At 53.0% G+C, this 57,671-nt stretch carries 57 protein-coding genes (1 of these 57 running past the window's edge); 27 read left to right on the plus strand and 30 right to left on the minus strand.

The genetic code is table 11. From position 1 onward, the window contains the following. Positions 1–143 precede the first annotated feature (143 nt). The gene (locus VI01_RS12275; RefSeq protein WP_045815341.1) at positions 144–1,301 is read left to right on the plus strand and encodes an alpha-hydroxy acid oxidase; all 1,158 of its coding nucleotides are present in this window, start codon (positions 144–146) and stop codon (positions 1,299–1,301) included. 86 nt (positions 1,302–1,387) lie between these two features. Here the strand turns inward: VI01_RS12275 and arnF are convergent, their stop codons facing one another. Genes arnF through arnB form a run of 7 tightly spaced genes read right to left on the minus strand, consistent with a single transcriptional unit; the run spans position 1,388 to position 8,766 of the window. Beyond that, positions 1,388–1,762 carry a 4-amino-4-deoxy-L-arabinose-phosphoundecaprenol flippase subunit ArnF gene (gene arnF, locus VI01_RS12280; protein ID WP_045815342.1) on the minus strand — a complete coding sequence of 125 codons (375 nt, stop codon included), beginning with the start codon at positions 1,760–1,762 and terminating at the stop codon, positions 1,388–1,390. Continuing rightward, entirely contained in the window at positions 1,759–2,091 is a 333-nt protein-coding gene (gene arnE / locus VI01_RS12285) for a 4-amino-4-deoxy-L-arabinose-phosphoundecaprenol flippase subunit ArnE (protein WP_045815343.1), read from the minus strand. The genes arnF and arnE overlap by 4 nt, the downstream gene beginning before the upstream one ends. Further along, entirely contained in the window at positions 2,088–3,749 is a 1,662-nt protein-coding gene (gene arnT / locus VI01_RS12290) for a lipid IV(A) 4-amino-4-deoxy-L-arabinosyltransferase (RefSeq protein WP_045815344.1), read from the minus strand. The genes arnE and arnT overlap by 4 nt, the downstream gene beginning before the upstream one ends. A gap of 31 nt (positions 3,750–3,780) precedes the next feature. Beyond that, entirely contained in the window at positions 3,781–4,665 is an 885-nt protein-coding gene (gene arnD, locus VI01_RS12295; protein ID WP_045815345.1) for a 4-deoxy-4-formamido-L-arabinose-phosphoundecaprenol deformylase, read from the minus strand. Further along, positions 4,662–6,641 (minus strand): bifunctional UDP-4-amino-4-deoxy-L-arabinose formyltransferase/UDP-glucuronic acid oxidase ArnA, encoded by a 1,980-nt coding sequence (arnA, locus tag VI01_RS12300; protein WP_045815346.1) that lies wholly within the window; start codon positions 6,639–6,641, stop codon positions 4,662–4,664. Before arnA ends, arnD begins: the two co-directional genes overlap by 4 nt. Beyond that, complete coding sequence (arnC, locus tag VI01_RS12305) at positions 6,638–7,624, minus strand: undecaprenyl-phosphate 4-deoxy-4-formamido-L-arabinose transferase (protein ID WP_045815347.1); 987 nt, start codon at positions 7,622–7,624, stop codon at positions 6,638–6,640. Before arnC ends, arnA begins: the two co-directional genes overlap by 4 nt. Before the next feature lie 5 nt (positions 7,625–7,629). After that, positions 7,630–8,766: a UDP-4-amino-4-deoxy-L-arabinose aminotransferase gene (arnB, locus tag VI01_RS12310; RefSeq protein ID WP_045815348.1), complete on the minus strand. Its 1,137-nt coding sequence runs from the start codon at positions 8,764–8,766 to the stop codon at positions 7,630–7,632. Between the two features lie 528 nt (positions 8,767–9,294). Here arnB and VI01_RS12315 point away from each other — a divergent pair. From VI01_RS12315 to VI01_RS12345, 7 genes are all read left to right on the plus strand, one after another. Further along, positions 9,295–9,504 carry a hypothetical protein gene (locus VI01_RS12315; protein WP_034829841.1) on the plus strand — a complete coding sequence of 70 codons (210 nt, stop codon included), beginning with the start codon at positions 9,295–9,297 and terminating at the stop codon, positions 9,502–9,504. A gap of 210 nt (positions 9,505–9,714) precedes the next feature. Beyond that, a complete protein-coding gene (locus VI01_RS12320; RefSeq protein ID WP_231638518.1) occupies positions 9,715–10,575 on the plus strand; it encodes an A24 family peptidase in 861 nt (286 codons plus the stop codon). A gap of 215 nt (positions 10,576–10,790) precedes the next feature. Then, the gene (locus VI01_RS12325; protein WP_034829839.1) at positions 10,791–12,173 is read left to right on the plus strand and encodes a diaminobutyrate--2-oxoglutarate transaminase; all 1,383 of its coding nucleotides are present in this window, start codon (positions 10,791–10,793) and stop codon (positions 12,171–12,173) included. Between the two features lie 12 nt (positions 12,174–12,185). Further along, on the plus strand, positions 12,186–13,652 hold the full coding sequence (locus VI01_RS12330) for an aspartate aminotransferase family protein (RefSeq protein ID WP_045815350.1): 1,467 nt from the start codon (positions 12,186–12,188) through the stop codon (positions 13,650–13,652). A 266-nt stretch (positions 13,653–13,918) separates the two neighbouring features. Next, positions 13,919–14,104: a tlde1 domain-containing protein gene (locus tag VI01_RS25840; RefSeq protein WP_255353425.1), complete on the plus strand. Its 186-nt coding sequence runs from the start codon at positions 13,919–13,921 to the stop codon at positions 14,102–14,104. Between the two features lie 26 nt (positions 14,105–14,130). After that, positions 14,131–14,436 carry a tlde1 domain-containing protein gene (locus tag VI01_RS25845; protein ID WP_045815352.1) on the plus strand — a complete coding sequence of 102 codons (306 nt, stop codon included), beginning with the start codon at positions 14,131–14,133 and terminating at the stop codon, positions 14,434–14,436. Then, the gene (locus tag VI01_RS12345; protein WP_045815353.1) at positions 14,433–14,633 is read left to right on the plus strand and encodes a hypothetical protein; all 201 of its coding nucleotides are present in this window, start codon (positions 14,433–14,435) and stop codon (positions 14,631–14,633) included. The genes VI01_RS25845 and VI01_RS12345 overlap by 4 nt, the downstream gene beginning before the upstream one ends. A gap of 35 nt (positions 14,634–14,668) precedes the next feature. Here the strand turns inward: VI01_RS12345 and VI01_RS12350 are convergent, their stop codons facing one another. Beyond that, positions 14,669–15,061, minus strand: a complete 393-nt coding sequence (locus VI01_RS12350) for a RidA family protein (RefSeq protein WP_045815354.1) — start codon at positions 15,059–15,061, stop codon at positions 14,669–14,671. A 127-nt stretch (positions 15,062–15,188) separates the two neighbouring features. On the opposite strand from VI01_RS12350, the gene VI01_RS12355 reads away from it, so the two are divergent. After that, positions 15,189–15,797, plus strand: coding sequence for a TetR/AcrR family transcriptional regulator (locus VI01_RS12355; RefSeq protein ID WP_045815355.1), 609 nt, complete (start codon positions 15,189–15,191; stop codon positions 15,795–15,797). Here VI01_RS12355 and VI01_RS12360 read toward each other — a convergent pair. Then, positions 15,772–16,689 carry a LysR family transcriptional regulator gene (locus VI01_RS12360; protein ID WP_045815356.1) on the minus strand — a complete coding sequence of 306 codons (918 nt, stop codon included), beginning with the start codon at positions 16,687–16,689 and terminating at the stop codon, positions 15,772–15,774. The two genes, VI01_RS12355 and VI01_RS12360, sit on opposite strands and share 26 nt — an antisense overlap. Before the next feature lie 98 nt (positions 16,690–16,787). Here VI01_RS12360 and VI01_RS12365 point away from each other — a divergent pair, with 98 nt between their 5' ends. Beyond that, complete coding sequence (locus VI01_RS12365) at positions 16,788–17,645, plus strand: aldo/keto reductase family oxidoreductase (RefSeq protein ID WP_045815357.1); 858 nt, start codon at positions 16,788–16,790, stop codon at positions 17,643–17,645. A gap of 56 nt (positions 17,646–17,701) precedes the next feature. On the opposite strand, the gene VI01_RS12370 is transcribed toward VI01_RS12365, so the two are convergent. Next, entirely contained in the window at positions 17,702–19,195 is a 1,494-nt protein-coding gene (locus VI01_RS12370) for a PLP-dependent aminotransferase family protein (protein ID WP_045815358.1), read from the minus strand. 109 nt (positions 19,196–19,304) lie between these two features. Here VI01_RS12370 and gabT point away from each other — a divergent pair, with 109 nt between their 5' ends. Beyond that, positions 19,305–20,567 carry a 4-aminobutyrate--2-oxoglutarate transaminase gene (gene gabT, locus VI01_RS12375; RefSeq protein ID WP_045815359.1) on the plus strand — a complete coding sequence of 421 codons (1,263 nt, stop codon included), beginning with the start codon at positions 19,305–19,307 and terminating at the stop codon, positions 20,565–20,567. A 96-nt stretch (positions 20,568–20,663) separates the two neighbouring features. Continuing rightward, positions 20,664–22,058, plus strand: coding sequence for a GABA permease (gene gabP / locus VI01_RS12380; RefSeq protein WP_045815360.1), 1,395 nt, complete (start codon positions 20,664–20,666; stop codon positions 22,056–22,058). Positions 22,059–22,093: 35 nt separating this feature from the next. On the opposite strand, the gene VI01_RS12385 is transcribed toward gabP, so the two are convergent. Further along, a complete protein-coding gene (locus tag VI01_RS12385; RefSeq protein WP_045815361.1) occupies positions 22,094–22,420 on the minus strand; it encodes a hypothetical protein in 327 nt (108 codons plus the stop codon). A 137-nt stretch (positions 22,421–22,557) separates the two neighbouring features. Here VI01_RS12385 and VI01_RS12390 point away from each other — a divergent pair, with 137 nt between their 5' ends. Next, positions 22,558–23,895, plus strand: coding sequence for a glycoside hydrolase family 10 protein (locus VI01_RS12390; protein ID WP_045815362.1), 1,338 nt, complete (start codon positions 22,558–22,560; stop codon positions 23,893–23,895). Between the two features lie 94 nt (positions 23,896–23,989). Here VI01_RS12390 and VI01_RS12395 read toward each other — a convergent pair whose 3' ends face one another. Beyond that, positions 23,990–25,846 carry a hypothetical protein gene (locus tag VI01_RS12395; protein WP_045815363.1) on the minus strand — a complete coding sequence of 619 codons (1,857 nt, stop codon included), beginning with the start codon at positions 25,844–25,846 and terminating at the stop codon, positions 23,990–23,992. Positions 25,847–26,189: 343 nt separating this feature from the next. Beyond that, positions 26,190–28,160 carry an autotransporter domain-containing esterase gene (locus VI01_RS12400; protein WP_045815364.1) on the minus strand — a complete coding sequence of 657 codons (1,971 nt, stop codon included), beginning with the start codon at positions 28,158–28,160 and terminating at the stop codon, positions 26,190–26,192. A gap of 509 nt (positions 28,161–28,669) precedes the next feature. Here VI01_RS12400 and VI01_RS12405 point away from each other — a divergent pair. Both VI01_RS12405 and VI01_RS12410 read left to right on the plus strand, forming a co-directional pair. Beyond that, positions 28,670–29,983 carry an MFS transporter gene (locus tag VI01_RS12405; protein ID WP_045815470.1) on the plus strand — a complete coding sequence of 438 codons (1,314 nt, stop codon included), beginning with the start codon at positions 28,670–28,672 and terminating at the stop codon, positions 29,981–29,983. A gap of 244 nt (positions 29,984–30,227) precedes the next feature. Next, positions 30,228–31,514: a PAS domain-containing methyl-accepting chemotaxis protein gene (locus tag VI01_RS12410; RefSeq protein WP_045815365.1), complete on the plus strand. Its 1,287-nt coding sequence runs from the start codon at positions 30,228–30,230 to the stop codon at positions 31,512–31,514. 103 nt (positions 31,515–31,617) lie between these two features. Here the strand turns inward: VI01_RS12410 and VI01_RS12415 are convergent, their stop codons facing one another. From VI01_RS12415 to VI01_RS12425, 3 genes are read right to left on the minus strand one after another with little or no spacing between them, the layout of a single operon-like run. Further along, positions 31,618–32,946, minus strand: coding sequence for an FAD-binding oxidoreductase (locus VI01_RS12415; protein WP_045815366.1), 1,329 nt, complete (start codon positions 32,944–32,946; stop codon positions 31,618–31,620). 18 nt (positions 32,947–32,964) lie between these two features. Beyond that, a complete protein-coding gene (locus VI01_RS12420) occupies positions 32,965–33,570 on the minus strand; it encodes a helix-turn-helix domain-containing protein (RefSeq protein WP_045815367.1) in 606 nt (201 codons plus the stop codon). 51 nt (positions 33,571–33,621) lie between these two features. Beyond that, positions 33,622–34,371 (minus strand): transporter substrate-binding domain-containing protein, encoded by a 750-nt coding sequence (locus VI01_RS12425; RefSeq protein ID WP_045815368.1) that lies wholly within the window; start codon positions 34,369–34,371, stop codon positions 33,622–33,624. 288 nt (positions 34,372–34,659) lie between these two features. On the opposite strand from VI01_RS12425, the gene VI01_RS12430 reads away from it, so the two are divergent. From VI01_RS12430 to VI01_RS12475, 10 genes are all read left to right on the plus strand, one after another. Next, complete coding sequence (locus VI01_RS12430; RefSeq protein WP_045815369.1) at positions 34,660–35,310, plus strand: amino acid ABC transporter permease; 651 nt, start codon at positions 34,660–34,662, stop codon at positions 35,308–35,310. A 1-nt stretch (position 35,311) separates the two neighbouring features. After that, positions 35,312–36,079, plus strand: coding sequence for an amino acid ABC transporter ATP-binding protein (locus tag VI01_RS12435; RefSeq protein WP_045815370.1), 768 nt, complete (start codon positions 35,312–35,314; stop codon positions 36,077–36,079). 291 nt (positions 36,080–36,370) lie between these two features. Further along, on the plus strand, positions 36,371–36,727 hold the full coding sequence (locus VI01_RS12440; protein WP_045815471.1) for a cupin domain-containing protein: 357 nt from the start codon (positions 36,371–36,373) through the stop codon (positions 36,725–36,727). Between the two features lie 212 nt (positions 36,728–36,939). Then, positions 36,940–37,650: a FadR/GntR family transcriptional regulator gene (locus VI01_RS12445; protein ID WP_045815371.1), complete on the plus strand. Its 711-nt coding sequence runs from the start codon at positions 36,940–36,942 to the stop codon at positions 37,648–37,650. After that, positions 37,637–38,803: a PLP-dependent transferase gene (locus VI01_RS12450; RefSeq protein ID WP_045815372.1), complete on the plus strand. Its 1,167-nt coding sequence runs from the start codon at positions 37,637–37,639 to the stop codon at positions 38,801–38,803. Before VI01_RS12445 ends, VI01_RS12450 begins: the two co-directional genes overlap by 14 nt. A gap of 21 nt (positions 38,804–38,824) precedes the next feature. After that, entirely contained in the window at positions 38,825–40,096 is a 1,272-nt protein-coding gene (locus tag VI01_RS12455; protein WP_045815373.1) for a sugar ABC transporter substrate-binding protein, read from the plus strand. Between the two features lie 21 nt (positions 40,097–40,117). Further along, positions 40,118–41,044, plus strand: coding sequence for a carbohydrate ABC transporter permease (locus VI01_RS12460; protein ID WP_231638519.1), 927 nt, complete (start codon positions 40,118–40,120; stop codon positions 41,042–41,044). A gap of 9 nt (positions 41,045–41,053) precedes the next feature. Beyond that, the gene (locus VI01_RS12465; protein WP_045815375.1) at positions 41,054–41,878 is read left to right on the plus strand and encodes a carbohydrate ABC transporter permease; all 825 of its coding nucleotides are present in this window, start codon (positions 41,054–41,056) and stop codon (positions 41,876–41,878) included. A 2-nt stretch (positions 41,879–41,880) separates the two neighbouring features. Next, complete coding sequence (locus tag VI01_RS12470) at positions 41,881–42,948, plus strand: ABC transporter ATP-binding protein (protein WP_045815376.1); 1,068 nt, start codon at positions 41,881–41,883, stop codon at positions 42,946–42,948. Positions 42,949–43,068: 120 nt separating this feature from the next. Next, positions 43,069–43,452 carry a RidA family protein gene (locus tag VI01_RS12475; protein WP_045815377.1) on the plus strand — a complete coding sequence of 128 codons (384 nt, stop codon included), beginning with the start codon at positions 43,069–43,071 and terminating at the stop codon, positions 43,450–43,452. Between the two features lie 35 nt (positions 43,453–43,487). Here the strand turns inward: VI01_RS12475 and VI01_RS12480 are convergent, their stop codons facing one another. The 13 genes from VI01_RS12480 to VI01_RS12540 all read right to left on the minus strand — a co-directional run bounded on the left by VI01_RS12480 (position 43,488) and on the right by VI01_RS12540 (position 55,918). Then, on the minus strand, positions 43,488–43,994 hold the full coding sequence (locus tag VI01_RS12480) for a flavin reductase family protein (RefSeq protein WP_045815378.1): 507 nt from the start codon (positions 43,992–43,994) through the stop codon (positions 43,488–43,490). Then, positions 43,991–45,016 carry an aldo/keto reductase gene (locus VI01_RS12485; RefSeq protein ID WP_045815379.1) on the minus strand — a complete coding sequence of 342 codons (1,026 nt, stop codon included), beginning with the start codon at positions 45,014–45,016 and terminating at the stop codon, positions 43,991–43,993. Before VI01_RS12485 ends, VI01_RS12480 begins: the two co-directional genes overlap by 4 nt. 57 nt (positions 45,017–45,073) lie before the next feature. Further along, positions 45,074–45,475, minus strand: coding sequence for a RidA family protein (locus VI01_RS12490; protein ID WP_045815380.1), 402 nt, complete (start codon positions 45,473–45,475; stop codon positions 45,074–45,076). Between the two features lie 27 nt (positions 45,476–45,502). Next, positions 45,503–46,444, minus strand: a complete 942-nt coding sequence (locus VI01_RS12495) for an ABC transporter permease (RefSeq protein WP_045815381.1) — start codon at positions 46,442–46,444, stop codon at positions 45,503–45,505. Further along, positions 46,426–47,523, minus strand: coding sequence for an ABC transporter permease (locus VI01_RS12500; protein WP_045815382.1), 1,098 nt, complete (start codon positions 47,521–47,523; stop codon positions 46,426–46,428). The genes VI01_RS12495 and VI01_RS12500 overlap by 19 nt, the downstream gene beginning before the upstream one ends. Beyond that, positions 47,516–49,024: an ABC transporter ATP-binding protein gene (locus VI01_RS12505; RefSeq protein WP_045815383.1), complete on the minus strand. Its 1,509-nt coding sequence runs from the start codon at positions 49,022–49,024 to the stop codon at positions 47,516–47,518. Before VI01_RS12505 ends, VI01_RS12500 begins: the two co-directional genes overlap by 8 nt. 3 nt (positions 49,025–49,027) lie before the next feature. Continuing rightward, complete coding sequence (locus VI01_RS12510) at positions 49,028–49,993, minus strand: BMP family protein (RefSeq protein ID WP_231638522.1); 966 nt, start codon at positions 49,991–49,993, stop codon at positions 49,028–49,030. A 44-nt stretch (positions 49,994–50,037) separates the two neighbouring features. Further along, a complete protein-coding gene (locus tag VI01_RS12515) occupies positions 50,038–51,162 on the minus strand; it encodes an LLM class flavin-dependent oxidoreductase (protein WP_045815385.1) in 1,125 nt (374 codons plus the stop codon). 18 nt (positions 51,163–51,180) lie between these two features. Next, positions 51,181–51,984, minus strand: a complete 804-nt coding sequence (locus tag VI01_RS12520; RefSeq protein WP_045815386.1) for an alpha/beta fold hydrolase — start codon at positions 51,982–51,984, stop codon at positions 51,181–51,183. Positions 51,985–52,214: 230 nt separating this feature from the next. Next, positions 52,215–53,102 carry a LysR family transcriptional regulator gene (locus tag VI01_RS12525; protein WP_045815387.1) on the minus strand — a complete coding sequence of 296 codons (888 nt, stop codon included), beginning with the start codon at positions 53,100–53,102 and terminating at the stop codon, positions 52,215–52,217. Positions 53,103–53,420: 318 nt separating this feature from the next. Then, positions 53,421–54,626, minus strand: a complete 1,206-nt coding sequence (locus VI01_RS12530) for an ImmA/IrrE family metallo-endopeptidase (protein ID WP_045815388.1) — start codon at positions 54,624–54,626, stop codon at positions 53,421–53,423. 12 nt (positions 54,627–54,638) lie between these two features. Further along, the gene (locus tag VI01_RS12535) at positions 54,639–55,310 is read right to left on the minus strand and encodes a hypothetical protein (RefSeq protein WP_052697002.1); all 672 of its coding nucleotides are present in this window, start codon (positions 55,308–55,310) and stop codon (positions 54,639–54,641) included. Between the two features lie 146 nt (positions 55,311–55,456). After that, positions 55,457–55,918 (minus strand): Lrp/AsnC family transcriptional regulator, encoded by a 462-nt coding sequence (locus tag VI01_RS12540; protein ID WP_045815389.1) that lies wholly within the window; start codon positions 55,916–55,918, stop codon positions 55,457–55,459. Between the two features lie 159 nt (positions 55,919–56,077). On the opposite strand from VI01_RS12540, the gene VI01_RS12545 reads away from it, so the two are divergent. Continuing rightward, positions 56,078–56,500, plus strand: coding sequence for a DUF2000 domain-containing protein (locus VI01_RS12545; protein ID WP_045815390.1), 423 nt, complete (start codon positions 56,078–56,080; stop codon positions 56,498–56,500). Here the strand turns inward: VI01_RS12545 and VI01_RS12550 are convergent. Continuing rightward, complete coding sequence (locus VI01_RS12550) at positions 56,497–57,399, minus strand: AraC family transcriptional regulator (RefSeq protein WP_045815391.1); 903 nt, start codon at positions 57,397–57,399, stop codon at positions 56,497–56,499. The two genes, VI01_RS12545 and VI01_RS12550, sit on opposite strands and share 4 nt — an antisense overlap. A gap of 99 nt (positions 57,400–57,498) precedes the next feature. On the opposite strand from VI01_RS12550, the gene VI01_RS12555 reads away from it, so the two are divergent. Beyond that, positions 57,499–57,671 carry the start of an SDR family oxidoreductase gene (locus tag VI01_RS12555; RefSeq protein WP_045815392.1) on the plus strand. 574 nt of this gene lie beyond the right edge of the window, so the window shows 173 of its 747 coding nt (coding positions 1–173); its start codon is at positions 57,499–57,501; its stop codon lies off the right edge, out of view.

Genomic DNA, 57,671 nt, shown 5'->3' on the forward strand with positions numbered 1-57,671 from the left:
GTCCAACTTTCGGGGTTCACTTCAGAAGGTGCGCCCATATGCTTTATTCAGATATGCAATGCCATTTAAAGCATTTGCCAGTTCCCCTTCTTGCAATAGCATGACTTTTCTCTTTTTTATCCTCACAGCTGAATCGCTAGCCCATGCGCAAACTGCAACAACGTTGCCTCTCGTTAAATGATTTCGAGAAATATGCCCAAAAGCGTCTACCCCATCCGCTGTTCGCTTATGTGTCCGGTGGTGTTGAGGACAACATCGCGCTGCATCACACTCAGCAATCCTATGCTCAATACGGCCTGATACCGGAAAACATGGTCGATGTGTCGCAACGTAATACTGAGGTAAATCTGTTTGGTCATCGCTATGCGGCGCCAGTGGGTATTGCACCAATGGGCATCTCCGCCATCACCGGTTTTCAGGGGGATATTGCTTTAGCGCGGGCGGCGGCGAGCAAGAACGTGCCCTTTATTATGAGCGGTTCCTCGTTGATTCGGTTGGAGGACGTGGCCGCGGCTAATCCGGCGATGTGGTTCCAGGCCTATTTGCCTAAGACGCTGGAAGAGATTGATGCGTTGGTGGATCGCGTCAAGCGTGCGCGCATATCCGTGCTGGTCGTGACGGTGGATACGCCGGTCAAAGCCAACCGGGAAAACAACGTGCGCGCCGGATTTTCCACGCCATTCCGCCCCAGTCTGGCATTGGCGTGGCAAGGCGTCACCCATCCCCGCTGGCTTTACGGCACGCTGTTGAAAACCTTACTGACCTCGGGCATGCCCTATTTCGAGAACAATAACGCAGTGCGTGGCGCCCCGCTGTTTTCCAAAAATGCCGTGCGTGACTTCAGTGGGCGTAGCCATCTCACCTGGCAGCATATCGAACATATTCGTCAGCGCTGGACGGGCGCGATGGTGATTAAAGGAATTCTGAGTCGCATTGATGCATTGCGCTGTAAATCCATTGGCATCGACGGCATTGTGGTCTCGAATCACGGCGGTCGTCAGTTGGATACGGTGATCCCGCCGATTTATGTCCTGCCCGAGATTGTCACCGCTGCGGGAAATATGACGGTGATGATGGACAGCGGTATTCGGCGTGGCACCGAAGTCATCAAAGCATTGGCGCTGGGGGCAAAGGCCTGCTTTGTTGGCAGGCCTTTTAACTACGCAAGTGCGGTAGGCGGCTCATCGGGGGTTGAGTGGGCTATTGACCTCATCACCCATGAAGTCAGTCGCGATCTGGGGATGTTGGGTGCACCCTCGCTCGCTGACCTCAGTGAAAAGCATTTACGACTGATAAAGTGACAGCGTCACATCATGCAACTCATTGATGAGATTTGGTTTCAGCTTCGGTTCCGTGGCGATCGCCTGCCACATCTAACCTTCTGCCGCTAAGGTTTTCGCGGCAGCGAAACGCACAGCAATCCGAACACAATCAATACAACACCGGCAAAACTGCTCCAGCGGAAAGCTTCACCGAACATTGGCAATGAAATAGCTGCCAGCCACACCAGCACATAACTCAGACTCAGCAACGGATAGAGGCGGTTAAGCTGCATATGACGCAGCGCCAGCATCCAGCACAGCATCGATAATGCGTACGCACCAAGTCCCAGACCGAGCAGGATCAGCGGCTGCAGATGCTGCCAGAATTGCGGGCTAAGGATCGCAGTCAATGGCGGAAAATTTAGCATCGCGGCGCGCAGCACTAATTGCGCCAGCGACACCAGCAGCACGCTACACATCGCGAGGATCACCCCTTTCATAAGTGGCTCCCCATCAGCGCGACCCCGGCAACAATCGCCAGCGTACCGAACCATTGTTGCAAGGTGTATGTCTCACGCCAGATCACCTTAGCTGCGATGGCCACCAACACGAAGTTGAGACTCAGCATTGGATAGGCCACGCTGACCGGCACCACACGCAATACCAGCAGCCATAGCAACATTGCCACGCCGAGCAAAAAGAGGCTCAGCGCAATCCATAGCATGAGCTGCTTCTTGCCGTGGCGCATCCCCAGATACGCCGCCTGCTTTTGACAAAGCTGGGCGGCGCAGCTCAACAAACTGACCAGAAGAATAAGCAACAGGTTCATGGTGTCGCGTTATAACCGTAATAGACCAGTCGACCTTGACGATAAACGTCATCCGGCGTGGGCATTGCAGGGTCAGGCCCGTTCTCGCCCGAGTTGAGCATCATCACCACGGACACTTTGCCATGGCGACGATGTTCGCGCAGCCAATCAGCAAAAGCTGCGCCATCAACATAGCGCGTTTGCGCATCGGGATAGCTAAGACCGTATTGCAGTTCGCCTTTGGCATCATAGAAAGTGATATCACTGCGCTCGGTTTCCCATGCCACCGCTGCTGCAATGCCAGGATTGTCAGCCAGCAAATAACGGCTGTCTGCCAGTTGATGATGCACAGCCTGTACAAAACTCTGCGGCTGTTTGGAATCACGAACCTTCTGCGGTATCGCGAAGCCGATAAGTAGCGCCAGCGTTAAGGGACAAAGTGCCGCCAGTTGCCAACGGCAGGCACCCGGTTTGAGACTGAACCACCCCATAATGCCCCAGCCGACAAAGGCCAGTACGCCACAGATTAACGGCAGTATTTCATCATGGGTATAAACGGGCTTGTGCGCCAATCCCCATGGTGCAATCACCACCAACAGGACTAAGGTGGTTATGGCGCCAAACAGCAGGTTAATCCAGCCATTAACTTTAAACACCTTCTCTAACTGTGCAGAACCACTGTGCGCATAATGCGCCATCAACAGTGCTATAGGTGCAAAGCACGGCAGAATGTAGGTCGGCAGTTTCCCTTTAGCGATGCTAAAGAACAACAGTGGCAAGATCACCCAACTTAACAGGTAAACGGCTCCCGCATGTTGACTGCGCTGGCGCCATGCGCCCATCAGTGAGCCCGGCAGCAGCGCCAGCCACGGCAGGCATCCCGCCAGCAACACCGGCAGGTAATACCAGAAGGGTGCTTTGTGCTGTGCATCTTTCTCTGCAAAGCGCTGAATATGCTCAACCCAGAAGAAGTAATGCCAGAAATCCCCTTCCTGACGATAAATGGCCAGCGCCCACGGCGCACTGAGCAGTGCGGCAACGATGATGGTCAAAGGTCCCCAGCGCAATAACTCACCGAAGCGTTTTTGCCAAATAGCCCAGGGCACTATCGCCAATACCGGCACCGCCAGCGCGAGGAAGCCTTTGGTCATAAAGCCCATCGCGCAGGCTGCGCCCAGCAGCACATAGCCGCACAGACGCTGTTGCGTCGTAGAAGCTTGCGCCACCAGCCAATAGCTGCACATCGCGGCAACCATCCACAACAGCAGAATAGGATCCAGCACCGCGTAAGTGCCAATGCCATACACCAGAAGCGAAGTGAGAAAAATGATGCTGCCGGTCAGAGCGATTTTCCGGCTGGCAAACATCTGATGACCCAGCCAGTAAATCAATACTGCACTGAGTGTGGTGCAAAAAATCGAACCGGCGCGTACACCGAAGTTGGTATGACCAAACAAAAGCTGGCCGATATTGTTGACCCAATAACCCGCGATGGGCTTTTCGAAATAACGCAAATCAAAGAAGTGCGGTACCACCCAATTGCCATTAACCAGCATTTCACGGCTGATTTCAGCGTAGCGGGTTTCATCCGGCTGCCATAAGGCGCGGAATTCGATCGGGATAAGATAATAAAGCGCGAAAAGCGCCAGGAGCAGCGCCGTTTTGGTGCCTGTACGCATCCGTGGTTCCTATAAAGTTTCCTGTTAACGTTTAGCTCTGGCAGCCCAGCCAGCCTTCGCGTCCGGGTATATGCCCACGTACCAGATTGCCCTGCGGGAGTGTGCTGAGATCGTCAGGTAACAGCTCGCTCAGAGGACAGAAATGAATGCCTTGTTGCTCCGCGCGGGTTAATAACTCGCCAAATGCCCGAGAACCAATAATGCCTTCGACTTCAGCATGAATGGTATACACCGGCGCCCCTTCGGCTGCGAGCATCTGCTCAAGAATGAAATCGTTGTAGTCAGCGGCGCTAACCGACTGTCCTACGACTTCATCCCAGGTTGGCAATGTTACGGGGATTTGCACCGTGCCTAAGCTGCCATCACGCAGGCGAGGCAAGAAGGGTCCAGTACCACGACAATCACTGTTGTAGATGAAACCGAAGGTCTGCTTAGCGGCAACAACGCGGCCATCCGCTCGCCATCCGGCCACGGCAGAGCAAGTGACAGTGTCACCGATAATCGCTTCCAGTGCGGCTTTCCCACGCGAAATCTGTTCCAGCAACTTCTCCTCTGGCCACACGCCTGCCCAGGTTTGCCAGGCAAAGTGATCCCAGGCGTGCAGACCGACTTCATGATGATCGGCTGTGGCGCTGATGATCTCCTCCAGACCGCGGCCAATCTCACGTCCTGGCCAGGCGGTGCCAGCCAATAAGATATCCCAGCCGTACAGGGAAGCTGCACGCGAGCGCAGCATTTTCCATAAGAAGCGCGGTTTCATCAGGCGCCACAAGTGGCGCCCCATGTTATCCGGCCCAACGCTAAAGAAGAAACTGGCCTGCAACTGATGCAGGCTAAACTGCTCTAGCAGCGCCGGAACGCCGAGTTTGGTTCCACGCCAGGTATCAACATCTACGCGCAAACCAATTTTCTTCATGGCTTATCCTGCAGCTCAACGGTGCGCAGGAAGAAATCCAGCGTGTTATCGATCGTGGTATCCATCTCAATGGTCGGCGTCCAGTCCAGCAAGCGACGCGCGTTTTTGATTGACGGCTTACGATGCTCGACGTCCTGATAACCTTTACCGTAGTAGCTGCTGCTCTCTACTTCGCGGAAACCGGCGAACGGCGGGAATTGGTTGCGCAGCGGATGACGTTCAAAGCTTGCCAGCAGGCGTTCCGCCAACTCTTTGATGCTCGCCTCGTTTTCCGGGTTACCGATGTTGACGATCTGACCGTCACAGTTGTTTTTCTTGTTCTCAATGATGCGGAACAAAGCTTCAATACCATCACGAATGTCAGTGAAGCAGCGCTTCTGTGCACCACCATCGATTAACTTGATCGGTGAACCTTCCACCAGATTAAGGATCAATTGCGTGATCGCACGGGAACTGCCGATACGCGCGGCATTGAGGTTATCAAGACGCGGGCCCATCCAGTTGAATGGACGGAACAGCGTGAAACGCAGCCCTTCTTTTTCGCCATAAGCCCAAATCACACGATCCAGCAGCTGTTTGGAGACCGAATAGATCCAGCGCTGTTTGTTGATAGGTCCCACCACCAGGTTGGAGTGATCTTCATCGAAGTGTTTATCGGTGCACATACCGTACACTTCTGACGTGGAAGGGAAAATGATGCGTTTTTTGTATTTTACGCAATCACGGATGATCTTGAGGTTCTCTTCGAAATCGAGCTCAAACACGCGCAGCGGGTTACGGGTGTATTCAATCGGGGTAGCAATCGCCACCAGTGGCAACACCACATCACATTTTTTGATGTGATATTCGATCCACTCTGAGTGAATGCTGATATCACCTTCAACAAAATGGAAGCGCGGCTGATCGAGGAAACGGCTGATAGCATCTGACCCGATATCCAGACCGTAAACTTCGAAGTTATCATCTTGCAGTAAACGTTCGGTTAAGTGGTTACCGATGAACCCGTTCACTCCCAGAATCAGCACGCGTGTGCGACGTTTTACTGCCGCCACAGGCTGAGAGTACAACAGCGCGCCCGGCACCATCCCCAGACTCTGCGCCAACTGGCTGCCGTTCATATAGACGCCATTATCACTTTGTCCGGTCATCACTTCCAGTGCACCTTCCCCGCAAGCAATCAGGAAAGGCTCAACGGAAATCACTGTGCCTGGCTTAGCTTTTGCCGCATCAGCATGTACGCGCCCTTTCCACACGACAAACTTCACGGTTCCCGCGAAAGCAAATGCGCCCGGCCATGGATCGGTGACCGCACGAACCAGGTTGTTGATTGACTGTGCAGACTGCTCCCACAGAATGCGGCCGTCTTCTGGCGTACGGCGGCCGACCACGGTCGCCTGAGTGTGATCCTGAGGAATCGCCACAATCTCGCCACGCTTCATGGCCGGCAGTGCCTGTTCCAGCAATTGCGATGCACTGGTCGTCAGTTTGCGATGCAGAGTTAACGCGTTGTCTTGCTCCTCAATCGCGACACGCTGCTGTGCCACGATATCGCCCGCATCTGCGCGTTTCACCATGCGATGCAGGGTCACTCCGGTTTCAGTCTCGCCATTCACTAACGCCCAGTTGAGTGGCGCGCGTCCGCGATATTTAGGCAACAGTGAACCGTGCAGGTTGAAGGCGCCCAGACGCGCGCTGCTGAGGATGCTGTCATTGAGCAGATTACGATAGTAGAAGGAGAAAATGTAATCCGGTGCCATGGATTTAATGCGGTCGACCCACAGCGGATGGTTGGCATCTTCCGGCGCATACACCGGGATACCATGCTCAGCCGCCAAACGGGCGACAGAACCAAAGAAGTGGTTCTCATTAGCAGAATCAGCATGGGTGAAGATCGCGCTGATTTCGAAACCCGCATTTAACAGCGCAGTAATACCTGCACAGCCCATATCGTGATAGGCGAAGACGATAGTTTTCATTGCTCAATTTCCTGTACAGAGGAGACATCTTTCTGCGAGTTAATAACACGTTGAATGAAGTAGCGCGGACGAGCGCGTACGTCGTTGTAAATTCGGCCGATGTATTCGCCGAGCAGGCCCATACCGATAAACTGCGCGCCGACAAAAATAAACAGCACCGCAAACAGCATGAACACCCCGTCTCCGGCCCAGTCGGCACCGAGGAACAGGCGCAATACAATCAGCACCAGTGAGAAGGCAAAACCGGCCAACGCAATCAGACTGCCGACAATACTCAGCAGGCGCAGTGGCGTAGTGGTCAGGCAAGTCACCAGGTCGTACATCAGATTGATCAGCTTCATAAAGCTGTATTTCGAATCACCAAATTCGCGCTCGGCGTGGGCCACAGGCAGTTCAATCGTGCGGCGCGCAAAGGTGTTGGCCAGGATAGGAATAAAGGTGCTGCGCTCGTGACAGTTGAGCATGGCATCAACAATGTGACGGCGATAAGCACGTAACATACAGCCATAGTCACCCATCGCTTTCCCGGTGACGCGTTGAATCAGCTGGTTAATGGTGCGTGAAGCACGGCGGCGGAACCAACTGTCCTGACGATTTTGACGCACGGTACCGACCACGTCATAACCCTGCTGAGCGGCTTGCACCAGATTGGGGATCTCTTCGGGGGGATTCTGCAAATCCGCATCCAGTGTGATAATCAGGTCGCCTGATACATGGCTAAAACCCGCCATGATTGCCGAGTGCTGTCCATAGTTGCGGTTCAGCAATACGCCGACCACATGACTTCCGGGCATGTCAGCGGCATCGGCGATCATCTCACCTGAGCGGTCGCTACTACCGTCATCCACCAGCAAAATCTCATAGTCGAGATTCAGCACAGCACATGCTGCATCGGTGCGACGCACCAACTCTGGCAGGCTTTCCTCTTCGTTGTAAACCGGGATCACCACGGAGACTTTACGAATGATTTTTTCTTCGAGCATGTCAATCAAACTCCAGCGATATGACGTAATGCACCGATCACGCGGCTAACGTCGTCATCGCTCATATCTGGGAACAGCGGTATTGAACAAATGCGGTCGCTATTCCATTCCGTGTTTGGCAAGGAAAGCTGTGGGTAGCGTTCGCGATAATATTTGTGGGTATGTGCCGCGCGGAAATGCAAACCGGTGCCGATGTCATGAGCCTTCAGCGTTTCCATTAAAGCATCGCGGCTGAGTCCACACTGCGCTTCATCAACGCGAATGATGAACAAATGCCAGGCGTGTTGATGCGCCCAGGTGGGTTGGGACAATGGCAGGAATGGCGTATCAGCCAGTTCTTTTAAATAGCGTTGGGCAATCTCTGCACGGCGAGCATTGATGGCGGGCAGTTTGTTCAACTGAACCAGCGCAATGGCAGCGCTAATGTCAGGTAAATTGTATTTGAACCCAGGCATAATCACTTCAGCCTGCGGTTTACGGCCATGCGTGTGACGGTCATAAGCATCAACACCCAGGCCGTGGAATTTCAGGCTGCGCATGCGATCGGCCAACTCAGCATCATCGGTAACAATCAAGCCACCTTCCGCGCAGGTCATGTTTTTAATGGCATGGAAAGAAAAAATAGCCGTGCCCTTATTACCGACATGCTGACCTTTGTAATAACAACCTGCAGAGTGCGCCGCATCTTCGATCACTGCGATGCCATGGCGTTCAGCAATGGAGCGAATGGCATCAATGTCCGCAGGAGCACCGGCGTAATGCACCGGAATGATGGCACGCGTCTTTGGCGTGATGGCCGCTTCAATTTGCTCAGGCGTGACCATCAGCGTATCGCGATCAACATCAATCATCACTGGCGTTGCACCCAGCAGCGTAATGATGTTGATGGTGGATACCCACGTCAGTGAAGGTGTAATCACCTCATCACCAGGCTGGATGTTTAACGCGAGGAGGGTGACGTGCATGCCTGCCGTGGCGGAACTGACAGCAATCGCATGTTGATTGCCGGTTAACTGGCAAAAGGCTTGTTCCAACGCCGCATTTTTCGGGCCGGTGGTGATCCAACCTGATTCAAAAACCTCTTTTACTGCCGCTAACTCTTCCTCGCCCAGAGCGGGGCGCGAGAATGGAAGAAAAGTCATAAGTTTACCTTAACGTTTGACACCTAAAATTGCCTGCAATAGGGCCACTTGCAGTGTGCAGTGATTCAGATCCATAACAATATTCAGTAACTTGCTGTTTAAACTTAGATTACAAGGAAAAGTTTAGATAGCACTAAGTGTTAATTTTTTAACCAACAGCAAAAAAACTTAAGCACACCTGTCTTATTGCCTGCAGAACAAAATACGCATGAAAACTTAACTGAACATTAAATGGGTGACGCACAAGCGGCATTTTCTCTTAGATGTTGAGGATTGGTAGAAGATGTGCGCTCAACCGTTTTGTCTCGCTATTTAGGCGTCACCAAAGTTTCATCAAGATGACCAAATACCTGAAACATTTCGTTTGCTGCTTTTTTGAACGGCAAAAATTGAAGTATAGAGATGAATGAAAAATGAAAATGAAACAGTCTGTTAGCAAAGTCGCAGCACTGTTCTTAAGGTTAAGCTAAGCTTCAAACCATACTCTATGTCGGGATATTAGCGTTGAAACGAATGGAGGGGATGAAGATGAACACCGGAGCTGACAGGCTGGCGCAGGCTGCCCTGCGTCGCCATCATATTGGGGTGAAAACCAAAGGGTTGCGCTTTCGCGGAGATCTTTACGTCTTCCGCTACAATGCAGGTCACTATGACGTGTTTCTCAATAATGACCGTGTGATGTCCCTGGCTACCAGCAACGTGCAAGAAGCCATCCAGATGTTCAAACAGCAGTCATGATGCATTGGCTGCTGTTAGCACTGTGAGCAGTGCGCCTTTCGCTATACGCATCCAACATCACCACAGACTCCGTCTTACTCCCACCACTCTGCACCGCCTGTTTACCCGCTGTAGAATTTTAGGCACTCATCCTTCCAATGGTGAAGCGGTACCGGTTAAGTCGCGAACGGCATATGTTCCTCATTGCCTGAACACCGATCGTGAAACGCGATGAAACACACCGTAATTCCCCGCAGATACTCGCCTCCTTCGCGCTTCAGGCGTAGGTTTCTTTTCGATGAAACCGGTAAGGAAAAAGAGGTCAACATGGAGTGGATACTGTGGTTGCTGGCTACGGTGATAGCCTTAAGCATCGGTAGCTTTATTAATGTCGTTATTCATCGCGTGCCACTGCAGATTTTACAGCCAGGCAATGGCGTGGATATACGGCAACCGGCTTCACACTGTCCGGTTTGCAAAAAGTGTTTGCGCTGGCGAGACAATATCCCGGTCGTGAGTTGGCTGTTACTACGCGGTCGGTGTCATTTTTGCCGTTGTGCTATCAGCCTGCGCTATCCATTAACAGAAACTGCTTGTGCAACAATCAGCCTATTATTTGTCGCGCTCCTCCCGATTGATAAATCACTGCTCGCCCTACTTGTGCTGTTTTGGCTGCTGCTGACCGTCGCGATTATCGATTACGAGCATTATTTGTTGCCAGATGTCATCACTCTGCCATTGCTTTGGCTTGGGCTATTATTAAAGGCCGTCGAATGGCTACCAGGCTCACTCCGTGATGCCGTCTTTGGTGCGGTGATGGGTTACAGCGCGCTCTGGCTAATCCGCTATATATATCAATATTTTAGCGGGAGACTGGCATTGGGTTTGGGAGACGCAAAGTTAGTAGCAGCATTAGGCACGTGGTTGGGTTGGGCACTTTTACCCTATGTGCTGTTACTGGCTTGTAGCGGGGCAATTTGTGCGCTGTTTATCGCCAAAATGGGCTGGCAACGTGACCTTCATCAACCCCTTGCTTTTGGTCCCTGGATTGCTCTGGCGGGCATAAGTCTTTTTATTAACACGATTATTTAATAACCACTTCATCTGCTGGCGCTAAAATAGCCGGCCAATTAGTGGCCAACGCCCTGATTCCTATATGAAAAGAATAAACAAATCTAAACAAAATAAATCATTGTGATGTACGTCAAAAGGCTCTATATTGGCCGCGTTTTTTAAACCACTGATACTTTTTTGTTCAACTAGTCAATCGGCCAGCCATCACGAGCCCCGGTTGAAGGAGAGATATGATGACGGATAAAGTCCGTATTGATAATTTTGGTGCCAACGCATTCAATGGAAACAACGACGCATTCTTGGCCCGTCAGGCTGAGTTTGAATCAAACGTCAGGAGCTACCCGCGCAAGTTGCCTTTAGCGATTGCCAAAGCCAACGGCGTGTGGATCACAGATGTCGAGAATAAACAATATCTTGACTGCCTGGCTGGCGCAGGGACGCTGGCACTTGGTCATAACCATCCTGATGTTCTGCAGAGCATCCAAAATGTCATTACCAGCGGCTTGCCGTTACATACTCTTGATCTGACGACACCTCTGAAAGATCAATTCTCAGAATCTCTGCTCTCGCTGCTGCCTGGCCAGGGTAAAGAATATTGCCTGCAGTTCACCGGTCCTTCCGGTGCGGATGCGGTTGAAGCAGCACTGAAGCTGGCGAAGAAAGTCACGGGCCGTAGCGGTGTGATCAGCTTCTCTGGTGGTTACCATGGTATGACTCATGGCGCGCTGGCGGTGACCGGCAACCTGTCACCGAAAGAAGCCGTTAACGGCATGATGCCAGAAGTGCAGTTCATGCCTTACCCGCATCTGTACCGTTGCCCACTGGGTCTCGGCGGTGAAGCGGGCGTGAAAGCCCTGACTTACTACTTCGAAAACCTGATCAACGACGTGGAAAGCGGCGTGCGCAAGCCTGCAGCTGTTATCCTGGAAGCTGTTCAGGGTGAAGGCGGTGTGAACCCTGCTCCGGTAGAGTGGCTGCAGCGCATCCGTAAAGTGACTCAGGAACACGGCATTCTGCTGATTCTTGATGAAGTTCAGGCTGGCTTTGCCCGTACCGGCAAATTCTTTGCCTTCGAACACGCAGGCATTGAGCCAGATATCATCGTGATGTCTAAAGCAGTAGGTGGTGGTCTGCCACTGGCTGTTCTGGGTATCAAAAAGCAGTTCGACGCCTGGTCTCCAGGTCACCACACCGGTACTTTCCGCGGCAACCAGCTGGCGATGGCAACCGGTCTGGCGACCCTGAAAGTCCTGACCGAGCAGAACATCGCCGGTAAAGTGGCTGAACAAGGTGAATGGCTGAAAGCACAGCTGGCTGAGATGCAGAAGCGCTTCCCGGTTATCGGCCACATCCGCGGTCTGGGTATGATGATCGGTATCGAGATCGTTAAACCAAACGAAGCGGCTGACCATATGGGTAGCCTGCCGGCTGATGGTGAACTCTCTGCACTGCTGCAGAAGAAGTGCTTCGAAGCAGGTCTGATTCTGGAGCGTGGCGGTCGTCACGGTGCAGTACTGCGTCTGTTGCCGTCACTGCTGATCACCAACGAAGAGCTGGCGATTTTCCTGGATAAATTTGAGCAGGCGCTGATTGGCGCTGGCGTCAAACCTGTTTGATTGGAAGAGTAAATGTCTGAAGTAAACCCGATTCTGGCCGCCTCTGCACAGAGCATTGAGGCGTACCAGCAGGCGATTGCCCAGAGCAGCGCCGCGGTTGTGCAGTGGCTGCAACAGCCTGAGATGTATCAAGGCAAAAGCGTTGCCGAACTGCGCGAGCGTATCACGCTCGACTTCAATCCAAACGGCCTGGGTAACCAGGCCGCGATTGAACGCGCGATTGAGTATTTCCTGAAAGACAGCCTGTCAGTGCACCACCCACAGTGTGTGGCGCACCTGCACTGCCCTAGCCTGGTGGTTAGCCAGGCTGCAGAAGTGTTGATCAACGCCACCAACCAGAGCATGGACTCTTGGGATCAGAGCCCTTCTGCCACCATCATTGAGGTCAAACTGATCGAATGGTTGCGCGCACAGGTGGGTTACCCAGCAGGCGATGCTGGCGTGTTCACCAGTGGTGGCACACAAAGCAACCTGATGGGTTTGATGCTGGCGCGTGATGCGTTCTATCAGCGTCAAGGTCATTCAGTGCAGTTGGACGGCATCACTGGCGATCTGCGTAAGATCAAAGTGTTGTGTTCTGAGAACGCGCACTTCTCTGTACAGAAAAACATGGCGCTGCTTGGCCACGGCTACAATTCTGTAGTGCAGGTAAAGTCTGATCAGTTCGCACGCATGGACGTTAACGACCTGAAAGCCAAACTGGCGCAGGCCGAAGCCAATGGCGAGCAGATTCTGGCGATTGTCGCGACTGCTGGCACTACCGATGCGGGTGCGATTGATCCACTGCGCGAAATCGCGGGCATCGCAGCTGAGCACAACATTTGGATGCATGTCGATGCAGCCTGGGGTGGTGCACTGCTGCTGTCTGAAAAATATCGTGACTACCTGGACGGACTGGAGTTAGTGGATTCGGTGACTCTCGACTTCCACAAACAGTATTTCCAGACCATCAGCTGTGGCGCATTCCTGTTGAAAGACGAGCGTCACTACGAGCTGATGCGTTATCAGGCGGCTTACCTGAACTCTGAGTTCGATGAAGAAGCCGGTGTTCCTAACCTGGTATCCAAATCTCTGCAGACCACGCGTCGTTTCGATGCATTGAAACTGTGGATGGGTCTGGAAGCGCTGGGCCAGAAACAGTATGCCGCGATCATCGATCACGGTGTGACGCTGGCACAGGAAGTGGCGAAGTTTGTTGCTTCAGAACCACGCCTTGAGCTGGTGATGCAGCCACAACTGGCAAGCGTGCTGTTCCGCTATCGTCCAGAGCAACTGACCGATATCGCGCAGATTGCTCTGTTCAACCAGCGTATCGGCGATGCGCTGCTGGATTCAGGCCGTGCTAACGTTGGCGTAACTGAAAATCAGGGCATTACCTGCCTGAAACTGACGTTGCTGAACCCGACCGTGACGCTGGAAGACATCAAAGTCTTGCTGGCGCTGGTTGAGAAAACCGCGAATCAGTTGCTGAACGCGTAATTTCGACTTATACGATCTAGCCGATAACTGGCAACGGTTATCGGCTTTTTTATTGCCTGCCATCTTTAACTACAAATATCCAGCACCCCATTTCCAGGATGATTCTGATAACATATTGATCGGTCGAACAATTCCCTTCTTGTCACTTAATAGCCATATATCCTTGTGTAAACTCTCTCCATTCCTGACTGGTATAAACGCCTTCATTCTGCGCTGCCATTCACCGGACATAGATGACAGGAGTGTTGCTGATGCAGGTTTGCACCATGGATTACAAGAAGCTGTCGCGAGATGGTAAAACGTTGCCGCTCGAATGCTATGGCATTGGTACTTTTGACGTATTATCGGGAATTGAACGTTATATAAATAATCCCGACTGCTCAGATAAAGAAAAAGCGGCTATTCCGCCTGGCACATATTGGATAGTTGATCGGCCAGAGGGGAGTTTTTAAACCGCCTACGTGCTGAAGCAATAGATATGGCACATTTATATCGCAATCATCATGCGGAATGGTTCGCTCTCTATAACAGTCAAACCATGAATGATTATGTTTTTGTAAACGGCAATCGTCGTGGCAGTTTTCGTTTGCACCCGCTGAATACTGACGGCTCTGGGGTTTCATGGGGCTGCATTACACTTTACCGTGCCAATGAATTCCACAGCCTGAGGCGTACGCTACTCAGTCGGCCTAAAGTCAAGGTTCCCGGTGGCAATGGGTTGCTTGCCTATGGGCGAATTGATGTGCGCGGTGTTCCTGATTACTCAAAGTGTGAAATCAAATGAGAATACTGATTTTCTTTATCATCCTTATTGCCGGCATCGTGTTGATCCCCGATGGACTCATTAGCCATTTAGTCAGCGTATCCGGTGATGGTGAAACAGCGATGGATAAATACGATTTCACCCTACTTCTGATCAAGGCTGCTATTTCTGCAATCATTGCCCTGGCAGTATTGCAGATTGTTCGCCGGGCGCGCTGATTCAACAGACACACCTCCCTGTGCGGCACGCTGAACTACTGAGGAATTCGCGCGATCACCTTGATTTCAAAATCGAACCCCGCCAACCAGTTTACCCCCACTGCCGTCCAGTTTGGGTACGGCGGCTCACCGAAATGCCGTAAACGCACCTCATTCACGATGGCAAATTGGTTTTCAGGATCGGTATGGAAACTGGTGACATCCACCACATCATCCATAGTGCATCCCGCCGCTTTCAGCACGGCTTGCAGGTTTTCAAACGCCAGATTGACCTGACGTGCAAAATCAGGTTCCGCAGAACCGTCATCCCGACTTCCTACCTGGCCCGAGACAAATAACAGGTCCCCGGAACGTATTGCGGCAGAATATTGGTTAATTTCATACAGCGCCTGACGTCCCGCTGGAAAAATGGCATCACGTTTGTTCATAATCGCTCTCCTGATGGAAAAAAGGGTAAACCGGGTAGCTAACCCGGTTATCGCTTTAACATACGCCGCGTATGTATTAATATGGATAACATACGCAGCGTATGTCAATGCAAATTTTGGAGTTGCTATGGCAGCCAAACGACGAACAGAACAGGTAGAAGAAACGCGGGCAAAATTGATTGGGGCTGCTCGAAGGGCCTTCGCAGAGAAAGGCTATAGCGCCGCATCAATGGATGATCTGACCGCTGAAGCAGGGTTGACGCGGGGGGCGCTTTATCACAATTTCGGCGATAAAAAGGGTCTATTACAAGCCGTTATCGACCAGATCGACGCAGAGATTTTGGTACAGATGCGTGCCGCTGGGCAGCAGTTTGAATCAAAGTGGCATGCCTTTCTGGCGGAAGCGATTACCTACATTGAGATGTCCCTGGAGCCAGAGGTGCAACGCATCATGCTGCTTGATGGTCCCGCTGTGCTCGGCGATCCTTCACAGTGGCCCAATCAAACTGCCTGTCTGCGCACCACGGCAGACATGCTCTATGCGCTGATTGCAGAAGGCACGGTGAAGCCGATGGATACTGAAGCGGCGGCTCATCTGGTGAACGGTGCCGCCTTGAATGCCGCGTTGTGGATTGCCGCCTCCAGCGAGCCGGTGGCTGCGCTTCCGCGCGCGGTTGATGCGTTTCGCGTACTGATGTCCGGACTGCTGGTTAACCCGCCTGCGGCTGCGCATTGAGTTCGCGCACATAGTCGAGGAAGGCTTGTAACGGTGCGGGGATCAAACGACGATCGTTATAGTAAAGCCACAGTCCGGAAAAACTCTGCCACCAATCGCTCAGTATTGGTTGCAGGCTGCCATTATCCAGCGCGGGTTTGATCCAATCTTCAAACAAATACACCACGCCTGCGCCGGCTACCGCGGCCGCGACAGTAAGATCCATAGCCGCGCCGATGCTGCATATCAATGGCCCTTTCAGCTGTAAACGCACCACCTCTTCGCCCTTTTCAAACTCCCAATCAGCAATCACGCCAGTGGCATAACGGCCATATAAACAACGATGATGTAACAGCTCACGTGGGTGTTGAGGGGTACCAAATTGAGTCAGGTAGGCGGATGACGCCGCAGCGGCAAAGCGTTGCACACGTGGGCCAATCGGCAGTGCCACCATATCCTGCTCCAGATGATCATCGTAACGAATCCCCGCATCACAACCGTCACGGAAGATATCCTGCACATTGCTTTCCGCTACCACTTCCAATTGAATATCGGGATAACGCGCCAGAAAACCGGGCACGATGGAGGGCAAAACCAGTCGGGCTGCGCTAACCGGCACATTGAGCCGCAACGTGCCGCCTGGTGTGCTGCGAAAATGATTAAGCGAATCGAGTGCCGCATCCACTTCATTCATGGCTGGCATTAGGCGCGTCATTAACGCCCTGCCTGCTTCAGTGAGCGCGACGGTACGCGTGGTGCGATTGAACAGCCGTACACCCAACTGCTCCTCCGCTCGCCTTACTGCATCGCTTAAACGTGAAGGATTGCTTCCCGTCATGCGGGCCGCCTCACGGAACCCACCCGCTTTTGCCACCGCCACCACCGCATGCAGCAGTGCAATATCCGATGCCATTGTTCGCTATTCCGTACACTGTGTCCTGATTTAACCGGATAGTTGCACAGCGATGTGTCGATTACAATCTGTACACACATCGACGAAGGAGGTTTTCCATGTCTCACAACGCAAATACCTATACTTTGGGTGATCGTCAGGTTAAACGCCTCGGTTATGGCGCTATGCAGCTGGCGGGCAAAGGCGTATTCGGGCCGCCAGCCGATGAGAATCGAGCATTACAGGTGCTACGTGATGCTGTCGCTGCAGGCGTAAATCATATCGATACCAGCGACTTTTACGGCCCGCACATTACCAACCAACTGATTAAGAGAGCCCTGCATCCTTATTCCGATGACCTGGTGATCGTCACTAAAGTCGGAGCCCGCCGCGATGCGAAAGGAGGCTGGTTGCCCGCTTTTTCGCCCGATGAGTTGACGCAAGCGGTGGAAGATAACCTGCGTAATCTGGGTCTCGAGGTGATGGAAGTCGTGAACCTGCGCTCGATGCTCGACGTGCATGCACCAGCTGAAGGCTCACTGGAACCGCAGGTCGAAGCGATGATCAAGCTTAAAGAGTGCGGCCTGGTTAAGCATATCGGTCTGAGCAACGTGACGGCCAAACAAGTGTCCGATGCGCAGAAAATGACGCCCATCGCCTGCGTGCAGAACCTTTACAACCTGGCGAATCGACAGGATGAAGCCTTGGTCGATCAACTGGCTGCACAAGGCATTCCTTATGTGCCGTTCTTCCCATTGGGTGGTTTCTCCCCGCTGCAATCCGGGCAGCTTACCGCAGTAGCCGAGGAGTTGAATGCCACTACATTGCAGGTCGCACTGGCCTGGTTACTTCAACGTTCGCCGAACATTCTGTTGATTCCCGGCACATCATCACCAGAACATCTCCAGCAGAATCTCGCCAGTGGCGATCTTGTGTTGAGTCACGATGTCGTGCAGCGTTTAAACAGCATCGCTTAGTCCTGCAAGGGTGCGGCCTGCGGGCCGCCCATCACCGTTTTTACCAGCGGACCGGCCTACGAACGCGCGATAACTCCGCTCTCCACCAAACAAGCCTTCAGCACGCCAAATGCATCCTGACACTGACGCTCATCCACGCAGGCATAGCCCAGCAGCAAGCCGCGCCGCTCCTGTTGATGCATATAATATTGCGATAAAGGCCTGACCTTCACGCCGCGTCGCAGCGCCAGAGCGGTGATCGCCACATCATCACATCCCGCAGGCAGGTTAATCACCAGATGCAAACCCGCCTCATGATTGACGCGAGGCATAAAATCAGCGCCAAGATAGCGCTCAATCAGACCGGCTAAGAAGCGACGACGCTGACTGTAGAGTTTGCGCATACGACGAATGTGCGCCATGTAATGCCCTTTCTGGATAAACTCCGCCAGCGCTCGCTGCACCAGCAGATGCCCGCCACGATAGAGTTCCGCCGCCGCAACGCGCAGGGGTTGAGCCAGCGCTTTTGGCACCACCAGATAACCCAGTCGCAGTGCCGGATAGAGCGTTTTGCTGAACGTGCCCATGTAAATTACCGGCGCATCGGGTTCAAAACCTTGCAGCGAGGGAAAAGGCTGCCCCGCGAAGCGAAACTCACTGTCGTAGTCATCCTCTACCAACCAGGTTTTATGTTTGCTGGCCAAATCCAGCAACTGCTTACGTCTTTCAAGGCTGAGATGAACGCCCAATGGGTATTGGTGTGACGGTGTCACAAATATCACTTTTGGCGCCCGACTGCGGGGCGGTAAGTCAGGAATAATGCCCTGATCGTCGACCGGCATGGCCTGAATTTTCAACCCATTGATGCGTAAAAGATTACGTGTTCCCCAATAGCCAGGTTCTTCAATCCACGCGGTATCCCCCGGATCGCAGAGTACGCGCGTGACCAGATCAACCGCCTGATGGATGCCTTCGGTAATGATGATTTGATCCGCATCCGCACGCACCGAACGGGCCACGCTGAGATAGTCCGCCAGCGCCTGTCGCAATTGCGGGCAGCCGCCATTGCTGCTGTAAATCAGCCGATCGATATCGGGCTCGCGATTTAATCGCGCCTGAATCTGACTAAATAGTTTGTGCGGGAACTGCGTGACATCCGGCGCGCCTGGCACAAACGCGCCCCATTGATAAGGCGAGGCGTTGGCATGGCCCAACAGCGATGCACCGCGTTTAGAAATCGCCGCCGCTTTCGCGCTGAGCGGCAGCGTCAGGTCATCGCCACGCGGGCTGTTTAAACAGCCTTCAGGCAGTGTTTCGGCGATCCAGGTTCCGCTGCCGGTGCGCGCGGTAACATAGCCTTGTGACATCAAATTTTCATAAACGTTAAGTACGGTATTACGTGACACCGATAATTCCCGTGCCATATCGCGCGTGGCCGGTAATCGCGTGGCGCGTGGAAAAATCCCCTCAGCAATCGCCGCCTGCATACACGCCAACAGACGCTGCTGCAACGTCCCTTCCGGCATAAACTGCAAACGTTCTAATACATGATCGGCGTACAAACTCCGCAATTGGCTCCATCCTTTTCTGTAAAAGTGGCTCTGGCAACAAACCTTAGCGCAGGGATAAATAAGCGTGTTTGTCGTGATTTGTAAAGACGCTTATCGCTAAGGAAAGGTTATGGAAGGTAAAAACAGCCAGCTGCAACAACGCAAAGATGACGCACTCCCACGTGGCACCGGTAATCTTTGCCAGTGGTATGTCGATCAGGCAGAGAATGCCACGTTGCGTGACGTCGAAGGCAATAGCTGGATTGATTTCGCCGGTGGTATCGCGGTGCTCAACACCGGCCACCGTCATCCGCGCATTGTGAAAGCCATCGCGGAACAGTTAGAAAAATTCACCCATACCGCATTCCAGGTGACGCCTTACGAGAGCTATGTCGGCCTGGCAGAGCGCATCAACAGCGTGGTGCCCATCGCCGGTAAAGCCAAAACCGCCTTTTTCTCAACCGGTGCTGAAGCGGTAGAGAATGCCGTTAAAGTTGCGCGCGCCGCCACACGCCGTCACGGCATTATCACTTTCGGTAACGCGTTCCATGGTCGTACGTTTATGACGATGGCGATGACCGGCAAAGTGGCCCCGTATAAGCGCGACTTTGGCCCGATGCCCGCCTCCGTGTGGCACGCTCGCTATCCCAACAGCGTGACCGGCATTAGCGTTGATGATGCGATGGCAAGCCTGCAGGACATTTTCACTCAGGACATTGCGCCGCAAGACGTGGCGGCCATTGTGCTGGAACCGGTGCAAGGTGAAGGCGGCTTCCATATTGCCCCTGCTGAATTCCTAGTTCGCCTGCGCCAGCTGGCTGATCAACACGGCATTCTGCTGATTGCCGACGAAGTGCAAACCGGCTTTGGTCGCACCGGCAAACTGTTTGCCATGGACCATTACGCCGTCAAACCTGACCTGATCACCATGGCGAAAAGTCTGGCGGGCGGCATGCCGCTGTCTGCGGTGAGTGGTCGTGCAGAGATCATGGATGCGCCAGGTCCTGGTGGTCTGGGTGGCACTTACGCCGGAAACCCGCTGGCCATTGCCGCTGCGCATGCGGTGCTGGATATTATTGCCGAGGAACAACTGTGTGACCGCTCAGTGAAGCTGGGTGCAAAACTGGTCGAATTCCTCAATGAGGCACGTCGTCACTGCTCCGCGATCACCGATATTCGCGCATTGGGTTCAATGGTCGCGGTGGAATTTGCCGAGGCGCAGACCGCTCAGGCCATCCAGCAACACGCCATGGCGCGCGGTTTACTGTTGTTGACCTGTGGTCCACAAGGCAACGTGATTCGCTTCCTCTATCCGCTCACTATTCCGGATGCGCAATTCAGCCAGGCGCTGGAGATTCTCAGCAACGTGCTGAGCGCACATCAGGATTCATAGGCCCTCAGCTTAGCCAGCTCGCGTGCGGGCTGGCTATTCACCTGCTGCAGCCAGGCTGTGCAACGTTACAGCCCGAGAGACAATCTGGAGAAAACAATGAGTTCACAGAATGCCGATGCGCTCGCGCAAGGCTTAAAGCCGCGTCATGTCCGCATGTTATCCATTGCCGGGGTGATTGGCGCCGGTCTGTTTGTCGGTTCCGGTCACGCCATCGCTGAAGCGGGGCCCGCCGTGTTACTGGCCTACATCGCAGCCGGTGCGCTAGTGGTGCTGATTATGCGCATGTTAGCGGAAATGGCCGTTGCCTCACCGGACTCCGGCTCTTTCTCCACCTATGCAGATAAATCACTGGGGCGCTGGGCTGGATTCACCATTGGCTGGCTCTACTGGTGGTTTTGGGTGTTGGTCATTCCGCTTGAGGCCAATGCTGCAGGCACGATATTACACAGTTGGTTCCCGCAGATTGCCGTGTGGGAATATACTCTGGCGATCACCACGTTCCTGACGGTCAGCAACCTGTTCAGCGTAAAAAATTACGGTGAGTTCGAATTCTGGTTTGCTCTGTTGAAAGTGGTCGCTATTGTCGCCTTCCTGATTGTCGGCAGTCTGGCTATCTTTGGCCTGATGCCGGGTAGCAGCACACAAGGCATTTCTCACCTCTATGACACGCACGGCTTTATGCCAAACGGAATCGGTGCCGTACTCGCCGCCATTCTGACCACCATGTTCTCCTTTATGGGAACAGAGATTGTCACCATCGCTGCAGCCGAATCACGTGAACCGAAAAAGCAGATTACGCAGGCCACCAACTCCGTCATCTGGCGTATTGCGTTGTTTTACCTGCTGTCGATATTCATCGTGATTGCACTGGTGCCGTGGAATACCCCATCGCTGATGAAAGCCGGTTCGTATCAAACGGCAATGGAGATGATGAATATTCCTTACGCACGTCAAATCGTCGATGTGGTGGTGTTGATCGCGGTGTGCAGCTGTCTTAACTCTGCGCTCTACACGGCTTCACGCATGCTGTATTCGCTTTCCCGTCGTCAGGATGCCCCTGCCGCTGCATCAAAAACCACACGCAGCGGTACCCCCTGGGTTGCAGTCATCGCCTCAACTGCCGCTGCATTTCTCGCGGTGATTGCCAATTATCTGGCACCCGCAGCGGTATTTGAGTTCCTGCTGGCCAGTTCAGGGGCGATTGCGTTGCTGGTTTATCTGGTGATAGCGGCTTCGCATCTGGTGTTGCGCAAAAAGCGCGAGGCGCGGGGTGAGACCTTAAGTTATCGCATGTGGCTGTTCCCAGGCTTAACCTGGGCGACCATGGTGTTTATCGTGGGTGTACTGATCTCAATGTTGTTTATGCCGGCGCATCGCTCAGAAATCATCGCCACCGGTTTACTCACCTTAGCGGTATTGATCACCAGCCGCATCGTGCATCGTAAACGCGCTTTGCGCGAGCGCGAGGCGTTAGTGGCAGTGCGTTCATAACGCCAGAGATTTCCGGGCAAGGATGCCCGGAAGCCTTACTCATATTGCACATCGATACTGATCGACTCTTCCGGCACGTTAATCACCACAACGCATTTATTCCACACCGGCTTGCCTTCGGTCATATCGTGCTCAACGAAGTAGTGTTGGAAATCTTTCAATGCTTCAGTTAAATCGCCAATCGCCTGTGCATCCGGTTCAAACCAGTCTGGCTCGCCGTTTTCATCCAGATAATCGAACTGGTATTCACCGCCCTCGTCATCGGCAAACAGTTCAGCTTTTACGATTAATTCGCGCGCACCTTGCGGTCCACAGCTGAAAACAATCATCGCGATGCGGCGGTAAAGGTCTTCATATGTCATGGCAGTGTATTCCTGTTTTTAGTGAGATCCGTGGGCAGCGTTCGTCATGGATGGCATAACAACGTTACCGAGGGCTCTTATTGACTTTAAAGCTGATGAGAAGAGAATGAGGCTCTTCGAACAGTAAATTGAAAAAAATGGAGTTTATCATAGCCTGTTCCGCGCGTTTTCCCCGTATGACTCCCGTGAAAAAAATGGCCACGCTATTGGCTGCACTGCTTTTAGCCAGCTGCAGTTCCGAGCCGCCTAAATCACTGGTCACCCCATTCCCGACAGTGACGCCGAAACCGCATCCTGTTCAGCCCGCTGTCAGCGCAGAACCGGTGCGAGGTGTGTGGCTCACCACGGTGTCGCGTCTTGACTGGCCCCCCATAGCCTCAGTGAATGCCAGCCCGGCAAATCGCATCACCCAGCAACAAAAGGCCCTGACCGATAAGCTGGATAAACTCAAAAGTCTTGGCATTAATACCGTCTTCTTCCAGGTGAAACCGGACGGCACGGCGCTGTGGCGCTCTAAAATTTTGCCCTGGTCAGATATGATGACCGGAAAGATTGGGGAAGATCCCGGTTACGATCCGCTACAGTTTATGCTGGATGAAGCGCACAAACGCGGTATCAAAGTGCATGCGTGGTTTAACCCTTATCGCGTTTCCACCAATGTGAAACCCTCGACGGTGGCAGAACTCAACAGCACACTTTCCCTGCATCCAGCCAGCGTTTTTGTGCTCCACCGAGACTGGATTCGCACCGCCGGTGACCGCTTTGTGTTAGATCCGGGTATTCCCGATGCCCGTGACTGGATCACCAGCATCGTGTCGGAGGTCGTTGCGCATTACGATATCGATGGCGTGCAGTTTGATGACTATTTCTACGCGGAATCGCCCGGCTCAACGCTGAATGACAGCGCGACATTTCGCCAGTATGGTCAGGGCTATGCCTCAAAAGCGGACTGGCGACGCCACAATACTCAACAGCTGATTGAGCAAGTCTCTCGCACCATTAAACAGCTAAAACCGCATGTCGAATTTGGTGTCAGCCCTGCCGGCGTTTGGCGCAACCTGTCACACGATCCTGCGGGATCAGACACGCGCGGCGCGGCGGCTTACGATGAAGCCTACGCGGATACTCGTAAATGGGTGCAGATGGGCCTGCTGGATTACATCGCGCCGCAGATTTACTGGCCATTTTCACGCCAGGCTGCACGTTACGATGTGCTCGCTAACTGGTGGGCCAACGTGGTGAAACCCACGCATACCAAGCTCTATATCGGTGTGGCGCTGTATAAAGTCGGCGAAACCTCCAAAATGGAACCAGACTGGACCATTAATGGCGGTGTACCGGAACTGAAAAAACAGCTCGACCTCAATGACTCTGTGCCACAAATTAACGGCACTATTCTGTTCCGCGAAAACTACCTTAATCAACCGCAAACACAGCAGGCGGTAAATTATTTACGCAGCCGTTGGGGAAGTTGATTTTTAAAGCAACTCACTTCCGACTATTTCGGTATATCTCATCCAACATGCTTTGATGAAAAATACGCCAGCAACGTCCGTTGCTGGCTTCTCTTCAGATATACGGCTCTGTTGCACTATTTAAAGGAATACTCCATTCGTTGCCATTCACCCGGACTTTCAAATAACGCCGGGTACGCCATTTTCCCGGTTCGTACTCTTCAGGCTGACCAGTGATAACCGTTCCATTTAACAGCAACTCCTTATCGTTGTTGTAGCCAAACCCCACCTTTTCATTGCCAATCCAGTGCTGTTCGAAAGCCACCACAGGGGCTGCATCAAACTTTTGCGCATCGGCTTCAGAACAGGCGGTATAGCTTTTACGGAAGATAAAACATAATCCCGCCTTGTACCGATCCTTGCCGTTCGTTTCCACCTGCGCGGTGGCAAAACCGGTGAATTGCGCCAATTTAACGTAAAGCTTAGTGCGAGTGGCACCACCTTCAATGTGCACTTTGGTCACCGGACATGAGCCTTCGCCATACCAGCTGCCAATGGTATTGGCACTATTGCGCGCCTGAAGGTAAATATTGGCCACACCTTCCGGGGTTCGTCCAGAGTGCTGAGTTTGCGTGGCGCTTTGCGATAATATTTGCGATGTCCCCACCACACGTACGTGAATCTGCGTGCCTTCATCGGAGAAATTAAATTCGCCAATATAGAACCATTTCTCTTTATCGCTGCGGTTATCCATGTGGTGTTGAGAGGTAATGTAATCGTAGTTTAGCGATCCCTGAATGATGGCACCCCAATCCGATATTTCCATCAGCCCGCGATCACCTTCCGCCAGCAGTGACCAGGGTTCAATACCTGTGGTGCTGTAATCAAACCCGGCGCTTTGATTATGAATACTTTTTTGAATGATCAACGCGCGACAATAACCTAATTTTAGCGGGTTAGTCGTCGACTCAATTGCCAGCCCCTCAATCACCCACTGGCCATTGGTTAAATCTCCGGCAAATTCTGAATGTTCAATCCAGCCGTTACGAATAAAAGATTGGGTGCAGCGCGGTAAATCCAAAACTGGCTTCAGGGTATTTTCTTGCAAATTGAAGTTGGATAATTCAATGGCCGTACTGTGGTCCCAGGCACCTGCTTCACGGTCAGACCAGCGCGCATACACAATGCTATCCTGACACCCTCTGGAATAAAACTGATCAATCTTACAATCCAGCGTATCAATAAGATCCAACGCTCGCCCGCCCAGATAGCGAAACTCCATACTGCTCACGCGTAGAAACTGCCCGCCGGTAATAATGTTGGCGTAAAAACCGACTTTATTAAATGCGGTACCGCCGTCTCCACCGCTATTGGAGCTCATGCCTTTCACCACAATCCCCGATATCTCGGCATAGCGCGCATTCACTTTAAAAAAATGGAGCCCTCTGGGCTGGGTATCCCAGTTAAATACCAACGTGGTCGTTGGGAAGTAGCCAAAGTTAACGTTGGCACCCGAGACTTTAAAACGGTTGATCTCTTTATCTGAGATGTCGAAAGTGGACATGCTAAACACCCCAGCCGTAAAGCGGATGCCGGCTGCGGGCAGCACGCGCTGCGACCAGGTATACATGCGTTTTACGGCTGCAATACAATCGGTCTTGCCATCGGCAATCGCACCAAAATCCAGCACGGTGACAGTGCTGTAGTCCTGTATGACACGCTTCCAGCGCTTTTTGCCGGCAGTGATAAAAACAATTCCGCCATCATCTTCACTGGTGCTATCAGTGGCGTCATAAACAAACACCCCCCCGCCCATTTTGCTGCCTTTGGTGTACTCCAGCACCGAAGCGATTTCCCCGGCGGATGTCGGTTCAGTAGCCCGTAATTCATCAATGGTTTTTAACTGCACAACGGTACCGGTTGAGGCGTTGACGGCATTTTGCGGTGAGGTGTTATTGGACGTATTTACCATGGTGGACCCCTTAAATATTAAGAGAAAATAACTGCTCCCATGGAGTATAAGTAGCTGATAGTTAATATGTTGATGCGGACCAGTGTAAATAGAGGCGTTTACTATCCCATTGATAGATGAGATGCAACAAGACCATGATTGCTGAAAGAAAGCGCAGCGGTATGGCGAAATTTTACAGAATAATCGTAGGAATATTATTACTTATCGCGGCCGCAAAAAATGACCACCTGACGTAAGATTTCGGTCGAATACCTTAAGCCGGTAACTGTTTCATTTTCTTATTTATGAAGGTTAAGTGAAGCTAAAACGGCGCCAGCAAGCCCCGACTTGCTGGCACATCATCCTAAAATGTGGCATTAACCCCGACGTTCCAGGTCACCTGATGGTAATCGCTGTTACTGGCGACGGTGGACACCCCAGCAAAGGCATTGACCGTATCGCCCAACGGCACATTGGCACCCACCGCCACGTCAAGCCAGTTCTTATCCCCGGCTTCCACCGTCCGTTCAAACGAGGTTTGGGTGGATTTCAAACCCGCGCGTACGGAGGCATCCGTGTCACCAAACTGATGGTTATAGCTCACCTGCGCCCAGGGATTGATCACCCACTCCCGGCTATCAATACGCCAGCCGACTGAACCGATCTGCGAATGAAGCGTTTGATCAGAGAAGCGCATCGAGGTACTGCTATTGCCATTTTCCTGATAGCCCCCAACACGACCATAATCCAGCGCATAGCTGGCTACCGGGCCCGTGGTGATATGTGCTCCCAGAGGTAAATCCCAGCCGGTTTGTACCCGCATGCCCATTAATTTACCGCTGCTGCTGCCTTGTTCAGTCCGAGTGGCTGGGCCGATGTTGATGTTGCGCTCGATACTATCGAAATCGAGATCGGCATAGTGGAGATCGGCGTTGATCCATCCTTGATCGAACAAAGTAAGCTGACTGTAGAGTGCCACCAGATTACCGCGCAGCTTATAGTCATAGTTCGAGGAAGGATTCATGCGCTGATTGCTGTTTGAGAACAGCAAACCGGTTTGCCAGTTATCGGTCAGCTGATAGCCGATCCCCAACGTGAGATTGGTGGTGTTTGCATCACCGTTGCTCCAGGCATCACCTTGATAATCGACGTGTTGCCCTGCGTAACCGCCAAACACCGTGAACTGACCCGCGCTGGCCGGTTGCTGTCGCTGCTGTTGCAAATGCCCATCCAGCGTATTGTGCATGTCTTGCGCCATCAGCGTCGTGGATTGCAACAGAGCCGCCACCTGCGCCGGGGCATCAAGAATTGACTGAATATAATCCGCCAGCATGGCGTGGACTGCCGGACTGGGATGCAAGCGATCGGCAAACAGATAATCTTGTGCGGTGCTAAAACCGGCATCAGAAGAGTGGCATTCATCTGCTGAGGTGCCTACCGGACAGGCAATACCGATGGTGTTGGTCAAACCATAACGTCCCGGGTTGGCGACCACCTCGCTAAACAGTCCAGCGATATCCACCCGGACGATATTGCCCTTCAACGCGGCCAGCTGGGCTTCTTCCTGCTGGTTGTAGCCATCGGACAAGGCTGTCACCTGAGTACTGAGTGTTTGCCAGGCGTCATAGAGTTGCTGAGCCAGCAATGCACGCGCTGCGGGGTCGCCCGAAATTTGTCCGGCGGCGACGGTGAAGGCATCTTTCACCGCCTGTTGACGGGCAGCAACATCCGTTGTTGCCGCGTTATCGAGCGACTGAAAAGCCGCGACCATGGCTGATGTTCCAAACGTTCGCAACACGAGTTGCACCATGTAGGGCGTCAGCCCCAATTGCGGAACGTTCGGCACGATAACCGCACCGGCCCCCGCATCCAGTAGTGTTTTGACCTGAGAAGCCGCAGAAATTGCACTGTTGCTGATGGTTTCACGTGCGGTCAGCGGATTGGTGACGGCGGCGGCAATGTCGTTCGCGCCGACCCAGTGAATATACAAGCCGTTGCTGTCAGCGCGTCCTCCCGTAGATTGCAGATAAGCCGCCAACTGATCCTGCGTATTCAAATCAGGATCCAGTGCAGGTACTGCCACAGCACCACCTTGTGCATAGTTGCTGCCACCCAACGTTGAAGGCTGCAGATTTTCGCCCAGGTGCGCAGCCAAAATTTCATCGTAGAGCGGGTGCTGCGCCCCGTCGGCGGTAAAACGCCCAATATTGCCACCGTCGCTCAGGCTATCGCCAAAGACGGTTAAGCTGTCCCACGCCTTAGCGTAGGGTGTTGCCATCAAAGTACTTAAGGTCGCTATCGCGACAAGGGAGAGTGCGGATTGACGTTTTATCATCATCTACTCCGTGATGAGCCAGACAGAAAAAGTCTGGCGATTCAAAGGTCAGTCTTGCGCAATAACATCGCAGCTACGCAAGCCAGCAAGGTCGCATCTAAGATGCAAAAGAAGCTAAAGAGATAACAAGGACGTTTAAGGTGTAGCCAGTTATGGAAGGTAATACCAGTTTGCGCACAGAAGATTACGGCAGGCATTTTTGGGATTTTAACCTCGCTCACAGTAATTCTCTGATTTAGCGAATCTTTTTTGATGGAGCGGCCAGGCGAGGTTTCGGCATAGAAGTATCAGGATTTGAAGCTTTAACCTTTCCTCTCATTTTGTGATCTATATTGTAGTACAATCCATTTTCACTGTACTACAATGATTCCGACATCATTATTTAATTCTGCGCCAGTTTTTAGTCATACCAACAATAAAAATAATCACTCCATCTTATTTACCTGCATGCCTGGCGGGCAGTATGGCTGCTGCCTGAAAAAGGCTAAACCGATGACGAGGTCGTTATGATGAGCAACGATTTATATACCTCTACCCTTAAACAATTGAACAGTAAAATTATCCCTTTTATCGTTATCTGTTATTTCGTTGCCAATCTCGATAAGACCAATATCTCTATCGCGGCACTTCAGATGAATGCCGATCTCGGTCTCACCACCAGCATGTATGGCCTGGGCGTCGGGATGTTTTATATCTCTTATATTATTTTCGAAATTCCCAGCAATGTGATCATGACCAAAGTGGGCGCGCGTCGCTGGATAGCGCGCATTATGATCACCTGGGGCATCGTCAGCACCGGCATGGCACTGGTGCACACCGCCAATCAACTCTATGTGATGCGTTTTTTATTAGGTATGGCCGAGGCGGGTTTTGCACCTGGTATTATTTATTACATTGCATGCTGGTTTCCCAAAAGCAATCGCGCTCGTGCCATGTCGTTTTTCTACATGGGTTCGGTCAGCGCATCCATTATTGGTTTGCCGGTCTCGGGTGCGATATTAAACATGCATGGAATCGCAGATATTGCGGGTTGGCGTTGGTTGTTTGCTTTGGAAGGCATCCCCGCGCTGATTCTCGGTTGCCTGGTATTATGGCGCCTGCCCGACTCGCCTGAGCAGGCTCCGTGGTTAAACTCGCAACAAAAATCCTGGCTGCGTGACCGTCTGCAGCAAGACAATGCTGACGTGGCGATCGGAAAGAATCATTCCTGGTTAAGTGCGCTGAAAGATAAAACGGTACTGCTGCTAAGCCTGGTGTGGTTTCTGCAGGCATTTGGATCCATTGGCATCACCCTGTTTATGCCGCTGATTATCAAAAGCATGGCGGCAGAACAGAGCGATTTCGTTATCAGCCTGCTCTCGGCGGTACCTTTCATCATGGCGTGCTTATTTATGTATCTGAACGGCCGTCATTCCGACAGAACACGCGAGCGCAGTTGGCATTTAGGCTTGCCATTGATTCTTTCTGGGCTGGCATTGGCCACAGCGATTTTTACGACAAATCTCTGGATGGCCTATCTGCTGCTGGTACTGACTGTGGGTTTCAACTTTGCGCTGACGCCGATTTTCTGGGCGGTCACGACCGAAAAACTCGCGGGCGTGGCGGCCGCCGCCTCTATCGCCTTTATTAATACGGTCGCCAACTTTGTCGGTTTGGGATTGCCACCCGTATTGGGAAAACTCAAGGATATGACCCATAGCTATCATTCAGGTTTACTGGTGGTGGCGCTGGCCCTGATCGCGGGGGGTGTGATTGGCATTATCGTCTCGCGACCACCAAATGATCGGTTGAAAACCCTTGCTTATCCGCAGCCTGGCAAGTGAAACGCTTTTTCATGCATTTTAATTAAATGTTCTGGAAACCGCGCCGATAATTAAGCTACCTTTATCAAAGCGGACCGTAACCGGTCCGTTTACCACAACATCAGGCAACTAAAACTCAATACACCCAGCCTGCGTACGCGCAGAGAAGCACATCGCAAGAAAAGTGTTCAGCTGAGGAAATTCAGCGGAGCGGCAAAAGCTGCACGCATTATGTTCAATGACATAATATCGCCTGAGGTCACACATGTTTGGGGTGAAGAAATCCAGCCTTTCTCTGCCATTTTATAAAAGTGGCGATGTACTCAAAGATATCAATGCAATCAAACAACATGTGGCATGGATTGAGTTTTCGCCCAGCGGTGAAATCCTCAGCGCCAACCCGCAATTTCTTGAGGTAACCGGCTACAACCTGCATGAGATTCAGGGACAACATCATCGCATTTTCTGCAGCCCGGCTTACAGTCAGTCATCGGAGTACTTTGCTTTTTGGCAGACGCTGGCCTCAGGTGACTCCGTCACCGGCATCTTTGAGCGCTTTAATAAACAACGCCAACGTTTCTACCTGAGCGCAACGTACTTCCCGGTGAGCGATGACAAGGGCAAAGTCTATAAGGTGATTAAAGTCGCCAGTGATATCACTGCCCGCCATGAAGAACTCGAGCATAAAGAGGCGGTGATCACCGCACTCGACCGCTCCATGGCCGTCATTGAATTCACCCCCGATGGCCATATTCTGACAGCCAACGCGAACTTCCTGACACACATGGGTTACGAGCTGAAAACGATTGTCGGTCAGCATCATCGCTTGTTCTGTTTCGATAACTTTTACCGTGAGAATCCCGAGTTCTGGCGCAAAATCGCTAAGGGACAACACTTTGTCGGGCGCTTTGAGCGGAAGACCGCCGCAGGCGAACGTATCTGGCTGGAGGCGAGCTACAATCCGGTGTTTGATGCCGACGGCAAAGTGTACAAGGTGATCAAAATTGCGTCCGATATCACCACGCGGGTTGAAGCGGCAAAACGGGTCGCTGATATTGCCCTCACCACCTCAGAACAAACTTCGCAAATAACCGATAACGCCAACGAAGTGCTGGATGAAACCATCCGCAACTCCGGTCTGGTGGCAGTGCAAGTCAATGCCGCAACCGATATTGGCACACAGTTAAATGCCTCGGCCAAAAGCATCAACGAAGTGGTGGAAACCATCAATCTGATTGCCTCACAAACCAATATCCTGGCGTTAAATGCCGCGATTGAAGCCGCGCGCGCGGGTGAAGCGGGTCGTGGATTTAGTGTGGTAGCGGATGAAGTGCGGCGTCTGGCGGCGTCCACCTCCAGCGCAACCAAAAAGATTACTCAGGTCGTGGAGCACAACGCCATGCTGATTCAGCAAATGGAGCAGCAGTTAAGCGAAGTGAAACAGTTCGTGGTGACTGAGCAAGATAAAATCAGCGTGCTATCGCGCAGCCTGCGTGAAATAAACAGTGGTGTGCATGAGTTTGTGAATGTCATTCATCGACTGGATGTTTAGGTGATTACCCATTAGCGATGACCAGGCGGCCTGAAGGCCGCCTTTCACTTTTAACCGCGCATGGCATCACCGATGCCGCGATCGATCAGTATCTGTCAGGCTTTTACATCATCTGCGGTTCGCGAATCGCATTGCCTTTGGCAAAGCGCGCCAGACTATAAGGTTCAGCATCCGTAAACAGCGGTTGGTTATTCACCATCTGCGCGCACAATAAGCCCGCTCCAGGACCGATGCCGAAACCATGACCACTGAAGCCAGAGGCAATAAACAGGCCCGGTACTGTATCCATCTCATCAATCACGGGCACCAGATCTGGCGTGGTGTCGATCCAGCCACCCCACGCATGATCGACCTTGATCCCGGCAAGTTCCGGGTAAAACTGAACCAGCAGTTGCATCGCTTCCTGCACAATCGAGGGATCGCCGGCGGGATCGAGTACACGGATCTTTTCAAAGGGCGATAAGCTCTGATTTGACCAGGAGCCAGCGGCTTCCGGACCATTAAAGAAAGAACCGTTGATACGCACTTTGAGTTTTTTGGCAATTTTGCTGCGATACATCGGATAAAATTTGGTGGCATAGCGGATATTTTGCGGCGCAAGATCGATCTGCCCACGTCCGGAGAGTGCCACGGTGTAACTGCCATCCTGACGACGGCGAATGCATAATCCGCCGATACTCAGACACCCTTTAATCACTTCCGGCGCCACCGTGGTTTTAAACGCTGTACCCAAAATATTGGCGCTCGGCAGTTCAACACCGTACTGTTTGCAGAAACGTGAACTCCAGGCACCACCACAGCAGATCACCCGGTTCGCTTTCACTAAGCCGCGCTCGGTCCAGACACCGGTGACGCGCCCGCCACTGATGTCCAATCCACGCACCGCGCATTGTTGATGCACCGAAGCACCCAGATTCTTCGCGCCCGTGGCGATGGCCGGAGCGGCCATGGAGGGTTCAGCACGCGCATCGCTCGGTGACCACACGCCGCCCACCCATTGGGCCTGTTCACCAATGCGCTCGCGCGTCTCTTTGCCCGTCAATAAATGGCTGACAAAGCCGATTTGTTTCGCCTGCTTGCCCCAGGCTTCCCAGCGCGCCACATCTGCTTCACTCAGGGTGCCGTAGGTGATTCCCTGGCGGCTAAAGCCAAGATCGAGTCCGATTTCACCGCTCAACGCTTCCCAACGCTGCAAACTGCGTATCGCCATCGGCAGCTCATACAGATCGCGATTCTGCTGGCGGACCCAGCCCCAGTTGCGTCCCGACTGCTCACCGCCAATCACGCCTTTTTCAAACAGCGCCACGGAAACGCCCTGCTTTGCCAGTTCATAACTGACGGAAGTGCCGATAATCCCGCCGCCGATGACGATGACATCCACCGCGCTGGGGAAAGTTTCACTGTCTGCTACGGTATTCACGTTGATGCGCATAATGTTCAATCCTGACCTTTATAAATGTTGCTCAGAGGAAATATGCATGATCCACAACACAGTGGCGTCACTGGACGTCCGGTTAAAAATGTTGTGCGGTAGATGGCTCTGGAATTGAAAACTGTCACCGGGTGTCAAAAGCACGGTGTCACCGTCAATCTCCAGCGTGAGTTCACCCGCCATCACTAAGCCTGCTTTTTCCCCCTTCCCCATTAACATTTCAGCGGACTGCACGCCTGCCGGGATATTGATGAACATGAACTGCAAATCATGGTCGCCCGAGGGGGAAAGCATCTGTTTTGAAATTCCCTGTTTACCCACGTTAAAGTGCGGGCGTTCCGCGGCGCGCCGGACATAATGCTCAGCACCATGAGTGTGAGCTTCGGTCTCTTCCAGAAAGGCTGAAAGAGGGACTTTTAAGACCAGACGCAGTTGTTCCAGCACACGCACCGTCGGATTCGTCAGATTGCGTTCGATCTGACTGATCGCGCCAGCGGAAACATTCGCCAGCAGCGCCAGCTCAGTGATGGTCATATTCCGCGCCTTGCGCACACGTTTGACGCGGGAGCCGATATCCGCTTCCTGAGCGCCGAATTCCCCTTTCATGCTCGATTCTTTTTTCATCTGCTGAATTCCATTCGCATCCATGTCAGCTGAGCTTAAGGGTGTCATCAATCAGGGCATGCCCCATTTGGTTTTAATCGTCTGCAACGTGCCATCCTCTTTCATGCTGGTTAATGCGCTATTGATCTGCGCCATTAACGCATCGTTGCCTTTCTTCACGCCAAACGCCATTGGGGAAACATGCTCCGGTTTATAGCCGTCCACGACATGCATGCCTTTTAGTCCACCCGCTTTTTCCTGCGCTTTTAATATCGGATAGTCATTTAATCCGGCCGCCACGCGACCAAGTGACAAATCTCGCGTCATATCCGCAGGGCTGTCGTAGACCTTCACTTCTTTCGCAATGCCGCTGGCCATCAGGCTTTGGGTATAATCGGTGCCGGCCATGGTGCCCACTACTTCACCCTTAAGATCCTGCCAGGAGTTATAGGCTTTTTTATTGTCATCCCGCACGATCAATCCCGCGCCAAAAGCCGTTACCGGTTGTGAGAACGTAATGCGTTTTGCGCGCTCTTCAGTCGGCGTCATTCCCGCCACTATCATGTCAATCTTTCCGGCGATAACAGATTGTATCAGCGTGGAAAAAGGGATTGCGCTGTATTGGATGTCCAAATGCTCACGTTTAGCCACTTCTGCGGCCACATCCGGCATAAAACCCTCAATCTTGCCCGTTTGGGTATTGAGGAAGGTAGTGGGTGCACTCGATGGCGGTGAACCCGCGGTTAACATCGCTGCACTGGCATTGAAACTCAACGCAGCCGTAAGGCCGAGGATCATCAACGGGGAACGAATAGCAGACATGACTCACTCCTGGGTGCAATGAAAGGGATAACGCTCTTTTTCACTATAATGAAAATTGCACACCTGCTGTCAACGATTTATTTAATGAAAATGCGCCAACTCACAAATTAACAATAAAGCCTTTGATTTCACTAAATATCACACCTATAGCTTGTTCGTATGAGCGTAATAAGTAAATGCTATCTCTGTCATGAGAGTAAAGATTGACAGCAATTTGCTATCAACGATATTCATTATAATGAATTTATCGCCTGATTTTAGGGTGACACTACAAGCCAGGAGAACAAAATGGACTGGAGCAGCATCCACCAGTATCTGCCCTTTTTATTGAAAGGGGCTGAAATGACGATCTATATCACCCTTTTGTCTCTGATCATCAGTACGCCATTGGGGTTGATTTTTGCCGCAGCCAAAATGTGTCCGTGGAAAATCATTTCATGGCCGATCGCCACCATCATTAACATCACGCGTGGTCTGCCGATGATTGTGGTGTTGTTTTATATCTACTTTGTCTTCCCGGATATTGGCATCACCCTTACTTCGTTTCAGGCCAGTGTGATTGGTATCGCCTTTTGCTTTTCCACTTATATCGCTGAAATATTTCGGTCCGGCATTGAATCGGTTGATCGCGGGCAGCTTGAAGCCGCGCGATCAATGGGTATGAGTTATGGCAAAGCCATGCGCCGCGTGGTGCTGCCTCAGGCTTTCCATGTTGCCTTACCTCCGTTCAGCAATACGCTCGTAATGATGCTCAAGGACTCTGCGCTGGCTTCGACCATTGCGGTGACGGAAATGACACGTCAGGGTCAACTGATTGCCGCCTCGACATTTGATAACACCACGGTGTATACGCTGGTGGCGCTGTTATATCTGGTGCTTTGCCTGCCGCTGCTGGCACTCACCAAAAAGCTGGAAAAACGTCAAATTAAAGGGGCTTGAGATGATTGAAATTCATGAAGTACACAAAAAATTCGGCCCCATTGAGGTGCTGAAAGGCGTGAGTTTCAAGGTCAGCGAAGGCGAAGTGGTTTGCCTGATTGGCCCTTCGGGTTCAGGTAAATCAACCATTCTGCGTTGCATCAACGGCCTTGAAACTTATGAAGGCGGCGACATTACCGTGCTCGGCCAGCGCGTCAACAATAAGCATAAGAGCATTAACGATCTGCGGCGTCAGATTGGCATGGTGTTTCAGCGTTTCAACCTCTTCCCGCATCGCAGCGTGCTGGAAAACGTGATGGAGGGTCCGATTCACGTCAACGGTGAATCCCGCAACGTAGCGGAAAAGCGCGCCAAAAACTTACTGGCAATGGTGGGGCTGGCTGAGAAAATCAACGCATGGCCAGCCCAGTTATCCGGCGGACAGCAACAGCGCGTGGCGATTGCCCGCACGCTGGCCCTACAGCCCAAAGCGATTTTATTTGATGAGCCCACCTCCGCACTTGATCCCGAATTAGTGGGTGAAGTGCTGCAGGTCATGCGCAATCTCGCCCGTGAAGGGATGACCATGATCGTGGTCACCCATGAGATGCAGTTCGCTCGTGAAGTGGCCGATCGCGTCTGCTTCCTGCACAGCGGACAGATTGTAGAACAAGGTCCAGCTGACAACCTCCTGTTGCGGCCGCAAGAAGCGCGCACGCAAGATTTCCTGCGTCGTGTCTTAGGCAATACCGTGGCGCAGCCCTGTTCATGCTGCCAAACGCTGAGTTGAGCGATAATGCCCTTATTTATGCAAGGTGCAGTCAGGCGTTCTGCAGGAACCGACTCAGGTGAGTGACCGTGGCAGAATGTGCACCGCCCACTCACCAGCAGCGTGAAGTATGCCGGTCATCCAAAAGTTTCTGCCAAAGCCGTGCGAATAATCATTCAAATATGTTATTTGCACGGCAATAAGTCCCCTCAGGTTTTACTGCAATCCCTTAATCTGAATTGAGTTTATTCCCCAATGCACTTTGCCGTTGTGGTGAGTGCTATTTGTCACTACTTACAGGAAAAACAACTGATGAAAGTGCAAAAAATTGAACAGCCAGCCTTAATTGAAACAATGGAACCCTGGGGCAGCGTGGAAGGCTTACCGGGCAGCGGCACTATTGCGCTTTCCGGTATCCAGAAAGTGATTCCCGGTAAAGAAGATATCGATACCGGTATATTTGAATGTGCAGCAGGTTCCTATCGTCGCTCAGTTAAACAGGCTGAAATTATGCATTTTCTTAACGGCACAGGTTCATTTACCCCTGATGGCGAAGCAACCCTGAATTTTAAACCGGGTGATTCCTTTTTCTTCGAAGCCAATACTGAAGGGACCTGGGTCATTGAAAACACGATGCGCAAACTGTATGTCATTTTTGATGCCAGCTAATTGGCTTCTGCTTATTAAGAGGGCGCGTTAATTCGCGCCTTTTTTATATCCTTGCTGTGACATTCCGGTGCATATTGTTTCTCCTTGCACCAGCAAAACTCAGATCTCCTGCTTATTACTGCCCAGAAACGTCAATTAAATCAGGCATAAAAATAATGGCACGCGCCTTGCTATGCAATTGGTAGAGATGTTGGACCAATTAAGGCAGCGCTATGCAATCCCCTTTTGAGCTTCAACCGATAACGACACCGCGCAGTGACACGCTGATTCTTGATGCACTCACGCGTTTTATGGCGCAATCCGGCGCGCAACCGGGGAGTCGCTTACCGCCTGAACGCGAGCTGGCGGAGAAACTCGGAGTGAGCCGCAACACCGTGCGTGAGGCGTTAAAACGCTGGGAGGCACTGGGCATCATTTTGCGAAAGAAAGGCAGCGGCACGTTTTTGCAGGCAGATGTCGGCATCAACGACAGCTTCCTCTCGCTGCGATTCAAAAACGACTCCGCCAATATGCTGCACGCACTGGAGGTCCGTCGCATTATCGAATCCGAATCCTGTGTGCTCGCTGCACAGCGTGCAAGCGCCGAAGACCTGCTGGAAATCGAACAGCGATTGATAGAAATGGAGCGCGTGCATCTGGCGGTCGGCTCGGCCGGTGCCGAAGACTGGGCGTTTCACACCAGCATTTACCGCGCTTCAGGCAACCCTCTTCTGCTGCAAATGCTGAACGGCATTTACGACAGCATGCACGCCTTTTTTGAATCACCACCGGAGCAGGCACTGTTTGCCGACTCCTTCCCGTTACACCGCGATCTCTTCAATGCCATTTCTCGGCGTGATGGCGAAGCCGCGCGCGCCATTTGCCATCAGATTCTCGATATCACTGAACGCGACATGAAGGATGTCATCAATGCCAAACGATAAACCGTTCTCGCAACAAACGCTTTTGTCTCATGATTTACGCTATGAAAAAGGCGCGGTCACTCCGCCAATCTACCAATCATCGCTGTTTACCTTCAGTGATTACGACAGCATGATTGCCCGCTTCCGCGGCGAAAGCGATCAACCACTCTATTCACGCGTCGATAATCCCACGGTTCGGGCACTGCAGGAAAAAGTGGCCGCACTGGAAGGGGGCGAGGCTTGCCTGGCGTTTGGCAGCGGTATGGCCGCCATCAGCAATGCCATCCTCAGCGTACTGCAACCCGGCGCAAAAGTGGTGTGCGTCAATCACGTCTATCCCGATACTTATCGCTTCCTGCGCGGCTTCTGCCAGCGTTTCGGTATCACCACCGAGTTCGTCGATGGTGATGATGAAGCCGCGATTCGCGCTGCACTGCCGGGCGCCAGCCTGCTCTATCTGGAAAGTCCGGTGAGTTGGGTGATGAGCGAGTTAGATCTGAATAAATTGGCCACGCTGGCACGGGATGCCGGCGCAGTGACGATTATCGATAACAGCTGGGCGTCACCGATTTTCCAACAGCCTTTGCTGTGCGGCATCGATATCGTGGTGCATTCGGCATCGAAATACATCAGCGGACACAGTGATGTCGTGGCCGGTCTGGTGATTGCCAGTCAGCAACACATTGGCAATATCGCACGCCACATCAGCCCCTTCCTCGGCGGCAAACTGTCGGCGCATGAAGCGTCACTGCTGATGCGCGGCCTGCGCACGCTGCCGCTGCGCATGAAACAACATCACCAAAGCGGCATGGAACTGGCGCAAAAGTTGAGTGCCCATCCACAGATTACGGCAGTGTGCCATCCCGGTTTGTCCCCCAAACCCTGGTCATCGCTGCGCGGTTACAGTGGCCTGTTTGCGTTTGAAGTGACCGAACACATCGATATCCCCGCCTTCTGCAACGCCTTGCACTATTTCCATATGGGTGTGAGTTGGGGCGGTTTTGAGAGCCTGGTGATGCCTGCCATTTCGGTCATCAATCAAGCCAGCGAATTTAACTCGGCCGTTGATTTCGGCGTTTCGCCACGTCTGATCCGCATCTCAATCGGGCTGGAAGAAACCGAAGATCTTTGGAACGACCTGCAACAGGCGCTTGCCACCGCAACCCGCGCATAATCACTCCCAGGAGAAGCTGCAATGACGACTCGTTTTGCTATTAACGCACTGGTTTTAGCCATTGGATTGGGTTCAGCACTCAGCAGTATGGCGGCAAAATTAACCGTGGTGGAAGTGATTACCAGCCCGCCCCGCACTGAACTGCTGCAGAAGATGCTGACCGAATACAAAACCCAGCATCCCGGCACGGAAATTGAGTTGATCTCGCTGCCGTGGGGTCAGGCGTTTGAGAAATTAGGCACCATGTTGCAAAGCGGACAAGTGCCCGATGTCGTGGAAATGCCGGACACCTGGCAAGGGCTATATGCCAGCAACAACATGCTGGAAGATTTAGAACCGCTCCTGAAGAACTGGGATGGCACCGCCCAATTAACGGATAAAACGCTGGCGATGGCGCGTGCCGCCAATGGCAAAGCGACGATGATCCCTTACGGCTTCTACCTGCGCGCCCTGTTCTGGAATAAGAAACTGTTTCAGCAGGCCGGATTGAGCGAGCCACCCAAAACCATGGATGAGTTTGCCAGTGATGCTAAACGCATCAGCCAGTTGGGCAACGGCATCAGCGGTTATTGTATGCGCGGCGGCGTCGGCGGCACCAATGCCTGGATGATGTTTATGGCGGCGATGAACGGCTCAGCGGAATTCTTTGATAAATCCGGCAACAGCACTCTTACTCAGCCTGGCGCGATCAAAGGGGCGCAATTGCTGGTCGACATGTACAAACAAGGCGGCGCGCCTAAAGACAGTGTGAACTGGGGCTTTAATGAAATCGTCTCCGGTTTCTACTCCGGTAAATGCGCCATGCTCGATCAGGATCCCGATGCACTCATTGCGATTAAAAACAGCATGGCCGCCGATGATTTCGCCGTTGCGCCGATGCCTGTCGGACCATCAGGTAAAGCCTTCCCCACCATTGGCTATACCGGCTGGGCGATGTTCAAACAGGGTAAACAAAAAGATCTCGCCTGGCCGCTGATCACCTTCCTGAGCAATAAGACCAACAACCTCGCATGGGCAAAATTTGTCGGCACCCTGCCAATTTATAAGGGTGCCGAGCAGGATCCTTTCTATCAAACCCCGCAGTTTGCCGGCTGGTTTAAAGAGTTGAACGATCCGAACTACGTGCCATTAACCATGCCCACACATTTAAAAGGTTGGGGTTACTTCAACTCAGTGATTGTAAAAGAGAGCAGCCAGGAGACGTTGCTAGAAGAAAACGATACCGAAGACATGGTGAAGGACTGGGCTAAGTATCTGACGAAAGAACAGAAAAGCTGGCTCGCCACGCAGTAATCACCGATCGCGCGGAGAACAATGATGATGCTAGAGACTTCACTTGATGCCCGCTCACCGCGCCCGCGCTACACGCGCTGGCTGCGGTTGGCTGAGCCGTGGTTTTATCTTTCACCGGGACTGCTGCTGATCGCCTTGTTTATTTTTGTGCCAATGGCGATCGGCATTTCCTACGCGTTTCAGAGCATGAACCTGCTCAATCCGATGGATAGCGGTTGGATTGGCTGGGATAACTTTGCCGAGATGTTTGACGATCGGCGCTTTTTTAAAGCGCTCGGTCACACGCTGAACTGGACGCTCAGCTCACTGCTGTTGCAGTTTTTCTTCGGTTTGGCGTTGGCGCTGCTGCTTAACCGCGAGTTTCGATTTCGTCGCTGGGTGCAGGCGCTGGTCTTTCTGCCCTGGGCGGTGCCCGCCTTTCTTTCCGGCCTGACCTGGTCCTGGCTGCTTAACCCGGTGGTCGGCCCGTTGCCACAGTGGCTCAGCGACCTCGGATTACTGAGCGAGCCTTACAATATCTTGTCCGATCCTCAGCTTGCCATGTGGGGGCCCATCATTGCCAACGTCTGGTTTGGCATCCCGTTTTTTGCCATTACCTTGCTGGCCGCTCTGCAATCCATCCCGAAAGATCTGTATGAAGCGGCTTCGATTGACGGTGCCAGCGGCTGGCAACAATTCTGTCGCGTTACGCTGCCCTTCCTGGCACCGATGATCGCCATTACCGTCATGCTGCGTACCATCTGGATTGCCAACTTCGCCGACCTGATCGTGGTAATGACCGACGGTGGCCCCGCCGGATCCACCTCGATTTTATCCAGCTACATCTTCACCACCGCCTATCGCAAACTCGATTTTGGCTATGCCTCGGCAATGGCGGTGTTTCTGTTACTGCTGATGACCTGCTACGCGCTGGTTCTGCTGCGCATTCGTCATCGACTGTTGAAATAAGGAGGCGAAATGAAACTGTTACCGATGATTGGCCACCGCGTGAGCATTGCACTCTACCTGCTGTTTGCCCTGTTTCCGCTCTACTGGATCATTAAGATTTCGGTTACGCCGGATAAGCTGCTGTTAAGCCAGGGCGTAACACTGTTGCCCGGCGGCTTCACCTTAGGCCACTTTCAAAAAGTGCTGACCGACAGTGATTTCCCCACCTTCTTCAGCAATAGCCTGATCGTCTCTTTCAGCACCGCATTCCTGACCACGCTGATTGCTGCCGGTTCCGGCTATGCATTTTCGCGTTTTCACTTTCGCGGCAAGATGGTGATGGCGGCGCTGCTGTTGTTCACGCAGATGTTCCCGCTGGTGATGATCATCGCCCCGATTTATCGCGTCATGGCTCCGCTCGGCCTGACCAACAGTCTGTTGGGTTTGGTGCTGATTTACACCGCCTTTAACGTCCCATTTGCCACCTTTTTGATGCAGTCATTCTTTGATGCCATTCCAAAAGATCTGGAAGAGTCGGCGATGCTGGAAGGCTGCACGCGTTTTCAGGCGCTGTATCGGGTGCTGGTCCCGCTGACGTTACCCGGAATGGCCGCGACGCTCGGCTTTGTGTTTACCGCGGCATGGAGCGAACTGCTGTTCTCGCTAATGCTGATCAACAAAAACGAAGTGATGACCTTCCCGGTGGGATTACTCAGCTTCGTTTCCAAATTTGCCGTTTCATGGGGTGAAATGATGGCCGCAGCCGTAATGGCGCTGATTCCTGCCTGTCTGTTCTTCGCCTTTATTCAACGATATCTGGTTCAGGGTCTGACCGCTGGCGCGGTTAAGGGGTAAACATGGCAGAAATTACACTGGCGCAGATCGACAAACGCTACGGCAATGTTGAAGTCCTGCGCGATATCAACCTCACCATTAACGATGGTGAATTCGTGGTGCTGGTGGGACCGTCTGGCTGTGGCAAATCCACCTTGCTGCGCACCATTGCCGGGCTTGAACTGGCGAGCAGCGGCGATCTCCGCATCGGAAAACGACTAATGAATGATGTCGCCCCGAAAGATCGTGATATCTCAATGGTATTTCAGAGTTACGCGCTTTATCCGCATCTGACCGTAGCGCGCAATATGGGCTTTAGCCTCGAAATTCAGAAACGTCCGCGTGCGGAGATTGAGGAGAAAGTGAAGCGTGCCGCGGATATCCTTAATCTTTCACACCTGCTGGATCGTCGACCAAAAGAACTGTCGGGCGGACAGCGACAACGTGTGGCGATGGGACGTGCGATCGTGCGCCAGCCGCAGGTGTTTCTATTTGATGAACCGCTCTCCAATCTGGATGCACAACTGCGCGGCAAGATGCGCGTCGAGATTAAACGCCTGCATCAGCAGATGAACAACACCATCGTGTATGTCACGCACGATCAGGTTGAGGCGATGACGCTGGCAGACCGGATTGTGGTGCTGAACCACGGGGTGATCCAGCAGGTGGGGACGCCATTGGAGCTGTATGACACTCCGGCCAATAAGTTTGTTGCCAGCTTTATCGGTTCACCGTCCATGAACTTTATCAATGGCGTTGTCACGACAAACGGCGTACGCATCGGCGACAGCGCGCTGTTGCCCGCTAACCCGGCATGGGCCAATCAGCCTGAAGGGCGTGAAGTCATTTATGGCATCAGACCTGAAAACATTGCACTGGCTTCAGCAGGTGCTCCACACGCGCTGCCAATGGAGGTTTCACTCGTCGAACCCACCGGTTTATCCGAGCTGATCCACGGCAGCTTATTCGGGCATGAGGTGATGCTGTTTACCACCCAACGTTCCGGGGCCGCAGCGGGCGATGTGATCGCCGTTGAAGTGGACTATGCGCGTGCGATGCTGTTCGATGCTGCATCACAAAAGCGTTTGTAACCGCCGCCGTGTTGCTTTAGTGGCAACACGGCGTTGCCGGGATACCTTTACCCGCTCATCTGCGCGGGTGATAGCCTTGAGGCGAAAACATTCGCCAACGAAACAGGGTTAAGGAGCGTTATGAGCATTATCAATCCCGCCGGTCTAAAGGTGCGCAGCTATTATAATCACGTCAAAATTCGTCCCGGTACGCCGGTTTTCCCGACCGGGCAAGTCGCGTGGGATGCAGAGGGAAACGTGGTCGGCATTGGAAACATGCAACAGCAGGTCGAGCAGGTATATGCCAATATCGATCGTTTGCTGGAGGGCTTGGGTGCACAGCGCGACTGGATTGTGCGCACCACCACTTATGTCACCGATCTGGCACTGGTGCCGCACATTCATCCGGTGCGCCAGCGCTTCTTTGCCGGGCTTGAGTTGCCTGCCAGCACGCTGTTTCAGATCGCTGCGCTCGCCGAGCCGGAATTATTGCTGGAAATTGATGTGGTGATTATGCTGCCTTGAGAGTAACGGGAGGTGGTAAACCTCCCGTTCATTGGTTACAGCGTAGCGAGTTGATGAAACCCACGATCGTGATACACCATCGGTTGCGCATCCGTGTTCGGATGCACCACTTCGGTCACTTCGCCAAGAAAGATGGCATGCGTATGCCAGTCAACGGTATTAACCAACTTGCAGCTAAAGGCCACCAGCGCGTCCGCCGCCACTGGCGAACCCTCAGCATCTTGCTGCCACTCACCCGTTGCAAACCGTTCCGCACGACGCGCTGCCGTACTGAAAATATCCACTAATCCCAGCGCATCAGCCGCCAATACGTTGACGCAAAAATGGCCGCTGCGCTGGATGAGTTCAAACATTGAGGCATGACGATTGACGCACACCAACAATGTGGGGGGCTCAGCGCTGACCGACGTCACCGCCGTGGCGATCATCCCGCCCGGCTGTTGTTGATCAGCACTGGTAATCAGGCAAACGCCCGCCGCCAGCTGGCGCATACCGCCGCGATAAGCATCAGCGATGCCCGGCATCAGAAGTGAATCCGTCATTGTGCACCTGCTGCAAATTGACCGACGATGCGGCCTTCAATCGGATGATGGGGGTCGACCGGACCGAGGCTGGTGCCTTTACCCGGTGACACCAGACGGTCGCAGAACACTTCATCTTCTTCGGACCACGGACAATCCAGCGCGGCAACGCCCTCACGCCACTGTTCAAACGTGCGCGGTCCCACCAGCGTGCTGGTCACAAGTTGATTGCGCATGACCCATTGTTGCGCGAAATGCGCGGGTTGGCGGCCGGTGCGTTCGGCATAGGTCGCTAACTCACTGGCCATCTGCAACGACTCTGGACGCCATTCGGCTTCCAGCATGCGCGGATCGGCGCGCCCGGCACGACTGGTGCTGTCCGGGGCTTCGCCTACCCTATATTTGCCGGTGAGAATGCCGCGCGCCAGCGGGCTATAACATACGGTGCCAACGCCAAAAAAGGCAGCTGAAGGCAGAATCTCCACCTCAGCCTCGCGGTTGGCGAGGTTGTACAGCGGCTGGGTGGCAATCGGCCCGGCAATACCCGCTTCATGCGCCAGGCGCACGGTTTCCGCCAGGCGCCAGGCTTTAAAATTTGATACAGCAAAGTAGCCGATCTTCCCTTCGCGGATCAGGTCGGCAAAGGCCAGTACCATCTCCTCGAGCGGTGCGGCGAAATCGGCTTTATGCATGTAAAGTACGTCGATGTAATCGGTGCCAATACGCGTCAGTGACCCGTGCACGGCCTCGCGAATCCATTTGCGCGACATGCCGCGCTGATTCGGACCCTCTCCCATCGGATTGCCCACTTTCGTCGCCAGCACCCAACGATGTCGATCGGCCGCGAGGGCACGTCCGACTACACGTTCGGATTCGCCTTTGTTATACATATCGGCGGTATCGATGAAGTTGACCCCGCTGGCACTGGCATCGGCGATAATGCGCTGAGCTGTGGCTTCATCGGTGGCCCCACCAAACATCATGGAACCCAGGCAGATTTCGGACACTTTTAGCCCGCTACGCCCGAGATAACGGTATTGCATGCAAACATCCTCAATAGAGAGTGGTATTCAGTGAGGAGCGGCCCTGGAGCCGCCCCTTTATGCGGGGATCACCGCCGTGGTGGCGATCTCAACCAGAAACTCCGGTCGTACCATCTCCAGCTTGACGCAGAAACGCGCGGGTAAAATCGCCGGGAAATAGCTGACGTAGATTTCATTGAACTTGTGGTAATCCTCCAGATTGCGCAGGAAGATCTGATTCATCACCACGTGATCCATGCTGCTGCCTGCCGACTCCAGTACCACTTTGATACTGTCGAGCACGCGGCGTGTTTGCACTTCAATATCGCCCACGCCCACCAGGCCACCATCAATGGGATCGGTCGACAACATGCCGGCCACATACACGTGATTGCCTGCTTTCACGCCCCAGTTCAGGTGGTTAAGGCCTGTGGCGGTTTTGCCGATAATCCAGCCTTCGGGATTGATTGCCTGATTCATCTGTCACTCCTGTTAGTTAAAAATGGATTAACGTCCGTTGCCGCGCAGGAACGGGCGCCCTAAATCACCCGGCGCGGCGCCCGCTTTGCCCATCATGATCCAGGCGATGAGCGCAACGGCAAACGGCATCGCCATCAGCAACGATGGCGCAATGTTGACGCCCAAATACTGCCCCTGGAACTGCAGGGCTTCGAGCAGACCCAGCACCATCGCGACCAGCAGCACGCGCAGCGGCATCCAGCGCGCAAAGAGGGTAATGGCGATGGCCAGATAGCCGCGACCGGCGGTCATGTTGTCAACGAAGGTGCCACCGGACGCCACGATGCACAGATACGCGCCGCCCAGCCCCGCCATCAGCCCGGTAAACAAGGTCGCGCTGAAACGGATACGCAATACCGAATGCCCGGCAGCATCAGCGGCCAGCGCATTTTCGCCGACCGCACGCAATAACAACCCCGTGCGGCTGAAACGCAAAACGCCCCACAGCACCACGGCCACCAGCACCGCGAGATAAAACACCGGGCTTTGGGAAAACAGCGCGCGTCCTACCACCGGCAGATCGGACAATCCCGGCAGTTTCAGCATAGATACCGCACGCATCGAACCTGCTGGCGGTGCACCGCTCAGCCACAGCTGACGCATCAGCGAAGTCGCACCAATGGCAAACAGGTTGAAACCAATGCCCATTACGATTTGGTTAGCACGCGCGACCACCGTGCCCAATGCCAGCAGCAGCGCCGCCACACACCCACCGAACATGCCCACGCCCAGCGCCAGCACGGGCGATCCGCTCCACATCAGCCCGAGCGCGGAACTTGCCGCGCCAAACAGCATTAATCCTTCCAGCCCGATGGTGAACACACCCGCGCGCTCAGAGAGGGTTTCCCCCAATGCTGCCAGCAACACAGGCACACACAGCCTCAACCCCCCAGCCAGAAACAGCGCCAGAGTTACAGTGTTGAATTCCATACCGGCCTCCCTTTCACCAGCATCACGCCACTTAACACCGCCAGAATCAGAATCGGCATACCCCCCAGCACATCCGCCAGCGCGGCCGGAATCGAGAAGGTACTTTGCAACGCCAGCGCCGCACTGTTAATCGCACCGAAATAGAGGGAGACGATCACCGCTCCGATTGGCTGTAATCCAGCGAGAAATGACACCGCCAGCCCTTCAAAACCCAGCCCGGATGAGAAACCATCAATCAGGCGATACTGCACGCCGAGCACTTCAAAGGTGCCCGCCAGCCCGCTGACCGCCCCGGAAATCGCCATGCTTGAGAGCACGGTTTTGGCGGCTGACTGCCCCTGTAATTTCACAAAGCGAGGACTCTGTCCGCTGGCCCGCAGCTTGAGACCAAACGCGGTATGATTGAGCATGACCCACACCCCCAGCGCGATCAGCAGTGCGAGGAAGACGCCAGCGTGCAATCGCGCGCCCTCAATCAATGGCTGAAACACCCCATCAGCAGGAATTTGCGCGGACATATTGAAGTTGGAGCCCAGCGGACGCATCGGGCCCTGAACCAGATATTTCAGCGTGTAGATGGCGATAAAATTCATCATTAGTGTGACGATAATTTCATCCACGCCGCGCCACACTTTCAGCAGCGCAGGAATCGCGCCCCAGAAGGCCCCACACAGTGCACCGCTCAGGATGGCGAAGGGAAGCAGCGCGGGCCCCAGATCACCGAAGGCGAGGAATGGCAGCATGGCACCAATCGCCCCCATCTGCAGTTGCCCTTCACCGCCGAGGTTGAACATGCCTCCCCGAATGGCGATTAATGCGCCCAGCGCGACCAGCAGGCGCGGCGTCATAAACACCAGCGTGTCGGAGAGCGCACGCACCGAACCGAACGCGCCGTCAAAGGCGGTGCTTATCGCCCCTTGCAGCGGCACGCCCAGCGCGGTGATTAAAGCCAGCCCCAGAATCAGGGACCCGATAAAAGCACTCAACGTGACCCAAAGCGATCGTGAAGCGCTCAGCTGCGCTAATGCCCGACGCAATCCGGCGCGGGTCTCGGTTAAGGCGCTTAATGATTCAGACATGGACTTCTCCTGCACCTTGTAAAGACAGACTACGACCCGATGTCATCAGCGTGCCGATGCGTTCAATATTCATTGCTTCACCCGTGACTTCGCCTGTTATCCGCCCACCGTTCATCACCACAATGCGATCCGAAACGCGAATCAGCTCCTCGATATTGGAGGAGATAATCAGCACCGAGATACCCGCATCGGCGGCATCGGCCAGCCGCATCAGCACGGCTTCGGCGGCGGCCAAATCCAGCCCGCGCGTGGGTTGATACACCACGATGATCGAGGCGTCCTGCGCCATGGCGCGCGCAACGACGATTTTTTGCTGATTACCGCCCGATAACGATCGGGCCGGGCTGGCGTGTGAATGCGTACGAATGTCGGACTGGTCGATCATCTCGCAGGCGCGCTGCGCAATCGCTGAGTGGTCGAGCAGCCCGAAGCGGCGATAGTGTCCCTGCATGATGTCGGGATAGAGCAGATTGTGTGATACCGGCAGATCGAGGGATAACCCTTCGTGATGGCGGTCTTGTGGCACCAGCGCCAGCGTGACCTGTGCATCACTGCGCTGAATTTCACCGCTGTGCGGAACCGACTCCCCGGCCAGTAGCGCAAACAGTTCGCTTTGACCATTGCCTTCCACACCCGCTACGCCCACCACTTCGCGCGCTGCTAACCTGAGGTTAATGTCATGCAAACCCGGCGAGCCGCTGCCGGGGCGCACATTCACCCCTTGAATTTTCAGCTGTTCTCCACCCGCGAGACGCTGCGCGCCCAATCGTGTACCGCTGCTAACAGTGCGGCCCACAATTTTCTCGACCAGCTGTTCTGCGCTGCACGCCGCCGTCAGCCCGCTGCCGTTGGTTTTACCGCGACGCAACACCGTATAGCGATCGGCGTGTGCCAGCACTTCATCGACATTGTGCGTGACCACCGCCACCGCCGTGCCTCTATCGCTGATGCGGCGCAACGTGGCGTAAAGTGCGCGGATTTCAACCGGAGTGAGAATGGTGGAGGGCTCATCCAGCAGTAACACGCGCGTGTCATTCACCAGCGCCTTAAGGATTTCCACCCGCTGCTGTAATGCCAGCGGTAAATGACCCACAATCGCGTTAGGGTCGAGATCCACGCCATAACGCTGCATGAAATCGCGCACCCCTGCGTGACGCCGTAACGTTTTTCGCTGTGCACCGCGCGCCACCAGCGCCAGATTCTCGGCCACGCTAAACGGTGCCACCAGCTTGAAGTGCTGATGCACCATACCAATACCATTGGCGATGGCATCAGCCGGTCGCCGATGAATCACCTGCCGTCCGCCCATCAGTACCCCGCCTGCGCTGGGTTCGTGCACGCCGTACAGAATGTTCATCAACGTGGATTTGCCCGCTCCGTTCTCCCCCAACAGCGCATGGATCTCACCAGGAAACAGCGACAGTGACACGTTTTCCAGCGCCACGAAGCCGTTGGGATAGCGCTTCGAAACATGATCGAGTTCGATTAGCGGGCTGCTCATGCCTTACTCCTCAATCTTCACTTTGCCGGACTTCAGATCGGCGATGACCTGGAATACTTTGTCCTGCACGGATTTGTCGACGTGCGCAAAGGGCGTCGATAACGTCCAGCCATTGGTGGAGAGGTTCTCGGTGATGATGCGGTTGCCTAATTGGTGATCGGCATAATGCTTGCCGATATCCGCGTAGGATTTATCAAAGTTCATCACCGTTGAGGTCATGATGGAGTTCGGGAAGGATTTGGATTGATCGGTGTAGGAACCGATGGTCAACACGCCCTCCTCATCTGCCGCCTGCTGGATGCCCGCGTCAGCGGTATCTGCAGAAGGAATGACAAAGTCAGCGCCGCGTGCGATGGCGCCAGTGGCAATCTCTTTGGCACGCGCGACATCGGTAAACGAACCGACATAAGCAGAATTCACCTGCACTTTGGGGTTCACGTAAGCAGCGCCTTTCTTGATGAACTGCACGGTGCGTTCAGCGGACGGAATCGGTTCACCGCTGATTACCGCGATGTGCCCGTTTTTGCTGGCACTGGCAGCTAACGCGCCCAGCACAAAGCCATACTCATCCCAATCCACGGACCACGCCGAGTAGTTTGGCAAGTTGGAGGTGGAACCTTCATAGGAATACAACACGAACTGCGTGTTTGGGAACGAAGGGGCAACTTCTTTGATGGCCGCAGAATAACCGGAAGAGTGCGCGATAATTAACTTCACGCCATCCGAGGCCAGCTGACGTAACACTGACGGTGCGGCTTCATAGGTGGTGTGCTCAAGATAGCTAGGCGCAAATCCCTCTTTCGTCGCCATCGACTTAAACGCGGCATACCCGGCCATATCCCACGAGCCCTGCGTGACGGTTTGTGTAAATAACGCCGCCACACGCGGTTTGCTCTCATCCGCCTGAAGTGCACTGCTCGCCAATACCGCAGCCACAGCAACAGCCATCATCATCTTTATTCTCATCATTTGACTCCCGGTAAAGTGATTTACGTTTTGGCAGGGGAATTCCCCTACGAAGCGGTCATGGATTTTTGATAGGCACGGGCATGGGTATTCACGCCGTGGTGCTCCAGCACTTCCAGTACGTCGGTGCCGACAATGCGCAGGTCATCGATAAAGTCCGGCACGATTACCGTCACACCATCCAGTTGCGCACCCTTCACAATCGCCGCCAGCTTGTTGCCGATGGTTTCCGCTGAACCCACCAGCGCGGCACGTGTCATGGAGTTACGCTGTTCCCCCTGTGAAACAAAGCGCTGCGCCATGGTGTTCTGTTTAAAGCTCTTGTCACCGGAGTATTCACGCGTTTGGTTATCGAGCGCGATGGTGTCGACACCGGCGTCATACAGCGCCACACGTTCACGCGCTTCTGCATCGGTGGCGCCCGGGACGATGGTGAACAAGCCGTAGGTTTTGAAATCCGGCTTGCCTTGCTGCAAGGCCAGTTCTTTGGCACGCAGCCCGGTTTTGATGAAGTCATCGTGGTCAGAACCCAGCATGAAACTGCCGGTGCAGTGCTCCATGGTGAACAGGAAACCGCGATCCGACGCGCCTGCGCAGATGATCGGCGGCGGCGAAACCGGTTTAGGATTCGACATGCAGTCGGTCAATTGATAATGCTTGCCCTGATGATCAACACGATCCTCCGTCCACAAACGCTTCAGCACCGTCAACCACTCAGCGGCCAACTCATAGCGCTCGGCATGGTCGAGATCCATCCACAAACCCATCTGCCCCTGATCGGTAGGATTCGAGCCAGATACGATGTTGAGGCCAAAACGTCCTTTGGAGATTTGATCCAACACGGCGCTCATTTTGGCGACCACCGCAGGGTGAAACACTATGGTGTGCACCGTGCCCCAAACACCAATCCGGCTGGTGGCTTCGGCCAGGCCCGCCATGGTGGTTAAACTTTCCAGCGTGACGTCCCAGTGTTGCGAAGGACCGCCGTAACCGCGCCACTTCGCCATCGACAGGGCAAAATCAAACCCCAACTGCTCCGCCAGAATCGTCACTTGTTTGTTGTAGTCGTAAGTGGCAGGCAACTGCGGGCTGGTTGTTGAGGTGATCCAACCGCCGTTACCTACCGGCAGAAAGACACCGAACTCCACATTGCGTTGATCAGAATGGCTCATGTGACACTCCTTCATTCATTACGCTGACGCGTGAATGCCCGCGAGAAACTCGAGCGTAATTTGGTTGAATAATGACGTTTCGCTTTCGGAGAAGCTGTGACCACCCTGCGGCACAATTTTCAGTTCTGCGCCGGGGATGTGTTGCGCCAGAAAGCGAGACTGATAAGGCGGCGTGAGAATGTCATCCTCTGCACACAACACCAGCGTTGGCGTTTGAATGGCTGCCAGGTGCGCGGTGGCGTCATGCGCCATAATGGCGTCAATACGGCTGAGCACCACATCACGCGCGGGAAAACGGGTTGCTGAGGCCAGCAGCCCCGGCGACAGGGTCTCCGCATGGGTTTTGATATGCTCAGGCGGATACAGGAACAGCGCGCTACCGTGCACATACTCTTCCATGGTGCTGCCGAGCAGCAACGCACGGCGCATACGGAAGCACCAGTTAAAATGTTTATCTGATTTTGCCCAACTGGCATATTGCACCATGCCGGAGAGCAAGCCAGGCTGACGCGCGGCCAGCAGTTGGCCAATCGCCCCACCGGTTGAATGACCAATCAACGCAGGTCTCTCCAGTTTCAGTGCAGCAATCAGCGCCAACAAATCCTCGACCAACGTCTCGATACTGTAGGGCCCAGCGGGATGATCTGAGCTGCCTGCACCGCGTTGATCGTAAGTCACCACGGTGTAGTGCTGCGCAAAAGCCGCCAGTTGCGGCTGCCAGTACGCGGCCGTGCCGCCGAGTCCTGACACAAAAATAAGCGCCGGACCTGTTCCCTCGATGTTGTAGTGCGTTCGAATTCCGTTAGTCATGATGTCCGGCATGTTTTTCCCCTGGTTGGCGACAAGCATTCACTTCTGATGTGTAAACTCTGCGATGGAAAATAAATACCACGCTATTTCGGGCTATCAGTAATACCGAATGCAGCACGCCGTGTTGCCACTTTTAGAACACAAAAAACCAACTCATTAACCCGGTCAATTTCCTCATTTTTTGATTTATGGATAAGAGATGGTTATGACGAAAACGGCGAAAATCACAGAAGAAAGCGTGATTAATTAAATTCCCGGCACACATGTTTTAGAAATTGATGAGCCGCAAAAGAGAGTGTGCGGTCGCGGTGGACACATATTTCAATGTTGGCTGATTCCATCGCCTCATTATCGATGGGAATAGCGCGCAACATATTTTGTTCGATTTCGCGGACGGCGATCTGCTTTGGACCGATGGTCAGAGTGCGCCCGGCAATCGCCATGGCTTTGGTGAGTTCGAGGTTATTGGTATTCACGATGGAGTGCGGATGCAGATGCAGGCTGCGCGTCACTTTATCGAAGGTTTGCCGCATACCAAAACTGGAAACCGGCAATGCAATCGGATAAAAACAAATATCCTCGAGGCTCAAAGATTGATGTTGTGCCAGTGGATGACCGGGTGAAACCAGGCACTGAATGGGTGCAGCACAGCGTTTAATCACTTCTATTCCTGGGCGGTCGCCCATATTAAACACAATACCGATATCAATTTCGTCCCGAATTATCGCTTCAATAGTGCGATCGGATGATTCGCTGTTAATGGAAAACTGTATTGCCGGATAGTTTTCATTAAAGTCCGTCATAATGCGCGGCAGAATGGCCTGCACCACCGCTTCAATGACCCATATTTTCACTTCACCTTCACGCAAGCCTTTTAAATTTTTTATCGACTCATGAATACGATCGAGATCGCGACACATCTTGCGTGTGAAACCCTCAAGCAATGTGCCCGCTGGCGTTAAACGAATCCCCGTATTGGTGCGTTCCAGCAACATCACGCCGAGCGTGTGCTCCAGCAGAGCAATCTGCCGACTGATCGCGGATGGCGCTACGTGCAAGCGATCTGCGGCGCGGCGTATCGATCCAGTCGCAGCGACTTCATTGAAATATTTGTAGGTATTCAGATTCACAGCCTTCTCCAGCAAGTCACGGCATTGATCGCTAGTGAAGATGCAAGAGTTATTCCAGGCGCTGGCTGGCGGGGAAACGCAACGATACGATTGATGACCTGCTGTCATTGCCGAAGCCTGAGTGGAATCCGCCAGATCCGTTTCTGACGATGGGCGTGAACTTCACACTGCGCCGTGGCATGCATAATGCGGGGCTAGAGGCGTAATCATCCCCGACATTGAAAAGGCGCACCCTTTTACGGCGCGCCTTTAGTTGTGGACTTGTTAAATGGGTCTTGCCGTTTGAGTATTGAGATGAAGATAAAGGTGGACTCAACTTTAACTCGGGGATTTATGATCAAAGATACTTATCACGTTATCCACCGGTTGATCGCTGCTAAGGCTGTCGCTTTTCACTTTCAATTTAGGCGTTAGCTTCAATATGGCCGTGTCGGACAACGCATTTTTTGGCAAAGATAATAGCTTCTCGATATCTTTCTGAGCCATGTTTAATGAAGAAACAAAACTCTGCTTAGAATATATTCCCTCGTCCAGCAGCAGTTGTAAGCTGCGCGGCAACAATCTCACCGATTCCGGTTCACGCTGATCGTCAAGGGGCTCCCCTTTACGCCAACCCCGCGCCGACATCTGCTTATAGAGTCGTTGATACTCAACATCCGTAATCAATTGCAATTCTTTTGCACGAACCATCATTGCCTGGGCTGACATCCCCCATCGCTGCTTTAACGCGACAAAATTTTCTAAAGTGGGATTGGGCGGTAATTCTACGGCAAAGGCTTCTTCTGGCAACATAAAGCTGGCTGCAAATTTATGTGCCTGGGCTTCAATTGGCTTGAAATTCACCGAATCCAAACGCCGAATGAAACGGTGCAATACCAGGTGCCCAAGCTCATGGGCGGCATCGAAACGGCTGCGATAAAAATTATTCTTATCGGCTGCGAGGATGATGTAAGGACGCTGTTCACGCTCGTTCCATTGTGAATAGCCATCCATGACAACGCTGCCTTGCTCAAAGCGCGAACAAATAATGCCGGCGTTTTCAATGACCAGCAACAAATCGCTAAGAGGGGCTAAGCCCAACCCCCATAATTTCCGGCATCGACTCGCCATAATTTCAATCATTTGATCGTCAATCTGGCGATGATCGATGACGTCCAGGTAGGGAATATTCACTGAAGGAAAATCGAGATCGTGCTGCAAATGCAATGTGATTTCCTGTAACCACTCCATGTAACGGTCAGACGCGGCGCACAAATCTTTGGCTGTTGTTGCCAGCGTGCGGAAAAACACTGGATTGTTTTCGTGACGCGACATCGGCTTGGTAAACCAGGTCATTGGGCATTCCAACACGTTAGAGAGCGTCAACAGGGCTTCTGCATCCGGCGAATGAAAGCCCTGCTCCCACTTAGTAATTGTCGAGGGGGATCGCTCAACCAAACGCCCGAGATTAATTTTTGACAAACCTCTCGCTTCACGCATCTGCGTCAATCGGTTTGGTTCAAAGCCCGCAATACCCACTCTCATTTGTTCACCACACTAACCTTCTTGTTGTTTCAAGCGCTTCTTTAATTGTGGAATAGCTAAATCCGGCACCTCTGGCGCGAATTCGGTTTGATTGTATAACGCTAAGACATTGCGTATCGATTGGTTGTAATGATAGTTCTTCAGATTGGTAAAAGGGACGGTTACACGTAAATCGAGCATCTCTTCCTGAGGGCGAGAAAATGGAGGGTTTACATTAACGATGAGCACCCCGAGAGTACCATCAGGGAACGATTGTTGCGTCTGTTCCTGAAAGAAATCGGGAGTAAATCCTTCGTATTTGCTATTGAGTTCGGCGATCAACAATCTGTGATTCGCTTTTCTGATGAGGTGTTCATCGTATCTTAAGCCAATACGGCTGACTTTTATCTGACCAGATTGAACGATGTAATAGTTTTCACCTCTAGGTTCAGTAAACGCGTCATCGCAGGATAACCCGCAACTTTTAGCCGCTCGGTAAAACGCAGAATTTAGATAATAATGCCGCGTTTGCGGTAGTAATCGCTTTTTTTGCGGCTGCTCTAATTTTGCAAGAGGACTGTCAATCGATGCGTTTGCATTCGCATAACTTGTAGTGAGTTCATCTTCTAAGCTTAACCAAAACTCTCGATTGAAGTGTGTTGTCAGCAATTTGTTGATACTACTGAAAATCTGCGCGCTTTCCATTTAGCCACCTTAGTTGCGTTAAACGGAATTTATGCTAATTTATTTTCGTTTTGAACGCAATAAAACTGGCATTACATACAGTATATTTTTTAGTTAGTAAGGCTAACCTGTCTGAAATTTAACGTAAAACCTTTAGAGGTTAAGGTTCATTTCAAGGGCAACCCCGTCATCCCTTTCACTTCCTTCAGCACAAACATACTCTGCATCTCTTTAATTCCCGGCAATCGCCGAATAACCGACATCGCAAAGTCGGCATAGGCATCCATATCTGCCGATACCACCTGCAATAAGAAGTCTGCATCGCCGCCAATACTGCAGCAGGAGACCACATTTTCCAGCGCGGTCACTTCTGCTTCAAATTTACGTGCTTCGGCTTCGCTATGACTGTCGATGCTGACACGCACGAACACCATCACATTCAGGCCAATCTTGCGCCGGTTAAGCACGGCGCGATAGCCCTGAATCACCCCATCTTCTTCCAGCTTGCGCACCTTGCGCCAGGTGGGCGATGCCGACAACCCAATCGCATCAGCAAGATCCTGATTCGTCACGCGCGCATCCTGCTGCAAATGTTCCAATATTTGGATGTCTGTCTTGCTTAAACTCATTTTAGGTTAATCCTTTCCATTGATAGCGTTAAACAGGAATATTCATCCTTAATTCATGCTTTTTTCCATGAACTCCGCAAGCACTTTTCTTACTGCCTGCCGCATAATTTTTACCTCAGCCACCATGGCGCTTAATCTCAGTCGCTTACGGAGTTACCCATGCAATTCGATCCTCACCAACATCGCTGCACCCTCATCATCGACAACCAGTTACCGACCGGGCTGGCGCTGAATGCAGCCAGCGTCATCGGTATCAGTTTTGGCAAGTTGGTTGATCATATCGTCGGCCCGGATTTGCAGAGTGAAGATGGATTCAACTATCCCGGTGTGATTTATGCTCCCCTGCCCGTGCTGCTGGCGGAAGGTGACTATCTGCGTGAACTGCAAAAGGCAAGCAACGCGGACCCAGAGATCTTCGCCATGCCGTTTAGTGCGCTGGCGCAGTCTTGTAAAACCTACGAGGAGTATGGCGAGCGAATTGCCAGCGCCCACAGTGACCATATTGAGCTGGTTGCGATTGGTCTGATTGGCCCCAAAAAGAAAATTACTGGTTTGACGGGCAATCTTAAACTGTTCCGCTAGATGTCCCGTTCAGCGGCAAACCATGCGGGCGGTTGCCCCACATAACGGGTGAAGGCCACACTAAACGCACTGGCGGAACGATAGCCGACGCGTTCTGCGACATCCGCTACCGCCATATTTTTGCCGCGCAGTAAATTTTTGGCCAAAGCCATGCGCCAGGTGAGCAGATAGACCATCGGCGCTACACCCACTGCTGCGCGGAAACGCACAAAGAACGCCGAACGGGATAACGCGGAAACTTTGGCTAATTGCGCCACAGTCCAGGGATGCGCCGGGTTGGCGTGAATATCGCGGATGGCGGCTGCCAGACGTTCGTCGGCTAAACCGCTCATCACGCCAGGGCAAGCATTACAGATTGGCATTGAACGCAGCGCCTCGATCAGCAGCAATTCCAGCAAACGTTCCAGTACCACATGGCGAGCAGGACGCTGCGCACGACACTCATCCATCACCAGTTGTACCAGCGTGGTCAACCGTGACTCACCGCGAATATGAATAAATTGGGGTAACAGCGAGACGATTAATCCCGCATCTGGCGCACCAAACTGGCAATAACCAATCAGCGTTTGAACTTCGGCAGGCTGTTGTTGATTGCCGATCCAGAATTCACCGGGGCTGAGCATTTCCGGCAATGTTTCAGGTGCATCGTCTTCGGGTGGCTCGGCACTGCTCATACAGAATTCCCACGCTGCCGGGATCAGGACAAAATCGCCCTGCTCAAGCGGGATCGGTTCATGCCCTTTCATCTTCAACTGACTGCGCCCAGCCAACACCAGGCAGTAAAATGGCTGTCCGGTTTCACTGCGATTTACGCGCCAGCGGCCATTGGCGCGTGCACGTTTGGAAAAGGCCGCCTGAGGTTGCAGTAGTGACACTATCTCAGCAAGGGGATCGATCATTATGGACTCCTGAGAATGAAATGTGGACTTTGCATTGTAGTGAGTCCATCTCGCTGACTCTATAGTGAGCCTCTACCCAATGCAATGCAGGAGTGAAAAATGAAAACGATCCTCATCACCGGCTGTTCTTCTGGCTTCGGAAACGCCACCGCGCTCTATTTCCTGGAACGCGGCTGGAAGGTGATTGCCACTATGCGTCATCCTCGCCCGGCGCTATTCCCGGCTTCGGAAAATTTACGTTTATTGCCGCTGGACGTTTCTAATGCAGACAG

It is taken from the genome of Pantoea sp. SM3, assembly GCF_000963995.1.
GTDB lineage: Bacteria > Pseudomonadota > Gammaproteobacteria > Enterobacterales > Enterobacteriaceae > Pantoea > Pantoea rwandensis_B.

Bases quoted from the DNA above. Each gene is read 5' to 3' on its own strand.
- VI01_RS12390 (WP_045815362.1), top strand. From the start codon at position 22,558: ATGGAGTTTATCATAGCCTGTTCCGCGCGTTTTCCCCGTATGACTCCC.
- VI01_RS12535 (WP_052697002.1), bottom strand. From the start codon at position 55,310: ATGGAAAGCGCGCAGATTTTCAGTAGTATCAACAAATTGCTGACAACA.
- VI01_RS12530 (WP_045815388.1), bottom strand. From the start codon at position 54,626: ATGAGAGTGGGTATTGCGGGCTTTGAACCAAACCGATTGACGCAGATG.
- VI01_RS12445 (WP_045815371.1), top strand. From the start codon at position 36,940: ATGCAATCCCCTTTTGAGCTTCAACCGATAACGACACCGCGCAGTGAC.
- gabT (WP_045815359.1), top strand. From the start codon at position 19,305: ATGGAAGGTAAAAACAGCCAGCTGCAACAACGCAAAGATGACGCACTC.
- VI01_RS12420 (WP_045815367.1), bottom strand. From the start codon at position 33,570: ATGAAAAAAGAATCGAGCATGAAAGGGGAATTCGGCGCTCAGGAAGCG.
- VI01_RS12325 (WP_034829839.1), top strand. From the start codon at position 10,791: ATGACGGATAAAGTCCGTATTGATAATTTTGGTGCCAACGCATTCAAT.
- VI01_RS12455 (WP_045815373.1), top strand. From the start codon at position 38,825: ATGACGACTCGTTTTGCTATTAACGCACTGGTTTTAGCCATTGGATTG.
- VI01_RS12345 (WP_045815353.1), top strand. From the start codon at position 14,433: ATGAGAATACTGATTTTCTTTATCATCCTTATTGCCGGCATCGTGTTG.
- VI01_RS12490 (WP_045815380.1), bottom strand. From the start codon at position 45,475: ATGAATCAGGCAATCAATCCCGAAGGCTGGATTATCGGCAAAACCGCC.
- arnA (WP_045815346.1), bottom strand. From the start codon at position 6,641: ATGAAAACTATCGTCTTCGCCTATCACGATATGGGCTGTGCAGGTATT.
- VI01_RS25840 (WP_255353425.1), top strand. From the start codon at position 13,919: ATGGATTACAAGAAGCTGTCGCGAGATGGTAAAACGTTGCCGCTCGAA.
- arnE (WP_045815343.1), bottom strand. From the start codon at position 2,091: ATGAACCTGTTGCTTATTCTTCTGGTCAGTTTGTTGAGCTGCGCCGCC.
- VI01_RS12365 (WP_045815357.1), top strand. From the start codon at position 16,788: ATGTCTCACAACGCAAATACCTATACTTTGGGTGATCGTCAGGTTAAA.
- VI01_RS12435 (WP_045815370.1), top strand. From the start codon at position 35,312: ATGATTGAAATTCATGAAGTACACAAAAAATTCGGCCCCATTGAGGTG.
- VI01_RS12355 (WP_045815355.1), top strand. From the start codon at position 15,189: ATGGCAGCCAAACGACGAACAGAACAGGTAGAAGAAACGCGGGCAAAA.
- VI01_RS12320 (WP_231638518.1), top strand. From the start codon at position 9,715: ATGAAACACACCGTAATTCCCCGCAGATACTCGCCTCCTTCGCGCTTC.
- VI01_RS25845 (WP_045815352.1), top strand. From the start codon at position 14,131: ATGGCACATTTATATCGCAATCATCATGCGGAATGGTTCGCTCTCTAT.
- arnD (WP_045815345.1), bottom strand. From the start codon at position 4,665: ATGAAGAAAATTGGTTTGCGCGTAGATGTTGATACCTGGCGTGGAACC.
- VI01_RS12350 (WP_045815354.1), bottom strand. From the start codon at position 15,061: ATGAACAAACGTGATGCCATTTTTCCAGCGGGACGTCAGGCGCTGTAT.
- VI01_RS12415 (WP_045815366.1), bottom strand. From the start codon at position 32,946: ATGCGCATCAACGTGAATACCGTAGCAGACAGTGAAACTTTCCCCAGC.
- arnB (WP_045815348.1), bottom strand. From the start codon at position 8,766: ATGACTTTTCTTCCATTCTCGCGCCCCGCTCTGGGCGAGGAAGAGTTA.
- VI01_RS12315 (WP_034829841.1), top strand. From the start codon at position 9,295: ATGAACACCGGAGCTGACAGGCTGGCGCAGGCTGCCCTGCGTCGCCAT.
- VI01_RS12470 (WP_045815376.1), top strand. From the start codon at position 41,881: ATGGCAGAAATTACACTGGCGCAGATCGACAAACGCTACGGCAATGTT.
- VI01_RS12395 (WP_045815363.1), bottom strand. From the start codon at position 25,846: ATGGTAAATACGTCCAATAACACCTCACCGCAAAATGCCGTCAACGCC.
- VI01_RS12440 (WP_045815471.1), top strand. From the start codon at position 36,371: ATGAAAGTGCAAAAAATTGAACAGCCAGCCTTAATTGAAACAATGGAA.
- gabP (WP_045815360.1), top strand. From the start codon at position 20,664: ATGAGTTCACAGAATGCCGATGCGCTCGCGCAAGGCTTAAAGCCGCGT.
- VI01_RS12515 (WP_045815385.1), bottom strand. From the start codon at position 51,162: ATGAGCCATTCTGATCAACGCAATGTGGAGTTCGGTGTCTTTCTGCCG.
- VI01_RS12475 (WP_045815377.1), top strand. From the start codon at position 43,069: ATGAGCATTATCAATCCCGCCGGTCTAAAGGTGCGCAGCTATTATAAT.
- VI01_RS12550 (WP_045815391.1), bottom strand. From the start codon at position 57,399: ATGATCGATCCCCTTGCTGAGATAGTGTCACTACTGCAACCTCAGGCG.
- VI01_RS12540 (WP_045815389.1), bottom strand. From the start codon at position 55,918: ATGAGTTTAAGCAAGACAGACATCCAAATATTGGAACATTTGCAGCAG.
- VI01_RS12460 (WP_231638519.1), top strand. From the start codon at position 40,118: ATGATGATGCTAGAGACTTCACTTGATGCCCGCTCACCGCGCCCGCGC.
- VI01_RS12400 (WP_045815364.1), bottom strand. From the start codon at position 28,160: ATGATAAAACGTCAATCCGCACTCTCCCTTGTCGCGATAGCGACCTTA.
- VI01_RS12405 (WP_045815470.1), top strand. From the start codon at position 28,670: ATGAGCAACGATTTATATACCTCTACCCTTAAACAATTGAACAGTAAA.
- VI01_RS12520 (WP_045815386.1), bottom strand. From the start codon at position 51,984: ATGCCGGACATCATGACTAACGGAATTCGAACGCACTACAACATCGAG.
- VI01_RS12330 (WP_045815350.1), top strand. From the start codon at position 12,186: ATGTCTGAAGTAAACCCGATTCTGGCCGCCTCTGCACAGAGCATTGAG.
- arnF (WP_045815342.1), bottom strand. From the start codon at position 1,762: ATGAAAGGGGTGATCCTCGCGATGTGTAGCGTGCTGCTGGTGTCGCTG.
- VI01_RS12450 (WP_045815372.1), top strand. From the start codon at position 37,637: ATGCCAAACGATAAACCGTTCTCGCAACAAACGCTTTTGTCTCATGAT.
- VI01_RS12495 (WP_045815381.1), bottom strand. From the start codon at position 46,444: ATGGAATTCAACACTGTAACTCTGGCGCTGTTTCTGGCTGGGGGGTTG.
- VI01_RS12545 (WP_045815390.1), top strand. From the start codon at position 56,078: ATGCAATTCGATCCTCACCAACATCGCTGCACCCTCATCATCGACAAC.
- VI01_RS12410 (WP_045815365.1), top strand. From the start codon at position 30,228: ATGTTTGGGGTGAAGAAATCCAGCCTTTCTCTGCCATTTTATAAAAGT.
- VI01_RS12275 (WP_045815341.1), top strand. From the start codon at position 144: ATGCGCAAACTGCAACAACGTTGCCTCTCGTTAAATGATTTCGAGAAA.
- VI01_RS12385 (WP_045815361.1), bottom strand. From the start codon at position 22,420: ATGACATATGAAGACCTTTACCGCCGCATCGCGATGATTGTTTTCAGC.
- VI01_RS12360 (WP_045815356.1), bottom strand. From the start codon at position 16,689: ATGGCATCGGATATTGCACTGCTGCATGCGGTGGTGGCGGTGGCAAAA.
- VI01_RS12480 (WP_045815378.1), bottom strand. From the start codon at position 43,994: ATGACGGATTCACTTCTGATGCCGGGCATCGCTGATGCTTATCGCGGC.
- VI01_RS12485 (WP_045815379.1), bottom strand. From the start codon at position 45,016: ATGCAATACCGTTATCTCGGGCGTAGCGGGCTAAAAGTGTCCGAAATC.
- VI01_RS12465 (WP_045815375.1), top strand. From the start codon at position 41,054: ATGAAACTGTTACCGATGATTGGCCACCGCGTGAGCATTGCACTCTAC.
- arnC (WP_045815347.1), bottom strand. From the start codon at position 7,624: ATGCTCGAAGAAAAAATCATTCGTAAAGTCTCCGTGGTGATCCCGGTT.
- VI01_RS12505 (WP_045815383.1), bottom strand. From the start codon at position 49,024: ATGAGCAGCCCGCTAATCGAACTCGATCATGTTTCGAAGCGCTATCCC.
- VI01_RS12430 (WP_045815369.1), top strand. From the start codon at position 34,660: ATGGACTGGAGCAGCATCCACCAGTATCTGCCCTTTTTATTGAAAGGG.
- arnT (WP_045815344.1), bottom strand. From the start codon at position 3,749: ATGCGTACAGGCACCAAAACGGCGCTGCTCCTGGCGCTTTTCGCGCTT.
- VI01_RS12500 (WP_045815382.1), bottom strand. From the start codon at position 47,523: ATGTCTGAATCATTAAGCGCCTTAACCGAGACCCGCGCCGGATTGCGT.
- VI01_RS12510 (WP_231638522.1), bottom strand. From the start codon at position 49,993: ATGATGAGAATAAAGATGATGATGGCTGTTGCTGTGGCTGCGGTATTG.
- VI01_RS12425 (WP_045815368.1), bottom strand. From the start codon at position 34,371: ATGTCTGCTATTCGTTCCCCGTTGATGATCCTCGGCCTTACGGCTGCG.